Annotated in this window: 58 protein-coding genes, 1 pseudogene and 1 riboswitch; of the genes and pseudogenes, 20 read left to right on the top strand and 39 right to left on the bottom strand. The window is 48.4% G+C overall.

All coding sequences use genetic code 11. The features are described from left to right. Positions 1 to 154: 154 nt before the first annotated feature. The 20 genes from panF to gvpQ form a co-directional block, all read right to left on the bottom strand. Positions 155 to 1,609 carry a sodium/pantothenate symporter gene (gene panF / locus BW931_RS05900; RefSeq protein WP_076570781.1) on the bottom strand — a complete coding sequence of 485 codons (1,455 nt, stop codon included), beginning with the start codon at positions 1,607 to 1,609 and terminating at the stop codon, positions 155 to 157. Beyond that, a complete protein-coding gene (locus BW931_RS05895; protein WP_076570778.1) occupies positions 1,606 to 1,878 on the bottom strand; it encodes a YhdT family protein in 273 nt (90 codons plus the stop codon). Before BW931_RS05895 ends, panF begins: the two co-directional genes overlap by 4 nt. A 165-nt stretch (positions 1,879 to 2,043) precedes the next feature. Beyond that, a complete protein-coding gene (locus BW931_RS05890; RefSeq protein WP_076570775.1) occupies positions 2,044 to 2,553 on the bottom strand; it encodes a macro domain-containing protein in 510 nt (169 codons plus the stop codon). A 50-nt stretch (positions 2,554 to 2,603) separates the two neighbouring features. After that, complete coding sequence (locus BW931_RS05885) at positions 2,604 to 3,479, bottom strand: ROK family protein (RefSeq protein ID WP_076570772.1); 876 nt, start codon at positions 3,477 to 3,479, stop codon at positions 2,604 to 2,606. Then, entirely contained in the window at positions 3,476 to 4,864 is a 1,389-nt protein-coding gene (locus BW931_RS05880) for a glycoside hydrolase family 32 protein (RefSeq protein WP_076570769.1), read from the bottom strand. The genes BW931_RS05885 and BW931_RS05880 overlap by 4 nt, the downstream gene beginning before the upstream one ends. A 65-nt stretch (positions 4,865 to 4,929) precedes the next feature. Beyond that, positions 4,930 to 6,327, bottom strand: coding sequence for a sucrose-specific PTS transporter subunit IIBC (locus BW931_RS05875; protein WP_076570766.1), 1,398 nt, complete (start codon positions 6,325 to 6,327; stop codon positions 4,930 to 4,932). Positions 6,328 to 6,437: 110 nt separating this feature from the next. After that, positions 6,438 to 7,430, bottom strand: a complete 993-nt coding sequence (locus BW931_RS05870) for a LacI family DNA-binding transcriptional regulator (protein WP_076570763.1) — start codon at positions 7,428 to 7,430, stop codon at positions 6,438 to 6,440. A 33-nt stretch (positions 7,431 to 7,463) separates the two neighbouring features. Beyond that, entirely contained in the window at positions 7,464 to 8,306 is an 843-nt protein-coding gene (locus tag BW931_RS05865; RefSeq protein ID WP_076570760.1) for a Cof-type HAD-IIB family hydrolase, read from the bottom strand. A gap of 72 nt (positions 8,307 to 8,378) precedes the next feature. Next, positions 8,379 to 8,744, bottom strand: coding sequence for a gas vesicle accessory protein GvpU (gene gvpU, locus BW931_RS05860; RefSeq protein WP_008586931.1), 366 nt, complete (start codon positions 8,742 to 8,744; stop codon positions 8,379 to 8,381). Between the two features lie 14 nt (positions 8,745 to 8,758). After that, positions 8,759 to 9,712, bottom strand: a complete 954-nt coding sequence (locus BW931_RS05855) for a hypothetical protein (protein WP_076570758.1) — start codon at positions 9,710 to 9,712, stop codon at positions 8,759 to 8,761. After that, on the bottom strand, positions 9,709 to 10,032 hold the full coding sequence (locus BW931_RS05850; RefSeq protein WP_076570755.1) for a gas vesicle protein: 324 nt from the start codon (positions 10,030 to 10,032) through the stop codon (positions 9,709 to 9,711). Before BW931_RS05850 ends, BW931_RS05855 begins: the two co-directional genes overlap by 4 nt. Before the next feature lie 37 nt (positions 10,033 to 10,069). Next, entirely contained in the window at positions 10,070 to 10,381 is a 312-nt protein-coding gene (locus tag BW931_RS05845; RefSeq protein ID WP_076570753.1) for a gas vesicle protein K, read from the bottom strand. Further along, positions 10,365 to 10,613, bottom strand: a complete 249-nt coding sequence (locus BW931_RS05840) for a gas vesicle protein (protein ID WP_076570751.1) — start codon at positions 10,611 to 10,613, stop codon at positions 10,365 to 10,367. The genes BW931_RS05845 and BW931_RS05840 overlap by 17 nt, the downstream gene beginning before the upstream one ends. A gap of 12 nt (positions 10,614 to 10,625) precedes the next feature. Continuing rightward, positions 10,626 to 11,435 carry a GvpL/GvpF family gas vesicle protein gene (locus BW931_RS05835; protein ID WP_076570749.1) on the bottom strand — a complete coding sequence of 270 codons (810 nt, stop codon included), beginning with the start codon at positions 11,433 to 11,435 and terminating at the stop codon, positions 10,626 to 10,628. 11 nt (positions 11,436 to 11,446) lie between these two features. After that, positions 11,447 to 11,698, bottom strand: a complete 252-nt coding sequence (locus BW931_RS05830; protein ID WP_076570747.1) for a gas vesicle protein GvpG — start codon at positions 11,696 to 11,698, stop codon at positions 11,447 to 11,449. 2 nt (positions 11,699 to 11,700) lie between these two features. Then, positions 11,701 to 12,459: a GvpL/GvpF family gas vesicle protein gene (locus BW931_RS05825; protein ID WP_076570745.1), complete on the bottom strand. Its 759-nt coding sequence runs from the start codon at positions 12,457 to 12,459 to the stop codon at positions 11,701 to 11,703. A gap of 12 nt (positions 12,460 to 12,471) precedes the next feature. Continuing rightward, entirely contained in the window at positions 12,472 to 13,311 is an 840-nt protein-coding gene (gene gvpN, locus BW931_RS05820) for a gas vesicle protein GvpN (RefSeq protein WP_076570743.1), read from the bottom strand. A 14-nt stretch (positions 13,312 to 13,325) separates the two neighbouring features. Next, positions 13,326 to 13,583, bottom strand: coding sequence for a gas vesicle protein GvpR (locus BW931_RS05815; protein WP_008586912.1), 258 nt, complete (start codon positions 13,581 to 13,583; stop codon positions 13,326 to 13,328). A 21-nt stretch (positions 13,584 to 13,604) separates the two neighbouring features. Next, positions 13,605 to 13,913 carry a gas vesicle structural protein GvpA gene (gene gvpA / locus BW931_RS05810; RefSeq protein ID WP_076570741.1) on the bottom strand — a complete coding sequence of 103 codons (309 nt, stop codon included), beginning with the start codon at positions 13,911 to 13,913 and terminating at the stop codon, positions 13,605 to 13,607. A gap of 124 nt (positions 13,914 to 14,037) precedes the next feature. Next, on the bottom strand, positions 14,038 to 14,511 hold the full coding sequence (gene gvpQ, locus BW931_RS05805; protein WP_076570739.1) for a gas vesicle protein GvpQ: 474 nt from the start codon (positions 14,509 to 14,511) through the stop codon (positions 14,038 to 14,040). Positions 14,512 to 14,658: 147 nt separating this feature from the next. On the opposite strand from gvpQ, the gene BW931_RS05800 reads away from it, so the two are divergent. Together BW931_RS05800 and BW931_RS05795 are read left to right on the top strand one after the other, a co-directional pair. After that, on the top strand, positions 14,659 to 16,224 hold the full coding sequence (locus tag BW931_RS05800) for a long-chain-fatty-acid--CoA ligase (RefSeq protein WP_076570737.1): 1,566 nt from the start codon (positions 14,659 to 14,661) through the stop codon (positions 16,222 to 16,224). Then, positions 16,221 to 17,441, top strand: a complete 1,221-nt coding sequence (locus tag BW931_RS05795; RefSeq protein ID WP_076570735.1) for an iron-containing alcohol dehydrogenase — start codon at positions 16,221 to 16,223, stop codon at positions 17,439 to 17,441. Before BW931_RS05800 ends, BW931_RS05795 begins: the two co-directional genes overlap by 4 nt. Positions 17,442 to 17,535: 94 nt before the next feature. Here BW931_RS05795 and BW931_RS05790 read toward each other — a convergent pair whose 3' ends face one another. The 4 genes and pseudogenes from BW931_RS05790 to BW931_RS05770 all read right to left on the bottom strand — a co-directional run bounded on the left by BW931_RS05790 (position 17,536) and on the right by BW931_RS05770 (position 20,950). Continuing rightward, a complete protein-coding gene (locus BW931_RS05790; RefSeq protein WP_076570734.1) occupies positions 17,536 to 17,898 on the bottom strand; it encodes a mannitol dehydrogenase family protein in 363 nt (120 codons plus the stop codon). After that, positions 17,861 to 19,125 (bottom strand): annotated as a pseudogene (locus BW931_RS05785) (PTS mannitol transporter subunit IICB); the annotation flags it as partial. The pseudogene BW931_RS05785 and the gene BW931_RS05790, both read right to left, overlap by 38 nt. 140 nt (positions 19,126 to 19,265) lie before the next feature. After that, positions 19,266 to 20,435, bottom strand: coding sequence for an MFS transporter (locus tag BW931_RS05775; protein ID WP_008586895.1), 1,170 nt, complete (start codon positions 20,433 to 20,435; stop codon positions 19,266 to 19,268). Positions 20,436 to 20,515: 80 nt separating this feature from the next. Next, positions 20,516 to 20,950: a YkvA family protein gene (locus tag BW931_RS05770; protein WP_076570728.1), complete on the bottom strand. Its 435-nt coding sequence runs from the start codon at positions 20,948 to 20,950 to the stop codon at positions 20,516 to 20,518. Between the two features lie 147 nt (positions 20,951 to 21,097). Between BW931_RS05770 and BW931_RS05765 the strand changes: the two genes are divergently transcribed. Both BW931_RS05765 and BW931_RS05760 read left to right on the top strand, forming a co-directional pair. Beyond that, entirely contained in the window at positions 21,098 to 22,018 is a 921-nt protein-coding gene (locus BW931_RS05765) for a prenyltransferase (protein WP_076570726.1), read from the top strand. A 102-nt stretch (positions 22,019 to 22,120) separates the two neighbouring features. After that, complete coding sequence (locus BW931_RS05760) at positions 22,121 to 23,041, top strand: prenyltransferase (RefSeq protein ID WP_076570724.1); 921 nt, start codon at positions 22,121 to 22,123, stop codon at positions 23,039 to 23,041. A 23-nt stretch (positions 23,042 to 23,064) separates the two neighbouring features. On the opposite strand, the gene BW931_RS05755 is transcribed toward BW931_RS05760, so the two are convergent. The 3 genes from BW931_RS05755 to BW931_RS05745 are packed head-to-tail and all read right to left on the bottom strand — an operon-like array spanning position 23,065 to position 25,485. Next, complete coding sequence (locus BW931_RS05755) at positions 23,065 to 23,517, bottom strand: hypothetical protein (RefSeq protein WP_076570722.1); 453 nt, start codon at positions 23,515 to 23,517, stop codon at positions 23,065 to 23,067. Positions 23,518 to 23,553: 36 nt separating this feature from the next. Next, positions 23,554 to 25,026 (bottom strand): Na+/H+ antiporter NhaC family protein, encoded by a 1,473-nt coding sequence (locus BW931_RS05750; protein WP_076570720.1) that lies wholly within the window; start codon positions 25,024 to 25,026, stop codon positions 23,554 to 23,556. A gap of 27 nt (positions 25,027 to 25,053) precedes the next feature. Next, entirely contained in the window at positions 25,054 to 25,485 is a 432-nt protein-coding gene (locus BW931_RS05745; protein WP_076570718.1) for an RrF2 family transcriptional regulator, read from the bottom strand. Between the two features lie 166 nt (positions 25,486 to 25,651). On the opposite strand from BW931_RS05745, the gene hmpA reads away from it, so the two are divergent. The 8 genes from hmpA (at position 25,652) to BW931_RS05710 (ending at position 32,815) form a co-directional block, all read left to right on the top strand. After that, positions 25,652 to 26,839: an NO-inducible flavohemoprotein gene (gene hmpA / locus BW931_RS05740; RefSeq protein ID WP_076570716.1), complete on the top strand. Its 1,188-nt coding sequence runs from the start codon at positions 25,652 to 25,654 to the stop codon at positions 26,837 to 26,839. A 245-nt stretch (positions 26,840 to 27,084) separates the two neighbouring features. Beyond that, positions 27,085 to 27,906, top strand: coding sequence for a glutamine ABC transporter substrate-binding protein (locus tag BW931_RS05735; protein ID WP_076570714.1), 822 nt, complete (start codon positions 27,085 to 27,087; stop codon positions 27,904 to 27,906). Positions 27,907 to 27,990: 84 nt separating this feature from the next. Beyond that, a complete protein-coding gene (locus BW931_RS05730; protein ID WP_076570712.1) occupies positions 27,991 to 28,647 on the top strand; it encodes an amino acid ABC transporter permease in 657 nt (218 codons plus the stop codon). A 5-nt stretch (positions 28,648 to 28,652) separates the two neighbouring features. Beyond that, positions 28,653 to 29,375 (top strand): amino acid ABC transporter ATP-binding protein, encoded by a 723-nt coding sequence (locus BW931_RS05725; RefSeq protein WP_076571092.1) that lies wholly within the window; start codon positions 28,653 to 28,655, stop codon positions 29,373 to 29,375. 42 nt (positions 29,376 to 29,417) lie between these two features. Continuing rightward, entirely contained in the window at positions 29,418 to 29,597 is a 180-nt protein-coding gene (locus BW931_RS13675; protein ID WP_234972587.1) for a hypothetical protein, read from the top strand. Positions 29,598 to 29,713: 116 nt separating this feature from the next. Then, positions 29,714 to 30,694, top strand: coding sequence for a GMP reductase (gene guaC, locus BW931_RS05720; protein WP_076570710.1), 981 nt, complete (start codon positions 29,714 to 29,716; stop codon positions 30,692 to 30,694). Beyond that, positions 30,684 to 30,785, top strand: a riboswitch (purine riboswitch). It overlaps the preceding gene by 11 nt. A gap of 153 nt (positions 30,786 to 30,938) precedes the next feature. After that, positions 30,939 to 31,523, top strand: coding sequence for a xanthine phosphoribosyltransferase (locus BW931_RS05715; protein WP_008586871.1), 585 nt, complete (start codon positions 30,939 to 30,941; stop codon positions 31,521 to 31,523). After that, positions 31,523 to 32,815: a nucleobase:cation symporter-2 family protein gene (locus tag BW931_RS05710; RefSeq protein WP_076570708.1), complete on the top strand. Its 1,293-nt coding sequence runs from the start codon at positions 31,523 to 31,525 to the stop codon at positions 32,813 to 32,815. Before BW931_RS05715 ends, BW931_RS05710 begins: the two co-directional genes overlap by 1 nt. A gap of 70 nt (positions 32,816 to 32,885) precedes the next feature. Here BW931_RS05710 and BW931_RS05705 read toward each other — a convergent pair whose 3' ends face one another. After that, positions 32,886 to 33,290 (bottom strand): VanZ family protein, encoded by a 405-nt coding sequence (locus BW931_RS05705; protein WP_076570706.1) that lies wholly within the window; start codon positions 33,288 to 33,290, stop codon positions 32,886 to 32,888. A gap of 62 nt (positions 33,291 to 33,352) precedes the next feature. Here BW931_RS05705 and BW931_RS05700 point away from each other — a divergent pair, with 62 nt between their 5' ends. Further along, positions 33,353 to 34,252, top strand: a complete 900-nt coding sequence (locus BW931_RS05700; RefSeq protein WP_076570705.1) for an acetamidase/formamidase family protein — start codon at positions 33,353 to 33,355, stop codon at positions 34,250 to 34,252. Positions 34,253 to 34,294: 42 nt separating this feature from the next. Here BW931_RS05700 and BW931_RS05695 read toward each other — a convergent pair whose 3' ends face one another. After that, positions 34,295 to 34,936, bottom strand: coding sequence for a YczE/YyaS/YitT family protein (locus BW931_RS05695; protein WP_076570703.1), 642 nt, complete (start codon positions 34,934 to 34,936; stop codon positions 34,295 to 34,297). A 340-nt stretch (positions 34,937 to 35,276) separates the two neighbouring features. Here BW931_RS05695 and BW931_RS05685 point away from each other — a divergent pair, with 340 nt between their 5' ends. Then, positions 35,277 to 36,785: a BCCT family transporter gene (locus BW931_RS05685; protein WP_076570698.1), complete on the top strand. Its 1,509-nt coding sequence runs from the start codon at positions 35,277 to 35,279 to the stop codon at positions 36,783 to 36,785. 66 nt (positions 36,786 to 36,851) lie between these two features. On the opposite strand, the gene BW931_RS05680 is transcribed toward BW931_RS05685, so the two are convergent. The 3 genes from BW931_RS05680 to BW931_RS05670 form a co-directional block, all read right to left on the bottom strand. Next, complete coding sequence (locus BW931_RS05680) at positions 36,852 to 38,120, bottom strand: aspartate aminotransferase family protein (protein ID WP_076570696.1); 1,269 nt, start codon at positions 38,118 to 38,120, stop codon at positions 36,852 to 36,854. Between the two features lie 15 nt (positions 38,121 to 38,135). After that, positions 38,136 to 39,521, bottom strand: a complete 1,386-nt coding sequence (locus BW931_RS05675; protein WP_076570694.1) for a YjiH family protein — start codon at positions 39,519 to 39,521, stop codon at positions 38,136 to 38,138. A 187-nt stretch (positions 39,522 to 39,708) separates the two neighbouring features. Then, a complete protein-coding gene (locus BW931_RS05670) occupies positions 39,709 to 41,001 on the bottom strand; it encodes an acetamidase/formamidase family protein (RefSeq protein WP_076570692.1) in 1,293 nt (430 codons plus the stop codon). 119 nt (positions 41,002 to 41,120) lie between these two features. Between BW931_RS05670 and BW931_RS05665 the strand changes: the two genes are divergently transcribed. Continuing rightward, on the top strand, positions 41,121 to 41,597 hold the full coding sequence (locus tag BW931_RS05665; protein ID WP_076570690.1) for a hypothetical protein: 477 nt from the start codon (positions 41,121 to 41,123) through the stop codon (positions 41,595 to 41,597). Between the two features lie 185 nt (positions 41,598 to 41,782). Here the strand turns inward: BW931_RS05665 and BW931_RS05660 are convergent, their stop codons facing one another. Then, a complete protein-coding gene (locus tag BW931_RS05660; protein ID WP_076570689.1) occupies positions 41,783 to 42,463 on the bottom strand; it encodes a hypothetical protein in 681 nt (226 codons plus the stop codon). Between the two features lie 215 nt (positions 42,464 to 42,678). Here BW931_RS05660 and BW931_RS05655 point away from each other — a divergent pair, with 215 nt between their 5' ends. Then, a complete protein-coding gene (locus BW931_RS05655) occupies positions 42,679 to 45,045 on the top strand; it encodes a sensor domain-containing protein (RefSeq protein ID WP_076570686.1) in 2,367 nt (788 codons plus the stop codon). Positions 45,046 to 45,135: 90 nt separating this feature from the next. On the opposite strand, the gene BW931_RS05650 is transcribed toward BW931_RS05655, so the two are convergent. Continuing rightward, positions 45,136 to 46,116, bottom strand: coding sequence for a CAP domain-containing protein (locus BW931_RS05650; protein WP_076570683.1), 981 nt, complete (start codon positions 46,114 to 46,116; stop codon positions 45,136 to 45,138). Positions 46,117 to 46,373: 257 nt separating this feature from the next. On the opposite strand from BW931_RS05650, the gene BW931_RS05645 reads away from it, so the two are divergent. Genes BW931_RS05645 through BW931_RS05635 form a run of 3 tightly spaced genes read left to right on the top strand, consistent with a single transcriptional unit; the run spans position 46,374 to position 50,637 of the window. Continuing rightward, entirely contained in the window at positions 46,374 to 48,617 is a 2,244-nt protein-coding gene (locus tag BW931_RS05645) for an EAL domain-containing protein (protein WP_076570680.1), read from the top strand. 2 nt (positions 48,618 to 48,619) lie between these two features. Then, positions 48,620 to 50,248 (top strand): thiamine pyrophosphate-binding protein, encoded by a 1,629-nt coding sequence (locus tag BW931_RS05640; RefSeq protein ID WP_076570679.1) that lies wholly within the window; start codon positions 48,620 to 48,622, stop codon positions 50,246 to 50,248. Between the two features lie 2 nt (positions 50,249 to 50,250). Further along, positions 50,251 to 50,637, top strand: coding sequence for a carboxymuconolactone decarboxylase family protein (locus BW931_RS05635; protein ID WP_234972586.1), 387 nt, complete (start codon positions 50,251 to 50,253; stop codon positions 50,635 to 50,637). A 93-nt stretch (positions 50,638 to 50,730) separates the two neighbouring features. Here BW931_RS05635 and BW931_RS05630 read toward each other — a convergent pair whose 3' ends face one another. Both BW931_RS05630 and BW931_RS05625 read right to left on the bottom strand, forming a co-directional pair. After that, the gene (locus BW931_RS05630; protein ID WP_008586838.1) at positions 50,731 to 51,882 is read right to left on the bottom strand and encodes an MFS transporter; all 1,152 of its coding nucleotides are present in this window, start codon (positions 51,880 to 51,882) and stop codon (positions 50,731 to 50,733) included. Positions 51,883 to 51,975: 93 nt separating this feature from the next. Next, entirely contained in the window at positions 51,976 to 52,866 is an 891-nt protein-coding gene (locus BW931_RS05625) for a glutamate biosynthesis transcriptional regulator GltC (RefSeq protein ID WP_076570675.1), read from the bottom strand. A 163-nt stretch (positions 52,867 to 53,029) separates the two neighbouring features. Between BW931_RS05625 and gdhA the strand changes: the two genes are divergently transcribed. Then, on the top strand, positions 53,030 to 54,412 hold the full coding sequence (gene gdhA, locus BW931_RS05620) for an NADP-specific glutamate dehydrogenase (RefSeq protein ID WP_076570673.1): 1,383 nt from the start codon (positions 53,030 to 53,032) through the stop codon (positions 54,410 to 54,412). Positions 54,413 to 54,885: 473 nt separating this feature from the next. On the opposite strand, the gene BW931_RS05610 is transcribed toward gdhA, so the two are convergent. The 3 genes from BW931_RS05610 to BW931_RS05600 all read right to left on the bottom strand — a co-directional run. Beyond that, complete coding sequence (locus tag BW931_RS05610) at positions 54,886 to 56,451, bottom strand: mechanosensitive ion channel (protein ID WP_084193864.1); 1,566 nt, start codon at positions 56,449 to 56,451, stop codon at positions 54,886 to 54,888. Between the two features lie 139 nt (positions 56,452 to 56,590). After that, on the bottom strand, positions 56,591 to 57,145 hold the full coding sequence (locus tag BW931_RS05605; protein WP_076570671.1) for a helix-turn-helix transcriptional regulator: 555 nt from the start codon (positions 57,143 to 57,145) through the stop codon (positions 56,591 to 56,593). Between the two features lie 35 nt (positions 57,146 to 57,180). Continuing rightward, a partial coding sequence (locus tag BW931_RS05600) for an IS3 family transposase (RefSeq protein ID WP_143541862.1) occupies positions 57,181 to 57,271 on the bottom strand: 91 nt, incomplete at its 5' end.

Genomic DNA, 57,271 nt, shown 5'->3' with positions numbered 1-57,271 from the left:
CAAAAGACCATAACAGCGAGGTCCCGGTGTATCACGTGTACAAATTTCAAAAACAGGGGAGGTATATTTCATTTATCGATTGTTTATACGTACGGGATTGCCCGATTCAAACGTTTTTCAAAAAAATTCCCCCGGCATAAATGCCGGAGGATGATTATCTCGTCGGATTTGTCACAGGGGCGGTGTAGTTCTGTGTCGTACCGGCACTGACCAGTACGTATACTATGAAAGAAAACAGTACAGGAAGAACGACACTATGGACTCCGAGCGGCTGGTTGAAGAACTGATCGACAATTACATAGGACAGAATCCCTGTCAGCATCGAAGAGATTGCGCCGTACTTGTTCCCTTTCTGCCAGTACAGACCAAGTACCACCGGCCAGATGAAAGTGGCTTCAAGCCCCCCGAAAGCGAACAGGTTCAGCCAGATGAGAAGATCCGGCGGCTGAAGGGCCATGAGAAACACGAATATGCCGAGCACTCCCGTCACCCCGAAACTCATCCCTTTCACCCGGCGCTCGCTCGCATCCGGTTTCAGATACGTTACATATATATCTTTAACGAATGCGGAACTTACAAGAAGCAGCAGGGAATCGACGGTGGACATAATAGCGGCCATCGGAGCGGCGAGGACGAGGCCAGCCACCCAGCCCGGCAGCACTTCAAGAGCGATAAGAGGCATAACTTTATCCCCTACTTCGATACCCGGAAGGATGGGACGCGCGAATACACCGATCAGGTGCATATTGAGCATCACGAAACCGACCACGACGGTACCGATGATGATAGCTCTGTGCATCGCTTTGGAGCTTTTGTAGGACATGGCCCGGAGCGTCACCTGAGGAAGCCCGACAACCGCCACCCCTACCAGAATCCAGAAAGAGGATACATAGGCTGGTGTAAGAGTGAGATCTGCCCCGAACGGTGTAATCAGGTTCGGGTTTTCCCGGGTCAGTCCCTGCATAATTTCCTCGACGCCTCCTCCTGCAATCACGGTGGCTATCAGCAGGATGAGCGTACCGACAAACATCACACTCCCCTGCACAGCGTCTGTCAGAGCGACAGCGCGGAAGCCTCCGATAATGACATAAATAAGGACGGAGGCAGCAAAAATAAACAGGGCCGATGTGTAAGGGATACCCGTCACCGTCTCGATGAGTCTTGCTCCGCCTACCCACTGGGCTGCCATTGCAGAGAATAGAAAAATAATGATACTGACTGCGGCGAGCAGGGCTACCACGTGGCTCTGATACCGCGTCCGTAAATAATCGGTGAGAGTTACGGCTTTATACTCCCTCGCCTTAATCGCAAACTTCTTCCCGAGTACCATAAGTACGAAGTACCCGGTCACGACCTGAGTCATCGCAAGCAGTACCCAGGCGAGGCCCTCGGTGTAAGCTACCCCCGGGCCACCTATGAAACTGCTCGCACTTCCGTATGTAGCCATCATTGTCATGGCAAGGATAAAACCGCCCAGTTCCCGTCCTCCTAAAAAATACTCCTGCATGAAATCCTTTTTAGAGAGACGGATGGACCGGTTCGCCCAGAATCCGATAATAAAAATAAGTATAATAAATAGAAGTAATGGTATGATTACCGCCCAGTTCATTCTGTATCCTCATCCTTCGCTTCAAGAGGTACGTCCGTGAAATATACGTTCACTACAAAGATGACCAGCACCGACATAAGGATAAAACCGCCTACACAGCTCATGAAAAACCAGGCGGGAAGACCGAATATGTAACTGTATTCCTCCGGAGGCTTACTGCCGAGGCCATACGCAAAACCGAACCACCATAGAAAATTGATGAGTGCCAGACCTACGCCGATCAGAGCCTCCCGGTTAGCCACCTTGAATCTTTCGTCGTGCTTTTCCACCAGTACCCCTCCCCGATTTTTGTTATAACACTACTCATTATGCAACATTTTCTGATAAATGAGAAGTGAATTATCGTGGAGAAAAATGGTATACAAAAAGCCCCTCATCTATGGTAATGCACCCCGGAAGTTAGATTTTTTATTCTAACTTCCGGGAGTCAGTACCTATGAGCGGCTTTCGTATTTCCGTTTGAATGTTTCATACTGTTCATCGGAGAAAAGAACGAACCGGACGATCTGCAGGCTACCCGGACGCGGGAAGTAGGATTCGACGACTTCGAGTGCCGTATCGATACCAGCTTCCAGAGGGTAGCCAAAAGCACCGGTCGAAATCAGCGGAAAAGCGACACTGGTTATCTTATGTTCCCGTGCCCTCTCCAGTGATTCTCCGTAACAGCTTCCAAGAAGCTCCTCCGCCGGCTCATCCGTTCCGTATACCGGACCGAGCGTATGGATCACGAAATCGTTCGGAAGGCCGAATCCTTCCGTGACGACGGCTTCTCCCGGCTGCAGGGGTGCATACCGCTCTCCGGCCTTTTGAAGCCCGGGTCCCGCTTTTTTGTGAAGAGCTCCCGCGACGCCGCCCCCTGACCGCAGTTCTTTATTCGCCGCGTTCACTACTGCTTCCATGTCGGACTGGTCCGCTATATCTCCTTTAACGACCTCTATCTTCATCGAAACATCCCTCCTGAACAATCGGTGATAGGACCTTCACTGAAATTTTCTCACATCCGGCTTCCCATGGCCAGATAAAGTGCCCCTTTTACTCCCGCTTCATCAGTCAGACCGGGGGATACGATGTATTTGTCGATAGTATCTTCGGTCAGGTACGGAGAGCTTACGTACCCGTTCAAAAGTTCCAGTACCATCGTTCGGATCATCGGAAACAGCTGTTTCTGTTTCATGACTCCCCCGCCCAAAATGATTCTCTCAGGAGAGACGATGTATATATAGTTGACGAGAGCCTGGGCGAGATAATAAGCTTCCATCTCCCATACCTCTTTCCGGTCCACCAGCTCTTCTGCGGGGCGGCCCCACCTTTTTTCGATATGAGGTCCTGCAGCCATACCTTCCAGGCAGTCTCCGTGATACGGACAGCCTCCTGCATAATCATCATCCGAATGACGGCGCACGGGTATGTGTCCCATTTCCGGGTGAGATAATCCTCTCAGCGTCTCACCCTTTATATAGGCTCCGGCTCCGATTCCTGTACCTACCGTAATGTAGAGACAGGAGTCCACGTCTTTAGCGGCCCCCCACTTAGCTTCCGACATCGCTGCCACATTTACATCCGTATCAATGATGACCGGAATGAGGAGGTGGTCCTGCAGCTCTTTGCCGAGCGGATAATCCACCCACTCCGTCTTCGGCGTTTTCTGCAACTGGCCGTAGAAGGCACTGTCCGCGTTCACATCAATAGGTCCGAAACTCCCGACTCCGAGCCTTTCAATATCTTTCCCTCTGAAAAAATCGATGACTGCGGGCATAGTGATGGAAGGATGTTCTGTAGGAATGACCTTTTTTTCCAGAATCTCTCCCTCTTCGTTACCTACTGCCAGTACGAATTTTGTTCCTCCGGCTTCAATTGCTCCGAGATTCATACAGTTTTACCTCCTGTCTGTCTGCGAAGTTCCCATACAGTAAGGGAAAGATCCCCATTTATTATACCGGAAGTTTCTTCTTTTTCCGGGAATATCCTCGAGGAGAATACAGTCTCTCCTCCGTTTATAAAAATTTCAATTGAAGAGTGATCGACGAATAACCGCATTTCCGTAAGAGGGGAGTCGAGCACTGTCGCTCTCCACTCTTCCCCCGAACCGTCCATCGCAGGTCTCGTCAATATCGCTTTTCCTTTGCTGCAACGAAGAGATATATAACGGAACAGTTCTATGTCCACGTCTCCGTCTATATCCTGAAGCAGAATCTCGCTGCTCGCAGGAATCTTCCCTTCCCATTTTTCCTGTGACTCCTCAACTACTTTCCGCATGCGCAGTTCTTCCATTTCCACGAGAGGTTTCTGGACGATCGTATCTCCCTTCTGCGAAAGTTCCCGGGGCAGCGTCATCTGGTGAATCCAGTGATAGTCGTGGGTAGGGAAGTATTCCTCTCCGCCATCCGGCATGCCCATCCAGCCGATTATTATTCTGCGTCCGGCATCATCCTCCATCGTCTGCGGAGCATAGAACTCGAAGCCGTGGTCCAGCTCCCGGAAGTCCTCCGTGCGGAACCCGTCTTCAAAATCCCCGATGATGTAGCCGGACTGATACATGTTTCTGTAGTCCATACCCTGCTCCTCCAGCCCCTGCGGAGAAAATAACAGCACATCTCCTTCGAGCCGGAAAAAGTCCGGGCATTCCCACATATACCCGAGTCCGGATGCGAGTATCCCTTTGTACTGCCACGACTCAAGATCCGGGGAGTCGTAGAGGACGACACACCCTTCCTTATCCTCGGTCTGAGCTCCTATTACCATATACCAGCTGTCGCCTGTTTTCCATACTTTCGGATCGCGGAAGTGAGGGGTGAAACCTTTCGGAAGTTCAATACTTACCCCAAGCTTTTCGAACGTGACGCCGTCCGGAGAACGGACTTTACACTGATAACTCTCCCGTTCGCCCTCCCCGTTTTTGACATTGCCCGTATAAAACAGGATGAGCTCCCCGTCTTTTTCGACAGCACTCCCCGAATAGCATCCGGATCTGTCATACCACCGGTCCGGTGCAAGCGCAGGGCCGTGAAATTCCCAGTCCACCAGGTTTCCGGAAGTAAGATGCGCCCAGAACTTGGCCCCGTGCCCGGTATGAAAAGGCATCCACTGATAGAATAGATGATACGTCCCGTTCCAGTGGATGAAGCCATTCGGATCGTTAAGCAGACCGACCGGTGGCGCTATATGGTAGGCAGGGTAGTAAGGGTCCTGCTTCACCGTATTGCCCCACCTGGCTATCTCTTCAGTTGCTTCATTTTTCATTACAGTCTCCGTCATGAATTCTCCCCCGTTCCTTAAAATCTTATCACAAGAAAGAAAGCCGGAGGTACCCGGCTTTCCTCTTACATATTCTCTTCCATTTTCTCATCGAAACCGAACAAATAAGTGAGGACGAAGGCTACGATGATACCGACCAGGTTCACTACGATGTACCAGATAATCTGTTCGTTCAGATACAGCAGCGCCCCGGGTATAACGGTGATTGCCATTCCGGTGGCTTTAAGGCCGAGAATCGAAGCCAGGAATCCGCCGGCACCTCCTCCAATCAATCCCATAATGAACGGCTTACCGTAGCGGAGGTTTACACCGAAAATCGCCGGTTCGGTAATTCCGAGAAAAGCGGAAAGGGTGGACGGGTAAGCAAGAGCTTTCATCTTAGCTTTCTTCGTTTTCACACCTACTGCAAGTGCTGCGCCCCCCTGAGCGGCCATAGCTGCCGTTACAATAGGGTTAAACGGATTGTATCCGAGATTCTCCAGCAGTTGAATTTCAAGGAAATTGAAGATGTGGTGTACGCCGGTTATGACTATAATCTGGTTAAAGAAACCGATGATCAGTCCGCTCAGACCGAACGGAAGTTCAAGCAGCGTTCTCGTCCCGTCGAAAATCCAGCCTTCCACTATATGAAGCACCGGACCCAGCGCAAACAGGGACAGCGTAATCATAATGAGCAGAACCAGAAACGGAGTTACGATTAAATCGAGCGCTTCCGGGACGCGTTTCCGGAAAAACTTCTCCACTTTCGCACCCACAATCCCTGCGAAAAAAGCGGGCAGGACAGAACCCTGATACCCGATTACGGGAATAAAGCCTAAAAACTGCAGAGGTTCAGCCGTACCGTCGGCCACTTCCCACGCGTTCGGAAGCGACGGGGAGACGAGCATCAGCCCGAGCACCAGCCCGAGCACCGGCGTTCCTCCGAACACCCGGAACGTCGACCATGCCACAAGGGCAGGCAGAAATACGAAAGCGGTATCCGTTAGTACCTGGGTGAATAAAATAAAGTTTTCCGAGATATCTTCCGGGGCCATACCGAAAAGAGCGAGTATCTGCTCCTGTGTTACCAGACCCCGGACTCCCATGAAGAGTCCTGTAGCAACCAGAACGGGAATGATCGGTACGAAAACGTCACCGAAAGTACGAATCGCTCTCTGGAATCGATTCCCTTGCTGTTTACTTTCTTCTTTCATCTCGGACTTGGTCGTTCCGGTTATCCCCTGATTCGTCACTTCTTCATAAATTCTGTTCACCGTACCCGTGCCAAATATAATCTGGTACTGCCCCGAGTTGTAAAAAGCACCTTTCACTTTATCTATATCTTCCACACCGTCAACGTCGACTTTCTCATGATCATGTACCATAACCCGCAGACGCGTGGCGCAGTGAGCGATCGACTGGATGTTTTCTTCTCCTCCAACCGCTTCAATGACCTGTTTCGCAATCTCTTCATTACTGGACAATTGTAACCCCTCCTCAAATTGTGTGAACGATTCCACATATAAATAAAATAGCGCTTTCATCTTTTGTTAAAAAAGAAGATGTGTAATCGATTACACATCGTCGATATTTCTCACCATACACTATCTCTTTTTATAAGTCTATACTTGTGCATCATTTTTTTACTGTACTTAATTCCGGCCATCGTTTCAAGCAGCATCTCTCCGACTGCTTCCCCGGCTTCTTCGTTGTAATAATTCACTGTAGTTAAGGAAGGAGTGATGTACCTGGACATAACGGCATCCCCGATTCCTGCCACTGCAACGTCCCCAGGGATAGAGAAACCCTGCTCTTTCAAATATTCCATCGCTCCTGTCGCCATCCGGTCCGTGACGCAGAATACAGCGTCCGGAGGATCGGAACGGTTGCCGGTAATGATCCATTTCATAGCTTCGTAGCCTGAATCTATGCTGAAATCCCCTTCCGCCATCCAGCTTTCCTTCACTTCCAGGTTATGTCTCCTCATGGCATCCGTATAGGCACTCTGCCTCAGCTTTCCGACAGCAGGATCGGTTTCGGAAACACCGATAAAGCCGATTTTTCTGTGCCCTTTCCCGATAAGGAGCTGCATAATGTCTGAGGAAGCATCATAATCCGCATACGTCAGCGACGGCACCCCCGGGATATTTTGGCCGAGAGCCACGACGGGGATGGGGAAGGCTTCTATTTCCTGCTGAAGCCTCTCTCCGATATTGGTAGCCAGCAGGATAATCCCATCCGCCTGCCTGCTTTTGAGCAGGCGCAGGTATTCAATTTCTTTATCCGGATCCAGTTCCGTATCCGTAAGGAGAATCTGCATGCCTTCCCGCTTCATCACTTTATTGATACCCGATACGACACGGCTTGAGGTTTCCGTACTTATTTTCGGCAGAATAATGCCGATAACTCCTGTCTTTTTTGTGCGGAGCGTCTGGGCGGACTGACTCGGCATATACCCGGTTTCATTAATGACCTGTGCAATTCTTTCACCGGCTTCCTGACCGACATAGCCGCTGTTATTCAGAAAACGGGACACGGTCGTCCGGGAAACACCTGCCAACTTGGCTATATCATTAATTGTAGTCATTTGACTCTCTCCTATAATCGATTAATCCGGAAACTATTCTTTCTCTTCCAGCGCTTCTTTCAAAAATTTGTACACTCCGTTTTCGGTGTTCGGGTAGTCGGTCACTTCCGGGAACTGATCTTTCAGCTCCTCGGGGGCGTTACTCATCACTACCGGTCTCCCTGCCAGCTCAAGCATCGGAATGTCGTTCCCGCCGTCCCCGATTGCAATCAGCTCTTCCGGGTCGATGCTGTAATAATCAAGCAGAAGTTCAAGTGCCGAACCTTTACTGATACCTTCCTTCATCACTTCCACATTATGTTCAGAGGAAGATGAAGTAATGAAAGGGGCCTTGTTTCCGCCCAGACTGACTTCCCAATTTTCCAGTTTTTCCTGATCATTTGTAAAAAAGTAGACTTTCACTACTTCCTTCAAATCGGGATCCTCTTCAAGTTGGAGATGTTCTTTCCATACTTTCTGACGTGAATTCCACTCGTGCTCACGGACTGTTTCGGCTTTCGGCCCCTCCAGTTCTTCTACGAGGGATATTTCATCTTCTTTAAAAGAGATCCGTCTTCCGTCTTTTGTATGTATTTCATAATACAATCGGTGTTTACGATTTTCTTCAATCAGCTTCCGGACGATCTCTTCATCGAGCGTTTCGTCTGCAAGTATCGTTTCTCCGGCTACAGCCACCATTCCGTTGGCAGCGGCGATTCCATCAGGCCTCATGTCTTTAGCCAGAACTTCCTGCACATCACTGAGTGTGCGGCCGGTGGCAAGAAAAATATAGTAGCCTTTCTCCTGTAAAGATGAAACAAGGGAAAGGAGCTCATCGGTAATGATGTGTTCATCATTCAGAATCGTTCCGTCCATATCCAGTGCGACAGCCTTCATATAACGCCCTCCTTCTCTTTTTAATAATAACACAGGACATAACAAAACTGCCTTAGTTAAAAGGCAGTTTTGTTATTCTTCGACTTCTATTTTACCGAGAAAATACCCGTCCACCTGTTCAAGAGTACCTCTCCAGTAAACGCCGCCCTCTTCCGGGGTCGGAGTATCGGAGATGAACACTTTGGCGTCTTTCAGATGAATGAAAGAATAGTGCTCATGTTTTTGTTCTTTCGTCGATTCTGCAGCTTTCTCAAACTGCTCACTGATTTTCTGTGACGCTTCCCCGCCGTTTTCCAGCAGGTGGGAAGTGGCATTCAGATAATCGTGGGCAGACGTAAGAGTGCCTGTCACTAACGCCCCTTTCACCTGAAGGGTCAGATCGACCGTAAAATCTTCTTCATTCGCAGATTTAACGTACGTTTCTAAAATATCATCCATTCTTAGTCCTCCTCTCAGGATTCCTCTTCAGAAGAAGGGTGTACTGCATTTTCCTGATTCACCGTTTTCTTTTTACTGCCCGAGCTTTTCTTCACAGTATTCTGCTTGTTGGAAGAAGGTTCTACGCGTTTGACGACAGAGGAATCATCTTCCCCGTTGTCTTCGCTGTCTTTGCTGCTCTTAGTATCTTTTTTGGTTTTGCTGCTCTTCTTACTGCTCTGGCTCTTCTTATTTGACGAAGTTTTCTTTTTCTCAGACTGACCTGAATCACTTTCACCAGATTCATCGGAATCGCCGGATTCCGCAGAACTGTCGGTACCCTTCTGTTTGCCGTCTTGAGCTTTCTGGTTTTGGGAAGATTTACTGCCAACAGACTTTTTCTCTTCCGATTCATCAGAACCGTTTTCGGTAGTTTTGTTCTCTTCGTCGCCTTTGTTATCTTCCTGATCTTTCTCTTCATTCTCATCTTTCTTCTCTTGTTTGTTTCCTTTGATTGTATTTTTCAGTTTATCCCGCTTACGGGTGCTGCTTTCTTCTTCTTCCTCATCGTCCTCTTTCTCGTCATTCTTCTTGTCCCGGGTCAGTTTATCTTTGACTTTATCTCTTTTACGAGTCTCTTTCCTGTCAGAGTCTTCTCCGGAGTCCTTTTCTGATTCATCTTCATCATCGCTGTCATCTTTGCTGATTTTCAGCTTTTCTTTCACCTTATCCCGCTTACGGACATCTTTTTCCTCATTTTCTTCCTTGCTGCTGTCATCCTGTTTTTTGTTCGCTTTCGATTCATTCCCGGACTCTTTTTCAGCTTTAGAATCATTTTGCTTAGATTGTTCTTCCTTCTGTTCGGATTCTTCTTTGCCGGATTTATCACTGACGTCCGGTTTGAAAATCCATCCGACGAGGGCACCGAGCGTGCCCCCGACAATAGCTCTTAGCATTTTACTGGAGCCTTTTTTATTTTCATTGCTCATTTGTTATTCTCTCCTATCTGCGTACGGTCATTGGACATACTTTTTTCCAGTTTTTCCAGTCTTTCTTTCAGCTCCCTGTTCTCATCTTCCACTTCTTTTCTGGCTGCCTGCGAATTCAGGAACGGGTCGCTTTCCCACCAGTCCATTCCGATTTCTTTTGCCTTATCGACGGAGGCGACAATCAGACGGATCTTTATGGTAAGAAGCTCCACGTCAGCGATGTTGACCTTGATATCCCCGGCGATGACTACACCTTTATCCAATACGAGTTCAAGTACATCAACGATACTGTCGTTTCTGGTTGACTGTTCTATAGGCATACGATTTCCTCCTTCTTCATTATCAGATGAGACGTATTTACATAAGTTTGCCGAGCGGTCCAAGGTCGAGGTTAAGATCTTCATCGGTAAGATTGAAGACTTCCTTCAGCTCGTCCATTTTCGTCTCCAGGTTCATTAGGGCTATGCCTAATTCCTCTTCCTGCTCTTCTGTGAGTCTTCCGCCTTCCACTCTTCGGATGGCCTGACGTTCCACGAGATCCCTGAGAAGTTCAATAACCGTAAGTACAAGTTGCGCCAGCCCTTCTTCGGCGCCGGCTGGATCCAGTTCAATTTTTCCGCTCTTTTCCGGGACTCTGGCACTCTCCGGTACATTAGTCTTCTGTGGCACGTTCTAACGCCTCCCTTTCCTCATCGAATTTGATAGAAGCTATTTCTTTCTCCCTGGCTTCAGCAAGAGTTTCTACAGCAGCAATCAATATTTTTAAGTCTACATAGACAAGATCGATCCCGGCGATAGAGATGACCAGGTCCCCCTGGATAGCGACGCCTTTATACAGAACGGTATCCAGTATGTCTATAAGCGCAATGTCTTTATTTTCATAGGGATCACTAACCGCCATATGCTCTCCTCCTTACTCTTCCATAGTGGCAAAGTGGTAAGCCGGCCACGGTCCGGTCGCTTCAATCAGCCAGCCGTCTTCTTCTTTTTCTTTCTCCATATCCCTGATTTGATCGAGAAAGCTTTCCAGATCCTCACTAACCACCAGGAAGGCGGAATTCAGAGCCATTTCGTCTTCCCTTCCCGTTACATCTTTCTTCCAGTTCTTCTTCCTTTCCGAATCTTCACTGTATCCTGCTAACCTATCGTGCATCTCTTCGGCTTTCTTCTCCTGATCTTTGAACATTTCTTCCTCGATGAACTTATCAAGTTTTTTCTTCTCGAGGTACTGACGACCTTTACTCATCTGTTCGATTTCCTCACGTTTGGCTTTCACATTTTCGTTCGCTTCCGCCACGCGCTCATAAAACGTTTTCGGATTAATATAAGCTTTCACATTCCATTCTTCTTTCCCTTCAAGTGTTTGGAGGGTGTGTTGGAGGTGGTCTTCTTTTTCATCAATCATCTGTTTAAGACTTTCCACAGATTCAAAGATAGTGCCGAACTTCATCGGAAGGACGGTAGTATGACGTTGAAGTTCAAGAAGAGCTTCGTGGTGGTGAAAAGCTTTTTCCTGTATCCAGGCTGTATTGTTGGAATTCTCTTCCATTGCTGTCTCTCCGAATTCCTCTTCACTTACATCAGTGACGACAGCAGCCAGACCTCCGAAATCTTCGATATAAGGGAGGCTTTCCCCTTCTATCGCCGATTTTTCGGAATCCCAAATTTCACCGATTTCGTGTCCTTCCGGTATAATTCCATACAAATAAACTAGTTTTCCCATACATCTTCCCCCTACGAGTCCATCATTTCATCTATTTCTTCCAATTCCATACGTTTCGCCTGTTCATATCTTTCAAGCAGAACTGCTTCCTGCTCTTCGAATACCTTCTCATCCACTTCACCAAGCTCGTACATCATTTGAAGCTGCACAAGCTTCTGCTGAATGGTTTCGAGATCGTACAGTTCCTTGTCCACTTCCTCTTTCACTTTCTCTCCGACTTTCACGACGAGATTCAGCGGGGCAGTAGCAAGTTTATGAATCATGTTTAATTCTCCACCTTTAATTTCATATTAATGAAGTTATATGCAGGCCATGGTCCTGTGTAATGGAAGTCCACTTTATCTTTCCAACGTTCATGAAGTTCATTCACTGCTTCGTCGAATGCTTCCTCTTTCTCTTTTTCTATCAGGTAAGCACCGTTCAGCAGCATCTTTTCTCCGGAAGGTTCATTCGATTTAGCCGAAACCGCCTCAGATTCCAGTTTGGAATGGATATCCGTTTCCACTTCCTCCCGTTTTTCTTTTACGAGATTCGCAGCCATTTCACCAAGCTTCATCCGGTCAAAGTAGCCGGCTTCCTTGGATTTTGCATCCACCCGTTTCTTCTGGGCAGTCAGCGTTTCATTTCCGGAAGTCAATTCCTCCAGCCACTCCTTCTTCGCGGTAACTTTCAGACCCACTTCTATTTTCCCGTGTACTTCCGGGAACAATTTCACAAGTTCCGGATGCAGATTCTCAAGAAGTGCGTTTACATCTTCCTCGGACCGGAACACATTACCGAAACTGACCGGCACGACGTCGAACTCTTTTTTCATCATGCCTGAAATTACACCCTGGTGGGCAGTGAGATTTTTGCGGTTCGGTGTGAAAATACGTTTCGATACTGGTGCTACTACGGCGGCAGCTTCTTTAAAATTCACGGTATACGTTTCTGTCGTTTCTTCATCAAACGTAACCGGGCCGAAAGATTCCTTCTCTTCCGACCGGATGATACCAAAAAGGTAAATGCCATTTTCCTCTTTCACGTCATATTCCCCCTATTTTCTGAACAGTTCTTCAAACTCTTCGTCGCTCATATCATCCTCATGATGCCATAAAATGTCATAGCATACTTCACGGAAGTTAGGGTTGTCCCCTGAAACTTTCATCTGGTAACGATCGGCGACTTTGGCTATCATGAGTGGCAGGCGCACACTGCCGCCCTGTTCATTCTTTTTCTCTTCCGCGCGGGATACGATAGAAAGAATCATGCTGATGTCCTTATCCTTAAGCGATGTTTCGGAAGCCAGAACCTGGTGCTTTCTTTCTTCTTCCATAAGCTGAAAGCGCATCGTAATCATCCTGTCTCTCAGTGCGTCCTGGGAAGGATGGACTCCTGAGTATTCCAGAGGGTTACTCGTAAAAATCATCGCAAACTTCGGATGAACATCAATATAGGACGCCGTCCGTTTGGTGCCGAATAACGGAAGAATCCTCTCTTCGAGCACCGGCAGGAAAAGGTTGTTCACGGCCGGTGACGTTCTGGTGAATTCATCGTAAATGACCGTATGCCCCTGCTCGACAGCTTCATAAAGTCTACCCTTTTTCCAGGATTCCTCCACATTCTCTTCCACTTTCCGAACGGTATGAATATAATTATCATCCAGTTTATTACGTTTGTAGCCGCTGAAAGAACCTATCAGATCATTCGTGGAAAGATCTTCGTGACCGCTCATGAAAATAACCGGCCGGTTCCGCTTTTTCGCCAATTGAAGAGCGGAGGTCGTTTTACCGACCCCCGGAGGTCCTGTGAAATGTACGGGGAAACCCGTGTTCAAATATCTGAGGGAGCGTTTAATGAGACTTTCCTGATAATCTTCTTTTCGACGGGTAGTCACTGAAGCTCCCTCCTTCATGACGACTGCTCTTCAAGGTCTGTCCGGTAACGAAGGCTTACCCGCTGAAAACTTGATACTTCATCATCTTCGACGAACACTTCATATAGACCTATCATTTCATCATGTGCATATTTCTTCATATATTCTCTTTCTTCAACCACTTCCACCAGACCGCGATAGCCGCCTTCCTGCTGTTTCTCCATGGCGACTATCTTGTGTGGTGGGGCGATTTCATCTTCAAAAAATTCTCTAACGATTTTAATCGCCTTCATAACGAGAAAGCCCTCCTCACGTTAAACGTTGAATTCACTCTTTTCGTTCGATCCGCCGGATGAAGCGATTCTTGAAGATCCGCGGCTGCTCAGGCGTTCTTCTACACCTTCCACACCTTCATCTTCCACTTCATCACGCAGTAGACCTACTGCTTCTGCATATCTTAACCACGTATCCACACTTGCTATAACCACACGTGCTTCTACCGTGACAAGCTCTATACCTACTACGGATACACGGGCGTAAGCATCGATTACGATACCTTTATCCAAAATCCTGTCGATAACTTCGGCCAAGCTGGAACTGTCTGTTGACTTTTGTACTGCCATGTTTCATTCCTCCTTAAATTTGGATTCATACTTACCTTTCCCAATAGAACAGCTGTCTACACGACATTACATAATATTTCAATAAATAAACAATAGGCACTACGTCGATTTTCCTTCTATTTGCTCAATCGTTGTAGGACGGAATATGCGGTACTCCCTTTATATCTTTCGGTGTTTTTATATCGTTGACGCCTTTTATTTCATTGACGCTTTTCAAATCATCGGCGTGTTTTACTTTCTTGGTGGAAGAGCCGCCGATCTTCTCCTGCAGCTGTTCGCCGGATTCTTTCACTTCTTTCACTTTTTCACCGGCTTTCTCCAGCCCTTCCTGCATTTTTTCTTCCGCTTCGTCACTCTTTTCGTCCACATATTCCGCATTTTCCTGCACCTGTTCCTCGAGAGATTCCTTCATATCGGAAGCTTTTTCCTGGATGGATGCTTTGAACTGCTCTTTGGCAGTCTCCTGGACGCCTTCTTTCGCTGCTTCCCGCGTTTCTTCGACAGCTTCTTCCGGGTCGTCCGATTTTTTCAAAGCTTTCTTCACGTTAGGAATGACATTTCCAGCCAGTCGCACGAACTTTCCAGCTCCTTCTAACATAGGGACCTCCTTCCACGTTTTTCGGTTTTATCGAGTATTCCCTCTCTTTTTTAAATTAAACGTGTATTCGTGTTTTATAACAGATATTTAAAACGCTTACATATTTATGGTATAATTCCCGTAATTATATAAAAGGGGGTTCAGAATATGGAATTATTGCTTACTGATTTTTTGGACAGGGCCGTAACGGTTTACGGTACGAAAGAAGCTATCATCGACCAGGATGGTTATGCCCATACATATAATGAGGTATATAAAAGGGTTCAGCAGCTCTCTCATGGACTTTCGAGTCTCGGCGTGGAAAAGGGGGATCGTGTAGCTTATCTCGCTCCGAACACCCTTGAAATGTACGAAGGGTTTTACGGAGTGTTTCAGACCGGAGGAATCATGGTCTCCCTGAATACCCGCCTGAAACCGGAAGACTACCGCTTCATCCTTGACCACAGTGGCAGTAAAGTGCTGTTCGTGGACTATGAACTCGTGCCTTTAATCGAACCTATTGTAGAACAGCTTGACACCGTAGAGCATATTATCGTTCATGGCGAGGAAGAGGATAAAAACGGGATGCCGGGGTATGAAAATTGGCTCGCTTCTTTTCCCGACTCCGATTTCCCCCGTGCCGATGTAAAAGAGAATGATACGGCGACGCTTCTTTATACGAGCGGCACGACCGGGAACCCGAAAGGCGTAATGCTTACACATAGAAACAACTACCTTCACGCTCTCTCCATCCAGCATCATTTGAGAGTGAGCGATCAGGACAAACTTATCCATATTCTTCCGATGTTCCACGTGAACGGCTGGGGGTCCCCTTTTTACTACACAGCCAATGGTGCTACGCAAATCATGCAGAAAAAAGTCATACCCGAAGAGATTCTGGAAAAGGCTCACAAACATAACGCTACCGTTATGCATATGGCGCCTACGGTCCTTAACGGCCTGATCAGTAAATATCATGAAACGAAGCCCGAGACCCCCGATAATATGCGTCTGGTCATTGCAGGCTCCGCTCCGCCGAAGGCTTTCGTGAAAGAAATCGAAGAAGAAATCGGCTGGGAGTTTTATCAGGTCTACGGCATGACCGAATCCTCCCCGCTCAGTACCGCTTCCTATATATCTACGGAGGAAGAGTACGAAGGTGATGATTATTATGCAGCGAAAGCGAAAGCCGGACTTGAAGTGATCGGTACAAAAGTGCGGGTAGTGGACGAGGAAGGTGAAGAAGTCGCGAAAGACGGGAAAGAAGTCGGAGAAGTGATTGTAAAAGGACCCGGCGTAATGAAAGGCTACTGGAAGAACGAAGAAGAAACGAATCGCACGCTGCGGAACGGGTGGCTCTACACCGGAGATATGGGTACTGTGGACGGATACGGAAGAATCGCCATCACCGACAGAAAGAAGGATATCATCATCAGCGGCGGCGAAAACATCTCCTCTATTGAAGTGGAAAGTGTCTTTTATGACCACGACGAAATCCAGGAGGCGGCCGTCATAGCTCTTCCTCACGAAAAATGGGGAGAAACGCCGCATGCGATCATCGTACGCAAGGAAGGCTCCGAACTGAGCGAAGAAGAAATCATCGCTTTTTCCCGGGAAAAACTTGCCCACTTCAAATGTCCGACAGCGGTCACGTTTCTGGAAGAACTTCCGAAAACGGCAAGCGGAAAGATCCAGAAAGTGAAGCTCCGCAACCTGGCAGTAGAAGAATCATGATCAGCCCGCAGAAGAAAATAGCGTACCGTACTTTCCAGAAAACGATGAAAGCCTCCAGCCGTCTTCTTCCCTGGCGGCGTCCGGAACTTTATCAGGGGGAAGGAAGCGTTCTGTCCCTTGCCGAACAGCTCGGGAAAGACGGATTTGAAAGATTGCTGATCGTTACGGACAGCGGAGTAAAGACTTCCGGAATCATGGATGCTTTCCTCCAGAATATATGGGAGCAGGGCATTGAGTACGTCGTTTATGACCGGACCCTGCCGAACCCGACGCTTGATAACATCAGAGATGCGCTGCACGAATACAGCTATCATCACTGTCAGGCGATCATCGCTTTCGGGGGCGGCTCCCCGATGGATTGTGCCAAAGGGGTAGCTGCGAAAGTAGCCTGTCCTGACAAAACAATCGAAGATATGAAAGGGCTGTTCCGCGTGAGAAGAAAGACGCCTATGCTTATCGCTGTACCGACCACGACAGGTACAGGGAGTGAAGGGACGGCGGCTACCGTTATTTCCAATCCGGCACACCGGGAGAAGTATCCTTTGATCGACCTTTCCCTCATTCCCGATAAAGCAGTTCTCGATGTGGAGCTCGTTCTGAACCTACCTGCCCAGATAACGGCGACTACGGGGATGGACGCCCTCACTCATGCGGTGGAATCCTACATCGGAGGAAGCGGCACGAGGGAAACCCGACTCCTGAGCCGTAAAGCGGTCAGACTTATTTTCGGAAATCTGCTCACCTCCTATCATCATCCCGGTAACAGGGAGGCGCGTTTCGCCATGCAGCAGGCCGCCTATTACGCAGGTCTTGCTTTTACCAGAGCCTACGTCGGCTACACGCATTCCATCGCCCACACACTCGGCGGTTTTTACGGCACGCCGCACGGAGCAGCGAACGCCGCTCTTTTGCCTCACGTACTTGAGTATTACGGAGAGACCGTATACGAAAGTCTGGCAGACCTTGCTGCCAGTGCCGGCATAACGACTTCTTCGATGAACGACAGGGAAAAAGCCGAAGCTTTCATTACATCAATCAGGAAGATGAACGAAGAAATGAGTATAGAAGGGACTTTTCCGGAAATAAAAAAAGAGGATATCCCTGCAATGGTTGAAAAATCACTGCAGGAAGCACATCCTCTTTACCCGGTTCCTAAATTTATGTCTGCATACGAAATGACACGTATTTACGAAAAGGTAAGTGCACAAAAAGTATGATTCAGATTGCATCATTATCCGGACGATTCCGGAAGAAATACTGAACAGCCCCACCGGAAGCTATACCAGGGTTTCCGGCGGGGCTGTTTTCACGTCAATCCAGCTTTTTCGCTATAGCTTCCACCAGTTCGTCCCGGTCATCCAGACCCGTTATTTCTTTGAAAGCTCCGAGGATCCCCATTCTTGTCCGTAATTCTTTCAGCCTTACAGCTTCCTGGTCCTCGCTGTTTTCATAGGTGAGAGCAGACATGATTGTTTCTATAAGATTCACGGGGTCTTCATGCATCGTTTGAATATATGTCCGGGCCGGTTTCACGAGGCGGTCATCCGGGCCGAGCTTCCGTATCGGACCTCTGCCCACTCGGGCTACGAAGTCGGAAAGATCCGGATTGTTGAAACGTTCTATGATTTTTTCAATATACCGAAGCTCCCATAGCGCTGGATCCCATTCCTGCATCACAGGAGAAAATGATGCGGTCGACTTCCTTCTTGTCTACGTCCGGAACTTCTCCGGCACTCGTTGCAGCTGCAGTCGGCTCCTGTTCTGTCTTCTCTTCGCCGGTAGAAGTGATAGCGGAAGAAACGCTGCTCTTTTTCCCTTTCATTCCTTCCATCTTTTCGGTAGCTTCATTTAAATCGCCTTCTCCTTTTTCTTTACTGAATTTAAGGATTAACGAAGCGACAAGCAGTGAGGCAAGTGTCGCCGTCAAAATACCGAAAGCTACTCCTAAATGGTCACCGTTCGCAGTAAGACCGAGAACAGCGAACACACTTCCCGGGGATGGAGTGGACGTCGCTCCTACTCCCATAGCCACATACGTTGCCGTACCGGTCACACCACCGGCCATAGCCGCCAGGATAAGCGTCGGTTTCGCAAGAATATAAGGAAAGTAGATTTCATGGATACCACCGAAGAAGTGGATAACGGCAGCGCCCGGAGCAGTCTGACGAGATACACCCTTCCCGAAAAACATATATGCAAGCAGGACGCCGAGACCGGGACCCGGGTTCGTCTCAAGCAGGAAGAGAATAGACTTCCCTGTTTGCTGAGCCTGATCCACTGCCAGCGGACTTAAAATTCCGTGGTTAATCGCGTTGTTAAGAAAGAGTATTTTTGCCGGTTCAATGAATAAGTTGACGAGAGGAAGCACTCCCCAATTAATCATGAGTTCGACCGCTACCCCAAGCACAGTGGTGAGTCCCGCCACTACGGGACCGATAAGGAACAGACCGAATCCTGCCAATATCGCACCGGCAATTCCGGCGGTGAAATTGTTGATGAGCATTTCAAAACCGGAACGGATTTTCCCTTCAAGCGCATCATCAATAAGTTTGATGCTTAATCCGGCAAGCGGACCGATGATCATCGCTCCCATGAACATGGTGTCTCCGGTGCACCTACGATAACTCCCATCGTGGCAATTGCACCGAGCACTCCGCCCCGTATGCCGTGAATAAGACGGCCTCCGGTAAAACCGATCAGTAAAGGGAGCAGGTACGTAATCATCGGACCTACAAGTGAAGCCAGATCCTTATTCGGTAAAAATCCGTCTTCAATAAATAATGCCGTAATCAGACCCCAGGCAATGAAAGCCCCGATATTCGGCATGATCATTCCACTGAGAAAGCTTCCGAACCGCTGTACTTTTGCGCGGATTCCGCCCTGTTTTTCTGCTTGTTCCATCCTCGATTCCTCCTTTGTTGTTACCTTAATAATAAAGCGATTACATGGAGGTGAACAAGAAAACAAAAACACGTCTTTGTCACAACTGCGATGACAAAAATTAAAAGCGGAAATAAGCCCGGAGCATTCTCTTTATGAATTCACGATAACCACTTCTTCATTACCATCGTAAGCAGCGCCCCCGTGACAGCGAGTGCGGCAGCAAAGTAAAAAGGAGCGGTCAGCCCGGCCCCTTCTGCCAGCTTCCCGGACACGTAAGGGCCTGCAAAAATGCCAATGGCGTACAGCGACTGGAACATTCCCATTACTGCCATACCGTCCCCTTCCTTCCCCAAAGCAGCTGCCCGGCCAAGAAGGAGGGGGAGAATCATACCAAGCGCGAAGCCTGTACCTGCATGCAAAAGCAGGAAGCCTGCAAACGAAGCCGTGGGCAGAACTGCCAGAAAAACTGCAGAGAGCAGGAAACTTCCGAACACCAGACGTAATCCGCTTCCTTCCCTGAGAGGTATGTAGGCAAGAGAAAGAGACGTGAGCATATGCGGAAGAAAGAAGGCAACGACGAGCCACGTAATCGCCGATTCCGAATGCCCCTGTTCCACAATATAAAGAGGAGAAAAACCAAAAATAGTGATGAACAGGATAGCATAAGCAAAAAGCGATAGACCGGAGATCCCCCACACTTCTCCCATACCCAGCGTTTTCATAAAAATCTGCCGGAATGTCCGCTCGCCTCTCTCTGTGTCGGATTTCATTTCCGGAACGGCCAGTAAAAGGAGAGCTCCTATGACGCTGAATACGGAAGCGGCCCAGAATGGAAAGTCCCATCCGTACCAGCTGATCAGTACAGAACAGAGAAGCATACTGACGAATTGGGTGAACACGGTCATGAACTGCATCGTACTCATCGCCTGCGTACTTTTGGAGAGCGGGAAGTTCTGACCGTACATAATAGTTGCCATTACCCACATGGAGGCCGTTACTCCGGCGAGGAGACGTCCGATAAGAATCAGGGAAAACGTTTCGGATACAGCAAGAATGACTCCGCTTCCGGTACCGATCATGAATCCGAGCAGAAGCCACTTTTTCTTATTCCCGCTCATCCATTCAAGCAGTACTCCGAGCGGCCATCTGAACAGAACCTGAGTGATTCCGTATGCTCCGAGGATTATCCCTATCTCGGAGTAATAAAGATCGATACGTTCCAAATAGACGCTGAACGTAGGTACATATATGTAAGTTGCGAACCAGAAACAGAATATGGCACCGAGAAACATGACGTGCTCTCTCCCGGTCCAGAAATTATCTTTCATTTCACCCCTCCTACCGATGATTAGTTATTACCCGTTATTTTCAGGTTGAATTTTTGTTATAAAAAATAACCCCCGGTATTTCAGGAGTTATTTTCGGGAGCTGTTTCCTCTTGTTCCTGCGCTTCCTTCCATTCACGGAACGCATCCAGATCTTCGTTGATCACTCTCATCGTATAACCGAGAAGAGCAAGGTCATCCACGTACCCAAGCGGAAGGAAATCCGGCCACGCGTCTACGGGCGTCACGAAATAGAGAAGAGTCACTACAACCATAACGATCGTTTTGTTGGATACATCTCTGTATTCTCCCCGTTTGTACGCTCTGAGGAGAGAAGCCAGAAGCATGATCTTCTCTACAGCTTCCTTAAGATACCCTTCATTTTTCTCAGCTTTCTCTTCCGCATTTTGAAACAGCTGTTTCATCTTGGACGGATTCGACATGTATTCTCTTACTGTTCCTCTATTCTTTCCCATGAAATCACGATAAAGTTTTTTAGGGTCGAACTTCTTCTTCATAATGCTATCACTCCTTCTAGACTGTTGTTTTCCCTTACCCTTCACCTGTAAACGTTCCTTTTCGAACGAATATTTCCCGGGAAATGGGGAAGTTCAATTGCTATTCCTTCTTCCCCTCTGTAAAATAAAGCAAAAAGGAGGTTTACGATGAACGTTCCTTCGCTATTTCGGACAGCCTTCACTCTGGTAAGACTCATCGCCGTGCTTTTTTCAAGCTTCGCAGCAATTATAGCCACCATTCTGCCTATGTATCTGTACTATTCCTATTCTGCAGGAGAGCTTACGCTCGTTCTCCTCTTACTTCTTGCAGGAGCGTTACTTATCCACGGGTTTCTCACACACGTACTGAACGACTATGCCGACAGTATGTCCGGCACGGATGATAAAAGCCCGGGTATTCTTTCAGGAGGAAGCCGCATTATTCAGAATAACCTCGTTACTGCCGGGATACTCCTCAAAATCGGCATCATTTCTATTATCGTCATTCTTACTGCAGGCATCGTCCTCTTTTTCTCCGGTTACATAAAAATAGCTGTTTTATTGCTGATAGGACTCTGGAGCTCCATTACCTACTCCATGTCTCCGCTGAGACTGGGCTACTATCCATTGGTCGGGGAATGGTTCTCCATGTTTCCTGCTGTGTTCTTCATAGGGTTTGCAGGTCCCTGGATCGTTATGGAGTCGCCGCCCCTCTGGGCATATCAGAACGCCCTCCTCATAGCTCTGTTTACTCAGGCCTGGGTCATGGTCCACCATATTCCGGACCGGTTTGCGGATGAGAATGCTTCACCTCCCAAAATTACGACTGTCGTATGGATGAAAAATAAATTCGGAGACACGTACAGCCGTGCACCCGCCCTCCTCTATTTTCTTTTATGCAGTCTCTGTGCCTTTTGGATTTTTATGGAACGTCCCGTTGCGGGCGCCGGTGCAGCTGTTCTTTCTTTTGCCTCCGTCTTTATCGTGCTGCAGTTGAACCTTGAAGACAACGAAGATGTGTCGCAAAAAGAAAAGATGCTGCTCATTCTTACCATGACTGCGGCTTTATGGACCGGTCTGTTTATTTAGGAAAGAAAGCCTCTCCCTGCAAATATTTCCCGGGGAATGTAAGCGGTTCGTTGATATTCCTCCCTCCCCCCCCTGTAAAATAAGGCAAAAAGGAGGTCTATGATGAATGCTTCTTCGATATTTAAGACAGTATTCCCCATGCTCAGAATCGTCGCCGTACTTTCTTCAAGTTTGCCGGCTATTATAGCTGCCATGTTACCTATATACCTATACTACTCCTTTTCCCCGGCAGAACTTACTGTCGTAATTTTACTGCTCCTTACGGGTGTGGTACTAGTGCAGGGAGTTTTGACGCACGTGCTGAATGATTATACCGATTATATGTCAGGGACAGATGCAGAAAGCCCTGCTATTCTCTCCGGGGGAAGCCGCATCGTACAGAATAACCTGGTCACTATCAGAACTCTTCGCACGATCGGTCTCCTTGCCATAGCCACTATCGTCACTTTAATCGTTATTTTCTTTTTGACCGGCTACATAAAAATTGCTTCTCTGCTATTAATCGGGTTTTGGAGTTCCGCCAGCTACTCCCTCCCGCCTGTAAGGTCGAGTTACTACCCCTGGGCCGGGGAATGGATCTCCATGTTTCCTGCGTTTTACTTCATAGGACTTGCAGGTCCATGGCTCGTTATGGAATCGCTGCCGCTCTGGGCTTACCAGAATGCTCTTTTAGTAGCTTTGTTCAGTCTGATTTGGAACATGGTCCATCATATTCCGGACCGTTTCGCAGATGAGAATGCTACACCGGCTAAAATTACAACCGTTGTATGGATGAAAAATAAGTTCGGGGATAAGTACAGCAGCCTTCCTGCTCTTCTTTATTCCATTTTATGCAGCATCTGTGCCTTCTGGGTTCTTCTGGAACGTCCAATAGCAGGGGCTGGAGCGGCTATTTTATCTTTCGCAGCCATTTTCATCGTGCTGCGTATGGATGTTGAAGACAATGAAGATGTTTCACGAAAACAAAAGAAATTATTCCTTCTCACAGCAATCGTCGGTCTGTGGTCAGGATTATTCATCTGAAAAACACAGGGAAGGAGAGCCGTTCAGAGGCTCTCCTTCATTTCTTTTACAATCGACTTTTTCCACTGCTCTTTTTGCCGTTCATACTGTGCTTTCAGTGTGGAAGCTTTCTCTTCTTCCCCTGCCTGCTGTAACTGTTCGTGCAGATCCTGAAATTTTTCATCCGTTTTCTCTTCCAGTTTTTTTGCAGCCGGCTCATATTTTTCATACATATCAAGGTAGGAACTCTCTTCTTCCAGGTCTTCTTTCACCTCTGTCTTAAGTTCTGCAAGCCGGTCTTCCGCCTGGGTGAGTAAACTTTCATAGCTGTCTTTCACATTCGACTGTTCACGATTCGTTTCGAGATTATAGTCGTCTTCTACAATTCTGCTTATTTCCGGGTCCTTTATCTCGTTTCCGGAAGTGAGGAAAAAGGCGCCAAATACCCCTCCCGCTACGAGAAAAGCAATAATCAAAACTCCGGCAGCATACTTCACCAGTCGGACACCTCACTCGCACTTATATGTGCAGTATTATTTTTCATCACCCGGTTTCACTTCCTCACCGTTTTTACCTTTGAATCTGAGGCCCCAGCCGGTCCAGCCGGCAACGAACATTACGATAAGAAGCCCCCATCCCTGGTAAACGAACGGGAATACTTCCATCGGCGATACGACTGTAACGTAGTCGTAGTTTTCGGCCGCCGTCTGAATCGTTGTCCACGCAAGCAGCACGCCCGCACTCCACGGAAATATGTAGCCGAGTGCCGAAGTTACAGTATCCAGAAAGTTAGCCCGGCGGTAGGGATGGATATTCATTTCCTCTCCTATTTTTCTCACAAAAGGTGCAGCTGCAATTTCAGCCGCCGTATTGATTGTAATGAATACGTTGAGAAAAGCTACAATTCCGAACATGGTAAGCTCTGCGCGCCGGACGACGTTTTTGATGATTCCGAGAAAGAAATCTTTGATTCTCTCCATTGTGCCTGCTGCTTCCAGCAGATGAGCCGATGCCATAATGAACAGTATGAGAATAGCCATATTGAAGTAGCCGCTGATCCCTTCGATAAGAGCTCCTTCGACTACCGCATCTCCTGCACTGTTTTCATAGATGTTAAGTACACTCGTAAGAGGCACGTCCATGAATAAGATGAAAACGATGACGGCAAGAATCCCCCAAGTAAGCGAAGTGATCAGATGCTGGCCGTTAAGTGCCAGGTAAAGAACGAGCGCAAACGGAATCAGCATAAGAAGACCGCTCGCAGCCACTTCACTTTCCAGTTCGGCGACAAGAGCAGCATCTCCTGTCTGACCGCCTCCCCCGGTGAAATAAAACAGCAGGGCTGCCGGGACAGCTGCAAAAACCGAGTATTTGAAACGGGAACGCACAACACCGGGCACGTCTGCGTCCTGAGTCGTTGCGGATACGATGGTCGTATCGGAGACCGGCGCAAGGTTATCTCCGAAAACGGCACCGCTCAAAATAGCAGCCAGCAGAATAACGGGGTCCGCACCGAGGACGATCCCTGCCGGATACATAAGGATACCGAACGTGGCCACCGTCCCGTACCCTGTACCTACAGCAGTCGAGAAAAGAGAAGCGAGCAGAAACGTAAGTACGACGTACCCTCCCCCTTCAAGACCTGTCTGGAAGCCGAACCAGATAAGCCCGTCCACGAGACCTCCGGCCGAAAGAAGAGTGGCGAACATACCGGCCCAGAACCAGGCGATGATGGCAACAATACCCACAGGCTGCGCCATACCACTGATCAGCGACTGGGCATAGTCCGCCCATTTGGACTTGACGAAAAACAGCCCGATCCCGACACCGATGACTATACCGAGTATCAGTGCCCGCTCCGTGACGAGATTTGTCACACTGAGCGTAATCGCCCATATAATGAAAAAAACGAGTGGAATCGTGGCAGCGAACGGTCCGCCACGAAAATCCAGTCGTTTTACTTCTCTTTCTCCAGTAGCTTCATTAATCGCGTCGTTACCATTCATACTTCTCCCACCTAACTATTCCTGTGTTTAGTTTAAAAACTCCTCAAGCTGCTGCCTGTTTTCGACGATATCCGCAAGCGTGTACGCATCAAGCACTCTCAGAAATTCTCTGAGCGCTCTCCCCGTGATACTTTTCAGTTTACACACGGGAGAAATGACGCAGTAATCCGTATCGCAACTGAAGCACTCAAACAGATTGAAGTCATCTTCCATCACCCTCACCACTGCCCCGACGTTGATGTCCTCCGGGGGCCTGGCCAGACGGATGCCGCCGTTTCGGCCGCGCACCGTTTCCACATACCCCGATTTCTGAAGTTCATGGACGATTTTGGCAAGATGGTTCATCGATATCCCGAAAGCTTCGGAAATCTCTTTCTTACTGGCCAGTTCCCCGTCCTCTTTCACCGCGGTGAACATAAGAACGCGCAGAGCATAGTCTGTATATTTCTTTAATCTCATATTTCATTCCTCATTTTCACTTTTCTCGTACCACTTATGGTATCATATCCGCTTTTGATTCCGTTAACAAAATATTCATAAAAGACTCTGCAAACCCATTGCTATTCATTTTAAATACTACTATCATAAAGATATATTAAAAATACATCTTTTGGAGGTTGAGAATATGGCTACTCAAGTAACAAGCCGTTTAGATGAAAGAACAAGAGAAATTGTGAAAGCGACCGTACCGGTGCTCGCAGAACACGGTGAGGCCATTACCACCCACTTTTATAAAAGAATGCTCACGGAACGTCCCGAACTGAAAAACTATTTCAACATGACTCATCAGAAAGACGGGAAGCAGCCACGTGCGCTTGCGAACGCGGTCTATGCTGCCGCCAGCCACATTGATGATCTTTCCGCCATCGCTCCGGCCGCTGAAACGATTGCTGAAAAACACGTTAGCCTGAACATTCGTCCGGAACATTATCCGATTATCGGAGAATATCTTCTTAAAGCGATCAAAGAAGTTCTTGGGGACGCAGTAGATGAAGAAGTCATTGACGCCTGGGAACTCGCCTACGGAGAGATAGCCGACCTTTTCATCAGTATCGAAGATGGGAAGTACAAAGCAAGTGCCTGGACGGGATACCGTCTTTTCACTATCCATAAAAAAGTGAAAGAAAGTGAAGAAATCACCTCTTTCTATTTGAAACCGGAAGACGGAGGTTCTCTCCCTTCCTATCGGCCCGGTCAGTACATCGGTATCAAAGCGGATATCCCTGATTATCCGCATACGCAGCGCAGACAATACAGTTTATCCGATGCCCCGGGCAAGGACTATCTGCGCATCAGCGTCAAGCGTGAAGGCGGAACGGAAGAAATTCCTGCCGGGCTCGTCTCCACCTGGCTTCATGACCAGGTACAGGAAGGGGATGTCGTGCCGATAAGTGCACCTGCCGGGGACTTTTACCTCAATGAGTCCACTTCCCGCCCGGTCGTATTACTGAGTGGAGGTGTCGGCCTCACTCCTCTCATGAGTATGTACAAGAAAACACGGGATGAACGCGACGTTTACTTCATTCATGCTGCCAGAAACGGTGGTGTCCACGGGTTGAAAGAAGAGATGGACGGTGAGCAGACGTACGTCGTCTACGAAACACCTTCCGAAGAGGATAAAACGCTTGCCGCTTACGATAAAGCCGGATACGTAGATCTCGACTGGCTCAGAAACGTCGTACCGAAAGAAGCGGACTTCTACTTCTGCGGCCCTGAAGGATTCATGCGTGCCATGAATGGAGCCCTGCACGAATGGGGAATTCCTGACGAACAGGTCAATTATGAATTTTTCGGCCCTAAAGGCACTCTGTAAATTTTATAGAAACAAACTCCGGTAACGAAGCAGTACCGCCCGCAGAAAACAATTTGTTTTCTGCGGTTTTTTCATGTAGGAACGTATAGGGACGGCAGCATGAGTATTTAAAAGGAAAGCCCTCTCTTTCTTCATCGAACCCCGTTATACGGGTGTATATCCCGTAATCTTAAATTATTCAGAATATTTACTTTGTTGATAAAGTTTGCAATAAGTAAAGGTATCTTATAAGAGGGGGAAAATTGATGGAAAAGTGGTCAGGTCTTTTAATTATTTCATTCTTCATCTTGTTACTTGCAGCCTGTGGTTCATCCGAAGAGAGCGATGCCAACGAAAGCAAAGAATCATCCGGTGATGAAGGGAAAAGCGGGGAGTCATACACTGTCGCCACCGATAACAACTTCGTCCCTTTTGAATTTCTGAACGAAGATACAGGTGAAATGGAAGGTTTCGATATGGATCTTATCCGCGCCGTAGCCGATGAAGCCGGTTTTGAAGTGGAAATCGAATCCATGAAGTTCGACGGAGTGGTGGCCGGTATGCAGTCCGGACGATATGATATCGGAATTGCCGGTATGACTATCACCGAAGAACGTGCGGAAACGATCGATTTTTCGGAACCATATTATGACGCCGGACTTACAATCGCCGTTCAGGAAAGCAACAGCGATATCAAATCGGAAGATGACCTGGCAGGAAAGAAAGTCGGGACACGTTCCGGTACTACGAGTGAGCAGTACCTGAAAGAAAACCATCCCGATGCCGAAGTTGTCACTTTTCCGGGTATTGTGGAAGCATACATGGACCTGCAGGCAGGACGGGTGGACGCAGTCATGTATGACGTCCCGAACGTTAAGTACTACGTAAATAACGATGCCAAAGGTGAGCTGAAAACGGTCGGCGAGACGCTTCAGGGAGAACAGTATGGTATAGCTTTCCCTAAAGATTCCGAACTTGTAGACCCTGCCAACGAAGCTCTTCAGACACTGATCGACAATGGAACGTATGATGATATTTATGAAGAGTGGTTCGGTGAACGTAAATACGGCACGGAATCCTCGGAATAAACCAGCTCAGGCGTAGCGGTATTCTGTTACGCCTGATTTTTACCATTTCAATCATCCATTCATAGTGAAGGAGCGTTCGTTTACATGGAAGCAATTATGGAGTCTCACTACATACGGGTACTGCCTTTCCTGTTCGAAGGGCTGATCTGGACTCTGATCATTACCGGAGTCGGTCTGTTTTTCGGATTCATTCTCGGAGCCATCTTCGGAATGGGACGATTATCTAAAAATAAACTCTTTTACGGGATCTCTTCTATTTACGTGGAGGCTCTCAGAGGGACACCGATCCTTGCCCAGATCCTGTTCATTTATTTCGGTCTCCCCGACCTTCTCGGGTTCAATATCGATAAAATCAGTGCGTCCATCATAGCGATTTCATTAAATGCCGGAGCCTACATAGCAGAAATCGTCCGTGGTGCCGTCTACTCCATCGATAAAGGACAGAGCGAAGCAGGCCGCTCCATCGGTCTGACCAGGTCTCAGACGATGAGATATATCATATGGCCCCAGGCTTTCAAACGGATGATTCCGCCTCTTGGAAATCAGTTCGTTATCAGCCTGAAAGATACATCCCTTTTCTCGGTAATCGCTGTGGGAGAACTGCTGTATATGGGGCAGCAATACTACGGTACCACTTTCGCCGCTTTTGAAGCTCTCACGATGGTCTGTCTTCTCTACCTTGCAATCACGGTGCCGACAGCCCTGTACCTTCGTAAAGTGGAAAGGAGACTGGATGTATGAGTGAAATGATTACAGTGAATAACCTGCATAAATCTTTCGGAAAAAACGAAGTGCTGAAAGGGATCGACATGAAAGTGAAGGAACAGGAAGTCGTGTGTGTCATCGGGCCATCCGGTTCGGGTAAAAGCACGCTGTTACGCTGTCTGAATCTGCTCGAAGAGGTGACTTCGGGGGACGTATTCATCGAAGGCGACAACCTTACCGGCAAAAACGTAAACATCAACGAAGTACGTACGCGCGTAGGAATGGTCTTTCAGCACTTCAATCTTTTCCCGCACATGACCGTAATGGAAAATATTACGATCGGGCCGATGAAAATCAAAAAAGTTTCCAAAGAACAGGCCAGAAAAGAAGCCATCCCGATTCTAAGGAAAGTCGGCCTCGAAGAAAAAGCGGACGTTTATCCTGAGAGCCTCTCCGGGGGCCAGAAACAGCGTGTAGCCATCGCCCGTTCTCTTGCGATGAACCCGAAAATCATGCTTTTTGATGAGCCGACCTCGGCCCTCGACCCGGAACTGGTGGGAGACGTTCTCGAAGTAATGAAAGATCTGGGGAAAGAAGGTATGACCATGGTCGTCGTTACACACGAAATGGGATTCGCCCGTGAGATGGGAGACCGGGTTATTTTTATGGACGAAGGGGTTATTATGGAAGAGGACATTCCGGAGAATCTGTTCGGGAACCCCCAGCATGAACGGACCAGAGAGTTTTTAAGTAAAGTTTTGTGAAAGTATAGAAACAGAAACCGAACATTCACGCCGACGGCGATGATGTTCCAGGAACAGCACATAGACTTCTGCGGAGCCGGATCGGTCCCTGCCACCTTTAAATCAGCCGATATGACTGATTACGGCAGTCTGATCCAAATTCGCGAAGGACTTATGTTCTGTTCTTTTGTTATGGTTCCGAAAATAGTAGTTCCGGCTAAAAACCGAACATTTATTTTATAATTAAAATATTGTTCGGTTTTTACTTTGACAAACATCCAAAATTCCTTTACATTATTCATAGACCGAATGATAAACATAAACACATAAAAAATATTCGCTTTTAGAGGTGAAAAATCATGGAAAACGTTTTTGACTATGAAGATATACAGCTGATTCCTTCGAAATGTATCGTTTCGAGCCGTTCGGAATGTGACACTTCCGTTTCGCTCGGAAAACACACGTTCAGATTACCGGTCGTACCGGCCAACATGCAGACCATCGTGGACGAGTCCCTCGCTAGGAAACTCGCGGAAAACAATTATTTCTACGTGATGCATCGGTTCGAACCGGAGAAACGGCTGGATTTCGTACGGGAGATGAAAAAGGCCGGACTCATTTCTTCGATCAGTGTCGGCATAAAAGATGAGGAATATGACTTCCTTGACACGTTGAAAAAAGAAAACATGGTCCCTGATTATATGACGATCGATATTGCACACGGTCACTCGGACGCTGTTTTGAACATGCTCCGCTACATTAAGAAAGAACTGCCGGAAACTTTCGTTATCGCCGGGAACGTAGGCACACCGGAAGCTGTGCGTGAACTCGAAAATGCCGGAGCGGACGCTACGAAAGTCGGTATCGGTCCCGGTAAAGTCTGTATCACGAAAATGAAAACCGGTTTCGGTACCGGAGGATGGCAGCTGGCTGCAGTCCGCTGGTGCTCAAAAGCCGCAACGAAACCGGTGATCGCCGACGGAGGTATCCGCACACACGGAGATATAGCCAAGTCGATCCGCTTCGGTGCAAGCATGGTCATGGTCGGTTCTCTGTTCGCCGGTCACGAAGAATCTCCCGGAGACACGAAAGAAGTGGACGGCACTCTTTATAAAGAGTACTTCGGCTCTGCTTCCGAGTTTCAAAAAGGTGAGAAGAAAAACGTGGAAGGTAAAAAAATAGTCGTGGAACATAAAGGGAACATCAAAGACACCCTTACGGAAATGGAACAGGACCTTCAGTCCGCCATCTCCTACGCAGGAGGAAGAGATATCGAAGGACTGCGCCACGTCGATTATGTAATCGTCAAAAACTCGATATTCAACGGAGATAGAATCTGATTTTCTTTTTCATATAATAGCAGGGATATGGCCTGCGAGTTTCTACCGGTCCCCCGTAAAGGGACTGACTATGAAAAAGCTGTTACGTGCCGGGAAGGACTCTTATTTCGGGAATCCTTTCCGATTCCGCTTATGAGGGAAACACCCCTGTAAGAGACGCGTCTGCTTTTTCACAGCAGATGCGTCTTCTTTATTTATAAACGAAAATGTTTGGTCAAAACCCTTTGTTAGGAGATGCTGCCTTATGAAAGCACTTGAAGAAAAAATAAGAGAAGAAGCCGTGGTCCTCTCGCCTTCTGTCATTAAAGTCGATTCTTTTCTGAACCACAGTGTGGACCCTTCGTTCATGAAGGATATCGGGGAAGCTTTTTACACGAAATTCAAAAATGAACCCGTCACGAAAATTATAACGCTGGAGTCCTCAGGTATCGCTCCTGCTGTCATGACCGGACTGTTTTTTGACGTACCGGTCGTGTTTCTCAGAAAACAGAAGTCACTGACTCTGAACGATCAGCTGTTCACCGCAGACGTATATTCCTATACAAAAGAAACGACGAACAGCATAAGTATATCGAAGGAGTATCTTAGTGAGAATGATCACGTACTGATCATTGACGATCTTCTCGCCAACGGCCAGGCCCTTAAAGGAATGATCGATATCGTACGTGAATCCGGCGCAGGGCTGGCCGGATGCGGGATTGTCATCGAAAAAGGCTTTCAAAACGGAGGTTCCGACTTAAGAAAGAGCAATATCCGCATCGAATCACTGGCGATTATAAGCGAAATGACCGAAGAAACGATCACTTTTTCTGAGAGGGAGGAAGATTGATGAAAACAGCTGCACTCGGTTTCCAGCATCTGCTCGCCATGTATACAGGCGCCGTCCTCATTCCGCTGATTGTAGGAGGCGCTCTCGGCCTATCATCCGCCCAGCTCACTTATCTCGTCGCCATCGATCTGCTTATGTGCGGGGTCGCTACTATACTGCAGGTGATCCGGACGAAATGGTTCGGCATCGGTCTTCCGGTCGTTCTCGGATGTACGTTTACAGCGATAGGTCCGATGATTGCGATAGGAGGTCAGTACGGAGTATCGGGTATATACGGGGCTCTCCTCGCCTCCGGACTTCTCGTCATGCTGTTCGCCCGCTTCTTCGGGAAGCTCGTCCGTTTTTTTCCGACCGTCGTGACAGGAACTGTCGTCACGGTGATAGGAATCACTCTCATACCTGAAGCAATCAAAAATATGGGCGGCGGCGAAGGAGCAGAAGATTTCGGTTCCGCATCCAACCTTCTTCTCGCGTTCGGCACGCTTGCCGTCATCATCGCTCTGTACCGGTTTTCAACCGGATTCACGAGAGCCATTTCCATCATGCTCGGACTCGTCGCAGGCACCGTAATTGCCGCTTTGTTCGGAAAAGTGGACTTCCAGGCTGTCGGAGAAGCTGATGTATTCCACATGGTGGAACCTTTCTACTTCGGGATGCCCACTTTTCACTGGTCGGCGATTTTGACTATGACGCTCGTCGCCATGGTCTCCCTCGTCGAGTCCACAGGCGTCTATTTCGCCGTCAGTGATATGAGGGACGAAGTTCCGGACGAGAAAGACCTCACCCGCGGGTACCGTTCGGAAGGTCTTGCTATCTTTCTCGGCGCCGTCTTCAACGCTTTTCCATACACAGCTTTCTCTCAAAATGTCGGACTGATGAATATGACGGGGGTAAAGTCGCGGAAGGTTATTTTCACAACGGGAGGTATGCTGATCATCCTCGGTTTCCTTCCAAAAATCGCCGCGGTCACTACTGTCATCCCGACACCGGTTCTCGGAGGTGCGATGCTTGCGATGTTCGGCATGGTAATTTCCCAGGGCATCAAAATGCTCAGCCCGGTTATCCGCGATTCCACGGAAAACTCGATGATCGTCGCCTGTTCCATCGGAATGGGGCTCGGTGTAACGACCGTTCCCGAGCTTTTCCGTTCGCTTCCGGAAGGCATACAGATTCTGACAAGTAACGGTATCGTAGCCGGAAGCCTGACCGCCATCGTTCTCAACATCGTCTTCCACGCCTCTTTTTCGAAAAAAAGCGCAGTGGAAGTGCCGGCTGCCGAAAGAGCTTCCTGAACTATTCCGAAACAGTACATGGACTCCTTACGGGGAGCGATGTGCTGTTTTTTTATTATTTCCACGGACTCTACGTATGCCGACCGCTCCTGTTCAGAACGAGGAAAACCAGCAGTACTGCGGTTACAACGCCTATGCTGTCGATGGCCACGTCGCTGATCTGCCCGCTCCTCCCCGGAATGAATGTCTGGTGGAACTCATCAGTTGCAGCGTACAGCACGGCTACGGCAGAAGCTTTGTACCACCTGCGAAAAGCACCGTAAAGAAACAGCGTCAAAAGGAAATAAGCAAAAACGTGTGCGCCTTTTCTTACGATATAATGCAGGGTTTCCTCTGCCGCGGGAATCGCCGAGAACAGAGCTGCAACAATTGAACTCAGCTGACTCGACTCCTCTCCCGCCTGATGGGATAAGTAAAAAATGCATGCCATCCAGAGAATGGCAAGAACTCCTGAAATTTTCTGAACTTTTGACATGACCCGGCCACTCCCTTTCCTATATAATAATACCTAATCACAAGAAAGGAGTCGATAACGCGATGAAACATTTAGCGAAAGAGCACTTCGTCTATTCTATGGATAAAGATAACCCTCCGGCTCTCACCGTTTCTTCCGGTGAACAGATCAAAGTCGATACATACGACTGTTTCGAAAACCAGATCCGGACGGAAGATTATGAAATGAAAAGTATGGACTGGGAGAAAATCAATCCCGCAACCGGACCGATCTACGTGGAGGATGCAGAACCCGGGGACGTACTGAAAGTCCGTATTGATGATATCACTCTCGGCGAACAGGGGGTCATGCTTACAGGGCCCGGGCTCGGCGTACTCGGTCACCGTATGGAAGACTTCGAAGTTAAAATACTTCCTTTGAAGGACGGGAAAGTGGTGTTTGATGAGAAATTGTCTCTACCCCTGAATCCTATGATCGGCGTCATCGGCGTGGCACCGGAAGGCGAAGGCGTGAACTGCGGCACCCCTGATGCACACGGAGGAAATATGGACACGAAACGTATTGCGGAAGGTGCCACTCTTTATTTTCCAGTCTTCCAAAAGGGAGCACTGCTTTCACTCGGCGACCTTCATGCGGCTATGGGAGACGGGGAAGTCAGCGTCTCGGGAGTTGAAATTCCGGCAGAAGTGACTCTGACCGTGGAAACGCTCAAAACAGAGTCCATCTCCTACCCGATGCTTGAAGACGGGGAAGGAGCAGCTGCGATTGTTTCCAAAGAAACCCTGGATGATGCAGTGGATACAGCAGTGGAAATGATCATCGACCATCTTCACCCGCGCCTTGATATGTCGCTATCTGAGCTGACGATGCTTGCAAGTGCCGCAGGTCAGGTGGAAGTCAGTCAGGTAGTCGATCCGCTTAAAACGGCCCGTTTCTCTATTCCGCGATACGTTCTGGAAGCGTATGATATTCAGCTATTCTGATTCACTAAAAAAGTGCTTCGCGAAATTGCGAAGCACTTTTTCTTACTGCAGTTCTTCTTCGAGACTCATATCTCCTGAAGGACGGAAACGATAGTACATCGTATACACTCTCGTATAGAACCACTGAATCCACGGACCGAGCAGAAGCATCGGAACAATTGTACCAAGTCCTACAGGACCGCCGATGATGAAAGCGAGGGAAGCCATGACGACCGCTACTGCTGTCTGGGACACTTGCAGACTCAAATTATATCTGTGACTCACCGCAAGGAACAGCTGATCGACCGGAGCGCGGGCGAACTGAGGCAGAATATAGATCGCCACCCCGAGACCGATGATCATTACTGCGACGAGCAGCAGTGCAAATTGCAGGAGAAACGGATAGTTAGCCAGATTGACCGGTGCAAACACGAACTCCAGCCAGAAATCCAGAATCAGACTCTCCATAAATATAGGAATGGCCGCTCTGATTTCCGGTGCCTGCTTCATAAGCAGTGCGTTCACAAAAACAATCAGAAATTGAAACACTCCGTACCAGAAACCTGTCGTAAATCCTAAGTGATCGGAGACACCGATAAAAAACGCCGTCCAGAACCCTGCTCCGAGAGTAGCGTTAATGAGAAGCGCTACCCCGAAAAAATTGATAAGCATACCCAGCAAGTATATAGAGGAACGATATAACATGACTTCCCCTCCTTCTTTCCTGAAATCTAAAAGCCATTCTATTAGAAGATATAGAGAGAAACAAGGAGAAAATCCTAGATATATCGATGATTTTTTGCTGAAAACGTTCTATTTACGAGCACACCGGTTTATAGATATTTATATGATTATAAGCGGAAATTTTTCATCTACTTTTTTTCAAACGTCATTTGTCATTTTTAAAAAAGTAAGTATAATACGTAAGGTGAAATACTTTCAGTAGAGCTCCAATTGTTCTTAGAAAACGGACATTTCAGTTTTACGGAAGTATTTTTTTGTTTATTTACCGTTATTTTACGCCATAATTCATTTAGGAGGAGACATGAAGAACGTATCCAGAGTTTTTTACATTACACTCACCTTAGTCATCATAACCGTTATATTCGGTGCTGTATTCCCGACGCAGTTTGAAGGAATTACAGGAAGCATCAAATCTTACGTGGCTACCACATTCGGGTGGTACTACCTGCTACTCATGTCCGCACTCGTAATTGTTGCCGTCGCCATTTCCATCAGCCCATGGGGGAAAATACGCCTCGGTAAAGACGGGGAAAAACCGGAGTTTTCCCTTCCTACCTGGACAGCGATGCTGTTTTCGGCAGGGATGGGGATAGGTCTCGTATTCTACGGGGCGGCCGAACCTCTTTTTCATTATCAGTCTGATGCCCCTACTTCGGAAACAGGGAGCGGAAAAGCGTTTAAAGAAGGGCTCGTCTATGCCTACTACCATTGGGGTATTCATATTTGGGCCATGTATGGAGTCACTGCTCTTGCCTTGGCTTTCTTCCAGTTCCGAAAAGGAGAGCCTGGCCTTATTTCCACGACTCTGAAACCACTGTTCGGCGAAAAAATGAACGGGCCGCTCGGCACATTAATCGACGTGCTCGCTGTATTCGCAACCGTCTTCGGTGTGGCAACGTCTCTCGGTTTCGGAGCGGTGCAGATCAACGCCGGGCTTTCCCACTTGTTCGGTATTGAGGTCGGCTTTACGTCGCAGTTCTTCATCATTACTGTCGTAACATTGTTATTTTTAGTATCAGCCTGGACAGGATTAAGCAAAGGCATTAAGTACTTATCCAATACGAACCTGGTTCTTTCCGTCGTCCTGCTGATGCTCGTCCTGATCATCGGGCCGACGATACTGATTCTGAACATGTTTACGGAAACGTTCGGCATGTACATTCAGAATTTCATTGAAATCAGCTTCCGTACGGCTCCACTCGAGAGCGATAACCGCAGCTGGCTCGATAGCTGGACAATTTTTTACTGGGCCTGGTGGATTTCTTGGGCTCCATTCGTCGGTATGTTCATCGCCCGCGTCTCCCGCGGCCGTACGATTCGACAGTTTCTTACCGGAGTCCTCACCATTCCCACCCTGCTCATTTCCATCTGGTTTGCCGTTTTCGGGACGACTTCCGGCAACATCCAGAATAAGGGCACGGAACTTACCCAGTATGCGACAGAACTCGTCCTGTTCAACATGTTCGACCAGCTTCCGCTGTCTCTCATTCTCTCTTTACTTGCGATAGTGCTGATCGGTTCGTTCTTCATTACGTCGGCCGATTCCGCTACGTTCGTACTCGGTATGCAGTCCGCGTACGGCTCTCTGGTGCCGGCGAACAGAATCAAGATCGTTTGGGGACTGGCTCAGTCCTCCGTGGCTCTCATTCTCCTGTACGTAGGAGGGCTGCAGGCGATACAGAATACGATTATTGCCGCGGCGCTTCCGTTCTCATTTGTCATGATTCTCATGGTCATCGCCCTCTTCAAGGCACTCAATGAGGAGTATAAAAAAATGGAAGCAGAAGAAGAGAAGAAACAGAAATCGTAGTCATACTAAAAGCCGGTCTGCTTTACTAACAAGCAGGCCGGCTTTTTTTGAGTACACAGAAACAATCTAGTTGCTGCTACCCCGTTCTTTCAGGGTTTCTTCAAACAGATCAAGTCCATGGTCGATTTCTTCCTTTGTAATGGTAAGGGGCGGAATCATCCGCATAATTTCCGTTTCGTTCCCTCCGAAATAGAATAGCACCCCTTTTTCAAGAGCACGATCCAGGCAGTCGAACAACACATCACTGCTCGGAGATTTCGTCACCGGGTCCACCATTTCGATTCCTATCATAAGACCGAGGGCCCGGACTCTCCCTATTTCCGGATATTTCTTCTGTATAGTGAGCAGCCTCTCGTAAGCGTAAGCCCCCTGCTCTTTCGTATTAGCAAGCAGATCCTCCTCTTCGATGACGTCGAGTACAGCATTTGCAGCATGGCAGGCAATCGGGTTCCCGCCGAACGTCGTTGCGTGACTGCCAAGCGGCCACTTCTGCATAAGTTCCCGCGAAGCCACGGTGGCACTGAGCGGCAGACCACTCGCTATACCTTTCGCAATCGCCATAATGTCCGGTGTGACGTTGAAAGTGTGCGAAGCGAACCACTCTCCGGTACGACCGAACCCGGTCTGCACTTCATCGAAAATAAGCAGTATGCCGTGCTCGTCACACAATTCTCTCACTCTGCGGAGCCATGAGGCAGGAGGAACGACGTATCCGCCTTCTCCGAGAACAGGTTCCACAATGAATGCCGCCACTTCTTCGGGGGTCACCTGATACTTGAACAACTGTTCCGCATGGCGATCGAGTTCTGCAACCGGGTCTTCCGCTTCCGGATCTGCATAAGGCAGCTGGTATGTGCCATTGACCGGCTGATGTTTCCGGTACTTGCTTTTCGAAGTGGAGACGCTTAGCGCTCCCATGGAACGACCGTGGAATCCGCCGAGAAAAGAAACGACGTAAGGGCGGTCCGTAACGTGACGGGCCAGCTTCAAAGCGCCTTCCACCGCTTCGGCACCGCTGTTTCCGTAAAAGAAGCAGTCGAGATCCCCGGGGAGGATGGCAGCAAGACGCTGTGACAATTCAAGAATGGAATCGTACATAATAACCCCGGACGGTCCATGAGTAAGTTCATCTGCGCCTTTTTTGATCGCCTTCACCACTTTGGGATGCCGGTGTCCGACGTTCGTCGTTGCAATTCCCGAAGTAAAATCAAGGTACTGCCTTCCGTCTTTTCCGTAGTAATAATGCCCCTCTTCTTTTTCCACCGGAAGGTTCGGGTGGTCCTTGGCCATGCTCGGTGCCAAATGTCTGTCCACAAGATCTTTTATTTCGTCCATAACTGTAATCCTCTCCTAAAAGAAAAATAAATGTGCAATCAGCGCGGCGAGCGGCAAAGTTACGACCGTCCGCTGCAGAAAAATGATGAATAGTTCAAACAGATTGATCGGTATATTCGATTTAATGAGCAGCACGCCTATTTCAGACATATAAATGAGCTGAGTCAGAGCCATAACGCCGATGACGAACCTGGTGATCTCCGCTTCGATTCCGCTTCCGATGACCGCGGGCAGGAACATGTCCGCAAAGCCGACGATCATCGCAGGGGCTGCAGCTTCCGCTTCTGGCAACTGCAGCAGATTCAGAATAGGAATGAACGGATAGGACAGGAAAGTGAAAATCGGCGTGAACTCCGCAATAATGAGCGCGACGGTACCGAGAGCCATGACGAGCGGAATGAGGCCGAGCCAGATATCAGCTACGTGGAACAGCCCTTTCTTAACGACTTCCCCGGCCCCTTTCACCTGATCGGCTTTCTTTATGGCACGGTCCACACCCCACCGGAACGTTGACCAGCCTTCGGGAACATCTTCCTGTATCTGACGGCCGACCGGTCCATGGTATGTCGTCTTTTTACCGGAAAGCGGAGGTATCCTCGGGATGACGATTGCCGCTACAATGCCGCACACCACTACCGTAGCATAAAACTGGACGAACATATCGTCGATAGACAGAAATCTTGCGATAACAAGACTGAACGCGATAGACGCTATGGAAAAGTTCGTAGCGATGATGGAAGCTTCTTTTTTCGTATAATATCCCTGTTCATACTGCTGGGTGGTGAGAAGAACACCGACGGTACCGCTCCCCATCCAGGAAGCCATGGCATCCACGGAAGAACGGCCGGGAAGCTGGAAGAGCGGGTTCATCACTTTTCTGACCATCGCTCCGATGAAATCCATCAGCCCGAACTCCAACAGTAGCGGCATGAACAGACTCGCGAATAAAAACCAGACCATAAGCACGGGAACGAGATCGTAAAGAACGACGACTCCCGTCACTTCCGACCATATCACTTCAGGACCGATACTCCACAACGTCATAGCCGCAAAGGCGGCACCAATGACCCGAAGCGTGATCCAGAACGTCCCTACGTCGAAAATAGCCACGATAAAAATATTATCTTTATATAATTTTTCGGGAACAAACCGGGTGATTATACTGCCGAGGGCAGATACCCACAATACTGCTGTCATAAAAGCAGGAATGTACGGTCCAATAGCCGCCTGCAGGCCATCAGCCATCACCCCGAGACCGATCGTAACCGTATCATTCACAGAAATAGGTACAAGGAACAAAAGCACTCCGATTAATGATGGAATAAGAAATTTCAATAATTGCTTCGTCGTGTACTTTCCATTTGTGGTGTCGCTCGCAGTTGCAGACTCATCAATCTCCATGCTTTTCTCCCCCAATCCGATAATTGTTTCATTGGTTAATAATACACAATAATGTATTTTTATTCAATAGGGTGTATCAGCATATTTAAAATTAAATGTTAAGAGGCGTCCGGCGGCATAGGTGTTCCCGAGACATATATCCACTGCTATGTAAAAAAGCACCCGCCATTCAGCGGATGCTTCGGATTTATTTATAGAAGTCACTCACTATTTCCTCAAGACTGATTTTTGCCAGATAGTTTTTCGGAGTCAAAAATGTGACGGTGACGACTCCGGGATGACGGCCTATCTCGATAGACCCGGTAATCGTAGCCCGGTTCATCACTTCCGGAACATCAATGCCGAAAGCTTTCGCCGCACGTTCCATGCCGTTCGTCGTCGCATCATTGAGAGTTGCTCCACTGCCGACGAAGGACACCGGAAGAGAATCTTCCATTTTTTCTATGTCCCATTCTTTCCGGAGTGCTTCGGCTTTTTGTTTCTCCTCTTCCGTGAACGGTTTAGCAAGGTAAGGAAGGTCTTCTTCCACCGGAAGGAGGATCGGCCCTTCAATGTTGACGCCTTTCATCACTTCCACTTCCAGACTGACAATACCCGAGACGTCTGTCGTATGTCCGGCGATTTCTCCGTCCCCCTGCATCGCATGCATGTCTCCAAGGTATACTCCTCCGCCTTCCACTTTCACCGGGCAGATAAGCACTGCCCCTTCCCGGACGCGGTTAATGTCCATGTGTCCATCCGTCCGCTCTTCCAGCTGCTCTTTTGTGAGTCCATACGAATGCGGAGCATCAATCAGGAACTGTCCGAAATCTCCGGCGTTGTGGGAGTCGGGAATAGCCCTTGAAGGTGTGGTGCCGAGCTGTCCGAGGAAAGGCCGCAGCCTTGCCATAGCCCCGACGATATCGTGGGGAGCAAACGTGACGACCGGATTCTGAATAGAGCCCTCGGGCGTTGCCATGTAATGTTTCGAGTCCTTCGCCACTTTTTCCGCCGCCTGTTTATCCAATGTCAGACCCACTTCCTTCTTGTGATCGAAGGCGATGGAATACGCATTCGTGAACGCAAAGGGAGTCACGTCCTCTCCGCACACCTGACAGCGGATCGCCTGCTGGCCGATGCCTTCGATATATGTTTCGGGATTCTCCGTACCACAGTTCGGACATTTCCCGTCTATGAACGGGTCGCCGGTGAAACGCCCTTCGACCGGTTTGTCGTTCCCGGAAGCTGTCGCTATAGAAGTCACTTCGATGGAATGGATACGGATAGCAATCGCATCTCCCACTTCCGCTCCTTCCACGTACACGGGCTTCGTCACTTCATGCCCGCCTTTCAGGGCAGGGGTGATCATCGGTCCCCAGCATCCGGGCGTCGTATTGGCGACGATGTGCCCGCCGTCCCGTACTTTATACTCCATTTCCTTTGAGGGATCCAGCACGCCGTCGGTAAAATCGTTAACGAAAACAGTCTGTTTAGCCTTCATTTTTACACCCCTTTTTGTTATTGTCTTAATTTTAGAATATTACAGACAATTCTACAAAAATAAAGACTTTTCATTCCGTTGTCTTCAGGGTATCAAAGGAGAGGAAAGGATAGATTCTTATGACGGAATTATTGCTCAGTCACATCCCCTCCACCCTTCTCCACATACTTACGGGGCTGCTGGTGGCGGATTTATTATTTAAAGGACCTGACTTCCAAAATAGAAAAGCAAGATTCGTTCTTCTCGGGGGCGTCGGTGTCATCGTACTGATCCCGGATCTCCCCAAACTGTTCGGTGTGCTGATCGGCCACTCCCTGGTCACCGTACCCATTATTGCCGCGTTTTTCGCTATTTTCACGCGGGCGCTGCTTACCATGACGTTTTTTTCCATATGGTGGCGGCTGACTCTCGTACTCGTAGTAAGCGCGCTCGGTATCGACTATCTCGGGAACGGAGTCCATCTGCTGTACCCGGTGACCGGGGCGACGTACGGCCTTTCTCTTATCCGGTATGAATTCTTCTATATACTACCGGTCAGCCTGCTGCTGTTTGTTCAGCTGCGGAAAGGAACTTCGGCACATCACCGCAACAGTTGATATCTTCAGCAGATCGTGCAGAATATGAAAAAAGAACCTCCGAATGGAGTTTACTTCCCTTCAACACGTTCCCACTCGCCTGAGGGGAAGGAAAACAGCTTCCCCGGAAATGAACAGCCTCACTGACCATCCTCTCTGCTGAAAAGCACACAAAAACCGGACGTCAAAGTCCGGTTCTGTGTACGCTATTCTGTTCCGTACTCTTCTCCCTGTTCGCCGCTCATTTCATCCAGTACTTCCGGGAACTCCACCGTATCGAATTCCTCCCCGGTCGCAGCATCGGTGATGTGGATGACGACGCTGTAATCATCGGGGCCCGCTCCATCGAAAAGTTGATAATATAAACCGAGAACACCGATACCGAAGACGGCAAATCCGTCGAAACTCTCCTCATAGGCAGTCTGCTCTGCTTCGAGCGTAAACTCGGAGTAATCACCATTTGCGGTGACCCCCTGAATGGATGAATATTCCCCGCCTTCCCGGATCTCTTCCAGGGAGCTCTCAATCTCCTCCTCCATTTCTTTCATCATTTCCTTATGCTTCGATTTGGACATTTTATACGTAATCGTTCCATCCCCGTTGTCCGTCACTTCTCCGATTCCTTCTTCTTCCGCAGAAGCTTTTATTTCTTCAAAATCTCCGTCTTCCATTTCGAACAGCGTTTTAGGAAGGGTCACTTTTACATTGAACATTCCTTTATCGACATCGATAGAACCTTCAGATTTCTCTTTCGCTGCTCCTTCACTTTCATCTTTGGATGTTTCCGCTTCCGGGGTGTCACCGGCTTCCGCAGATTCTTCCGGAGTCTGTTCCCCCGTCCCGCAGGCGGCAAGCAGAATGGATAACGCAATCAGCCATTTCCACATACGTCTCTCCTCTTTCCGGTTTGGATTTTACTGTCTCACTTCCGAAGGACAAATAAAATACGACGCTTGCCTTCCTTTTATTTTCCCTAATTTCCAAAATTATATACCTTTTCTGAGTAATTTTCCCCAGCCGCTCATCAAAAAGTATAGAAACAATTTCTCTTCCCTGCTAAACTATGATATAGAATATCCACTTCAGACAGGGAGGAAAAGTTATGGATGCATCCGCATGGACGAAAGAGGATTTATTGAAAATACTGCATAATGCGGACACCGGCCTGCTGGTAAGCGTCCCCGATGAAGACCGCTTCGTGGAAGTCAACGCTCCCGTTTTATCGAATCTCGGATACACACGGGAAGAGTTTCTGTCCCGCCCGCTCTCTGATCTCTTCGATACACTCCCCCTCGAAAAGCAGGAAAGGATACTTTATAAGAAAAACGGGGAGGAACTTCTCGTCGAAACCGTCAGCCGTTCCCTTACCCTTTCGGATGGCCGCCTCTATACGCTCACGACAGTCAAGGACATGACGAAAAACAGAGAAATAAAATATCGGTTGAAACATAAAGATCAGCAGTTCAAATCTCTCTACCTGTATAATCCGGATACTATCTTCTCCCTGGATATGAGCGGAAGATATACGAATATCAACCCTTCCGGTGTAGAACTTTTCGGCTATGCTCCCGAAAAAATCAATGGTTCCTCCTATCTGGAGTTTCTTACGAAAGAAGCCGGTGAAGCGACCCTTTCTCATTTCAAAAAAGTTACTAACGGGGAAACGGTACGATTTGAAACCACCCTCATCTCCCGGGATGCGGCCAGACATATTATGGATGTTACCGCCGTGCCTCTGATTATCGACAACGTCATTACGGGAGTCATCGGTATTGCGAGAGATATGACAGTGAAAAAAGCAACGGAACGGCTTCTTACCGAAAGCGAGCAGCGCTACCGCTCCCTGTTCGACTACAATACGGATGCAGTGATGACGTTTGATACAGACGGTACGTTCACCCATGCGAATGCAAGTACGGAGAAACTTTCCGGTATGTCGATTGAACAGCTGAGAGGTAAATCGTTTTTACCTTTTATATCAGAGGAGGTACGGGAGGAGACGAGACGACATTTTTTCACCTCTCTTCAGGGACAACCCCACCAATATGAAACGCAGCTCACCATGTCGGAAGGAGAGAAGCTGTACCTGCACGTAGCACTCGTGCCTATTTACATCGACGGAAACATTACGGGTATCCACTGTGTGGCCAAAAACGTAACCGAGTTGAAAAAGCTTAATAAAAAAATGAACCACCTTGCTTATCATGACACGCTCACAGGACTTCCGAACCAGCGTTACTTCCACGAGACCATCGAGCAGAAACTTGCGTCGGGGGAGAATTTCGCCCTTTTCTTCCTGGATCTCGACCGTTTTAAATTTATCAATGATTATATGGGCCACCACATGGGAGATGAACTGTTGAAACAGGTATCCCGCCGTCTGCTCCGGCTTGTCGGCACCCGGGGGAACGTGTTCAGGTATGGAGGCGACGAGTTTCTGATCATCCTGCCGCAAGTCGATACGGAAGAGGCGGGAGAAATAGCTGCCGATATCACTTCAGAAATGGAGCGAAGCTATGACCTGAACGGATATGAGGCACTGGTGACAGTGAGCATAGGTATCAGCATGTCACCGGAGCACAGCAACACGACCGCCGCACTCATCCGCCAGGCGGATAACGCTATGTATCATGCGAAAAACCTCGGCAAAAACACCTGGCAGGTTTACAACAGCCAGGTTCAAAAGCGGAAGACGGACCTTAAAACAGAGTCCCACCTTTACAAAGCACTCGCAAATCGGGAGTTTTTTCTCGTTTATCAACCGCAGTTCGAAAAAGACAGCAGCCATCTAATCGGTATAGAGGCACTGCTCCGGTGGAGAAATAAAGACCTCGGGCTCGTCTCTCCTTCCGAATTCATCACGATTGCCGAAGAAACAGGTCTGATCGTACCTATCGGTGAATGGGCGATCAGGAAAGCCTGCCAACAGGCAAAAGCCTGGCAGGACGAAGGGTACCCGCCTGTAAAAATATCCGTCAACCTGTCCATGCGTCAGTTCTATCATAACGATTTAGTCGAAATGGTAGCACAAATCCTTCAGGAAACCGAGCTCCCTGCAAAGTACCTGGAACTGGAAATCACAGAGTCTATGGCCATACACGCGGAAGAGGCCACCGACATCTTAAACAGATTGAGCGGTCTCGGGGTTAAAATCTCCATCGATGACTTCGGAACAGGATACAGTTCTCTCAGTTATTTAAAACGGTTCCCTATCCACCAGCTCAAAATCGACAAATCGTTCATTAAAGATATAGGAGTCGACCGGGAAAACAATGATATCATCACTACTATCATTTCCCTTGCCGACAGTCTGAATCTCGAAGTTATTGCAGAAGGTGTGGAAACAGCCAGCCAGCTGGATTTCCTCAGAAGAAACGGATGCGATAAGTACCAGGGATACTATTTTGCAAAACCTATGAAACCGGAACAAATCGTCTCCCACTTCAATCCGAAACTTTTTCACAAATAGCGCGTACTCCATAAACAAAAACAGCCGGAACATTTCCATACAGCTACTGCTGCGAAGGAGGTCCCGGCTGTTTTTTTCTTCTGTCATACACTATCCCTTATAGAACAGTACCGTAAAGTAAGGAGCACCTTTGTCATCGACTGCGACACCGATTCCGACTTCTTCATACGCAGGATTGAGGATATTGTCGCGGTGGCCTTTGGAATCCATCAGCCCTTCGTGGGCGTAAACGGCGTTGCTCTGCCCGTAAGCGAGGTTTTCCCCGATGATCCGGAAAGATACCCCGGCTTCCCTGGCTCTGTCCGCCGGTCCCTGTCCTCCCGGATTAGTGTGAGAGAAGTAATCACGCTCCGTCATATCCGTGCTGTGGGCTTCTGCTACAGGGACCAGTTCCTCTCTCCAGCTGAGCGGCTCCAGTCCCCTCGCCGTACGATCTCTGTTGATAAGTCCGAACATAACTTCCGCCTGGTCCTTTCCGACCCAGTCCTGTTCATTCGCATAGTAGCTGTTCATATTTACAGTAACGGATTGGGGGACGATATAAATGGACTTGATAACGTTCCCTTCATGACGGTCGTAAAAGACCGTCACTTCCTTATTGTTCCGTTGGTACACGTCATAGTTTTCAGCCGGAGACCGCACACTCGTCATCCCCCGTCTGACCGCATCCGCCGGTTCGCCCCAGGCTTTCTCTGCAGTGGAGCTTTCCTGGCCAATGGTTATCCCGTCATAGCTCTCCCCTTCTTTTCCCAGGTAGCGACCGGTGCTATCTTTATTGGCGAAAGAGAAATTCCCCGACGTCGTCCCTGTCAACATCCATGGGGTGCCGTAAATACTTTGTACCGTCTGCTCCCCGGCTGTTGCCGAAGACTCTTTCCCGGAAGTAACCTTCTTTTCCTCCTCTTCCGGAGAAACAGGAGCCGAATCGATCACCTGACCGGTTTCCCAGTTTTCGAACTTCTCCATGAAGGAATCCATTTCCTTCTTCACGGTATCCCATTCGGAATCCAGAGTTGTGATGACCCACGTTCCGAGGAACAGGAGTGCCAGTAACGCGACTGCCTTCTTCATCCGCTTCCGTCTCCTTCTTGTTCATTTATTTTTAAGACTCATCAGCCGATAATAATAATAACTACCTTTATATACTCAACCGGTTTTTCTTTTACTGAGACTGCTGTTTCCCTAATTTTATCACTGAGCAGACGTGCTGACACTTAATTGAAACCGGAGTTTGCGTATTCACCCGGGAAGCGGGAGTTCGAAATGCTTTTGACAGGCTTGAACAAAGAAGTATATAGTTAAAGTAAATTCTTGTTAAGGAGAGCCCTATGACAAATAATGAACCGGATTTCATCGTTGAATCGAAGCGCTTGTGTGAAATAGCGGGAATGAACCCGAACGAGATCCCGCGTCCCGACACCATATTAACCAGTTCCGAACTGGAAGCCAAGAAAGAAGAGTATGATGAAATATTATCCGTCGTCAGTTTTTTTTCGAATAAACTGCTGGACTCTTTGAAAGGAACGCCGATCCTTGTAGGTGTAGCCGACGCCGACGGGTACCTGTTGAAAGTGGAAGGAGATGAGACGATCCGCTCCACTATCGAACAGTTCGGCATATTTCCGGGCAGCCTCTTTCGCCAGGAAGATACCGGAACGAACGTGATCAGCCTCTCTCTTGATCAAAAGCACCCCATCAGCCTCATAGGAAAAAGTCACTATCATACGTTCCTGCACAGTACCGCCTGTTACGGTACCGCTTTCCGCTATACCGATAATAATAACCTGCTCGGCAGTCTGTCGATCATGATGCCGATTGAATACAGAAATCCTCTCTTCCTGACAATGCTTTCCCAGGTCGTGGACTCCATTGAACGGGAACTGCTGCTCAGGAAACAGAACAAAAAACTGAATATTATGAACCAGATCATGTTGAGCCGTACGAGAAACGGCATAGTTGTCACGGATGAGAACGGTATCACTACGGAGTTCAACGATTTCGCCCAAAAGATATCAGGAACAGATAAAGATGACGTCCTCGGCCGCAACATCCGGGAATCCCCGATCACCGGTTCCTATTTCGAAGAGCTCCTCGAACAGGAAAAAAGCTTTTCCAATGAAATACTGAAATTCACGGATGAGAACGGGGACCGCGTCATCTGCCTTTTCGACGCCCAGCCTATTTACGAAGAAGAGAAACTGGCCGGCGCTTTCGGTCAGTTCCGTGACATCACCGAGCGATACAACCTTCAGGAAAAATATAACTACCTGGCCTACCATGATGACCTTACCGGTCTCCCCAACCGCCGCTATGTGAACATTGAAACGAAAAGAGCTATCGAAGAACTCCAGAGCGGGGAAAGCAGCAGTCTTGCTTTACTTTTCATCGACCTGGACCGTTTTAAAATCATCAACGATAATTTCGGTCATACGTGCGGAGACCATCTTCTTATTGAAGTGAGCAGGCATTTGAAAAAGTACCTCGGTGAAAACGACATTCTTGCCCGGATGGGCGGAGATGAATTCGTCCTGTTACTTCAAAATTTCGAAGACGCGGACTACGTGACCCGAAAAGCCGAAGAAGTACTCCAGGAATTCCGTCATCCTTTTCAGGTGGACGATGAATATTTGTACACAACCGCGAGTATCGGAGTCGTCTACTACCCCGAAGAGTACGTCTCTCTGGAAACGTTCATGGTTTACGCCGACAACGCCATGTATCAGGCGAAACTGGACGGGAAAGACCGATACGTCGTCTATTCCTCCCATTCCCTTGAGAACATGATGGAAGAATTCCGGCTCGAAGCCGACTTACGGGAAGCGCTGGAGAAGAATGAATTCGTCCTGCACTATCAGCCCCAGATCAATAACACCACCGGTGAAGTGGTGGGTGTCGAGGCGCTTATACGGTGGCAGCATCCGGAATTCGGTCTGATTTCTCCTGGATCCTTCATCCATCTTGCCGAAAAGAATGGTCTCATCACGAGAATCGGAGAATGGGTTATCGAGGAAGCGTGCCGGCAGAATAAGAAGTGGCAGGAGGCGGGCGGCAGACCGGTGAAAGTTTCCGTCAATATGTCCACCCAGCAATTCCTTACGAAAAATACGCTCAACCTTGTCCAGGACGTTCTGGAACGTACGGGGTTAGCTCCGGAGTATCTCGTCCTCGAAGTTACGGAGTATATGGCGATGGAATATGACAGTTCTTTTCTCGTACTCGAAAAACTGAGAGACATCGGGGTAGGTATCAGCATCGATGACTTCGGCACCGGATACAGTTCCCTGAACTACCTGAAACAGTTCCGGATCGACTACATTAAAATAGATAAATCCTTCGTCAATGAAATCCTTCACGACGAGAACGATGCGATCATTGTGAATGCTATCATCAGTCTTGCCCACAACCTTGGCATGCAGGTCATCGCCGAAGGGGTCGAAACGAGCGAACAGCTCGACTTCCTCATCCGCCAGAACTGTGACGTGACCCAGGGGTTCTATTTCAGTAAACCGCTCACCGCTGATGATATCGAAAAATCCTACATCCGCCCACAGGCGCCACAGGAGGGAAATTAGTAATGAAAAAACTCGCTTCTATACTGACCGACCACTTTGTACACTGGGGGATCACACACGTCTTCGGGATACCGGGAAAAGCCATCTCCCCCATCCTCTTCGAACTGTTGAACACCGACATTGAATTCGTTCTGAGTAAGCATGAAGGGGCAGCGGGATTCGAAGCGGCAGGATATGCAATGATGAAGGATGTCCCCGGGGTGGCTATCGGTACGTCAGGACCCGGCGGGACGAACCTTCTTACCGCAGCCGGGCAGGCTAAAGCTTTCCATACTCCCCTGCTCATCATTACCGGGCACCCTTCCATGAAAGACACGGGTAAAGGACAGGGTCAGGATTCCAGTATGTTCGGTACCGATTTGTGCCGCATGTTTGAACCTGTGACGAAATTCAGCGTAAGAGTGGAGCATGCGGAACGGCTGGCTCCGCTTCTGGCCCATGCCCTGGAAAAAGCAGTTACCGGAGTTCAGGGACCCGTTCATCTTTCGATTCCTTTCGATATACTTCTCGAGGAAGCGGAACCGTTTCTTCTTGATATTCCGGACAGGACGCCCGTCATCTCCCCCGAAATATACAACCTCCCTCCTCTCCTTGAAAAAGCGGAAAAACCGGTGCTTTTTCTCGGAAAAGGGGTCCATGCAAGCAGGAGTTATGAAGAAGTGAGAGAAGTCGCCGAACGCTGGCAGATTCCGGTCATCACCACTCCGGGAGGGAAAGGCTGCTTCCGTTCAGACCACCCTCTGTCTCTCGGAGGTTTCGGACTCGGCGGCACGGAAGAAGCAGCAGCCTATCTGAAACAGAAGACGGATTTGATGCTGGTACTCGGAACGAGACTCAGCGACATGAGCATCCCCGGATTCACCGAAGACATGACGCCGGAACGCCTCTTTCATTTCGACCATGACCCTACGTTTATCGGCAAGTCCCTGAACTCAGAGACGACAGCCGTACTCGGGGATTTAAAAACGAACCTCCAGTCGCTTATCGCCGCAGCCCCGCCGGGTAAGAAAGAAACCCGCACCCTCCCTGCACGCACACAGCCCGCCGTTGCAGATACAGAACTGATGTCGGCGGTCGCGGTCATCGAAGCGATGCGGGATTCTCTGCCGGATGAAGCTGTGCTGTTCGGAGATGACGGGAGCCATTCCTTTTACGGCATCCGTCACTTCGATGTACGGCAGCCGGGCACCTACTTCTTCGACGATATTTTCGGGGCGATGGGTAACGGTATCGGTTATTCCATTGGTGCTTCTCTCGCCGCTCCCGACAAAACGATCGCATGCCTGACGGGGGACGGGTGCATGTTCATGCACGGCACCGAGATCTCCACTGCCTATAACTATAATGCGCCCGTGTTGTTCATTATGATGAATAATGGACGTCTCGACATGGTCGAAAAAGGTATGAGGAAAATGATCGGGACCTCGATCGGCGGGGTATACGACACTCCTCTTGACGGGGCGGCTTTCGCCCGTTCTATGGGACTGGAAGCTCACACGTGCTATAATAAAAAAGAGGTGGAGGAAGCGATTCGAACTTCCCTTCAGACGATGAAAGAAACGAACAAACCGGTAGTCATCGACGCAATTGTCGACGGTAATGAAATACCGCCGACCATGGGGAGGCAGTAATGATGGAGAACAGCAGATATGAAGCTGGACAGAAAGTGATGGAAGAACTTTTTTCGGAACAGGTGAGACAGGAGATGAAAGGTGTGAAAGACGTCTCCCCCGACCTGTGGAACATGATAGTTTCCTTCGGTTTCGGAGACCTTTATTCCCGGGAGGGTCTTTCTCTTTCACAGCGGGAAATCGTAACGATCACCTCGCTTATTACCCAGGGGGCTTTCGATCAGCTGAAAGTCCATCTGGAGGCGGCGCTGAATGTCGGTCTTTCCCGGGAGGAAATAACTGAAATCATTATCCAGTGTACCGGCTACGTCGGCTTTCCGAAGGCCGTACACGCTATGCAGATAGCAGCGGAAGTGTTTCAGGAGAGGTCGGAATACAGTTCCAGGTGATACTAAAAAAGAAGAAGGTGCGCAGCTGCGCCTTCTTCTTTTTTATCTGGAGGAAAATGCTATCCCTATCTATTTCACGTATCCGGACAGTCTTCACTCCTGCCGGATCCGCGTTTTCACCGAACCGAAAAGATAGAGAGCTCCAGTCAGCCAGAAGATGCTTGAAATACTTATGAACTGGGCTACGCCTCCGAACAATAGAGGCGAAGTGACCTGGACGAAACGGTTTGCCGTAATACGCACGCCGAGACCCTGGCTGACGACATCTTTCGGCAGGGAATGAAGGGCGGTCGATATAGAAAGAGGCTGCCCGAGCCCTACCCCCAATCCGAGAATAAAAGCGATCACCCCAATGATATAAACGGAATTAAAGAACGGTATAAGAAGGAACATAACTCCGGAAGCCAGGATGGAAGTGAGCACAACCGTATTTCTTGAAAAACGTGCCAGAAAGAAGGTCATCCCCCAGCGGATAAGCAGACCGGCCAGGGCGTTAGCCGATACGATAAGTCCGATTTCGGTACCGGAAAGACCGATTTCCACTCCGAGAAGCGGAAAGAAAGAGGTGAACGCATCTTTTCCTGTGAGCACCATCGTACTTATATATATAGCACGACGGAAGTTCACAATACCGACAAGTTCCCCCATAGACGCATTCCGCTTCGCATCTTCTTCTCCCGGCTCGTTTTCCGGTTCTTTCGTGAGCCGGAACGTCATCGCTACGGCTATCATTCCGATGATACTGAGAAGAAGGAAAGCTGTCGGCGTTCCGAATCCGTCCGCCACGCTTCCGCCGATCGCCGGACCGAGAAATGTTCCTGTCGCAGCTCCGATACTGAACTTCATAACGTGATGATCCCGTTTCGTTCCGTCCCGCGACTGACCTACGTAGCTCTGGGCCGAAATGATAAAAGCAGTGTGAAAGGCCCCTGCTACTACCTGAGACACGATGAGCCCGGTGAGGGAGGTCCAGAAGAACGGCAGACTGAGTGCAGCCATCGTCAGTGCAGCACTGAGAAGAAGCGGACCCTTACTTCCATGGAAGTTTATAAATCGGCCGATGGGTACGGATAAAAACAGAGGGAGCAGCGGGAAAAGGGAAATGATCAGCCCGATCTGAAACGAAGTGGCTCCCAGTTCGTTTCCGAGGATCGACACGAGCGGCCTTGTCCCCATACCGGCTGTCATAAAAAATATAGAAATAATAGAAAGCAGGGTGTAATCACGTTCCGTTATTTCTTTCAAAATCAACCTCTCCTCTACTCACCGCAGATACCCCTATTTTACCCTCCGTTTTCCGTTCTTTCCAGTATCCGGAACTATCCTTTTCCTGTTTGATTACCGTCTATGGGAAAAGAAGTCGATTAAAAACCTGTAGAACGTCTCCTCCGTAGGCAGCAGAGGGCGTTCTTTCGATTTGACGATTCCGATCGATCTGGTGACGACCGGGTTTTTGAGGGGGATTTTAACAGCGTTCCTCGGCATGCCGTCCACCAGCGTCACTTCCGGTATGAAAGAAACACCGAGACCTGCCGAAACCATACCTTTAATCGTTTCAATATCTTCTCCTTCGAAGGAAACGTCAGGTGCGAATCCGCCTTTATGGCAAGCCTCCATAATAAGATCCCGCAAAATATACCCTTCCGGAAATGTGACAAACTCTTCATTCCTTAAACTGTTGATTTCAATTTCCTCCTCCGAAGCCAAAGGGTGGCTGGAAGGCAGAAGAGCTACTACTTTTTCCGTAAACAGTGTCTCCCCCTCCACTCTCTCATCCTCCGGCAGAGGAGCGAGGAGAGCCATGTTCACATGACCTTTCACAACCATATTGATCAATTCGTAATAAGAACCCTGGCTCAGCCGGAATTTCACTTCCGGATATTCTTCCCTGAAAGCGGATACTACCGCCGGCATAATATACGTAGCAATACTTGAAGGAAAGCCTATATGGACGGTCCCTGTTTTCGGACTCTGAAACTCCCGTATTTCCCTCTCCGCCTGATGGAACAGGACGCGGATCCTGTCCATATGTTCATAAAACATTTTACCGGCATGGGTCAGTATGACATTTCTCCCCCGGCGATAAAAAAGTTCGACACCCAGCTCCTGTTCCAGGTTATAAATCTGGCGGCTCACGGCCGACTGGGAAATATCAAGAGACAGAGCAGCGTCTGTAACGTGCTCCAATTCCGCTACTTTCATGAAATAACGAAGCTGTTTTAATTCCACACTGAGTCCTCCTTTATCTAAATTATCGAAAAACTTCATGATAACAATCTAATTATTAGATTGGTTTTATTAAAAATAAATTGTAAAATAGATAACACTCAAATACAACTTAAAAGATCTTACTTTCTTTTATAGAAAACGTCAGAGAGGAGCATGTAATTTTATGCCGACAACCCAACAATATATAACGAAACCACAAAAAGACAAAGCGACCAAATACGTTTCCGAGGTTCTTCAGACTGTAAAAGAAAGAAATCCTCATGAACCTGAATTCCATCAGGCCGTAAAGGAGACCCTTCATTCCCTTATTCCCCTTCTTGAAGAAAATCCGGAGTACATCAATAATGGGATCCTCGAACGCCTTGTGGAACCCGAAAGAATGATAAGCTTTCAGGTGCCCTGGACGGACGATACAGGCGCTGTTCGTGTTAACCGTGGATTCCGGGTCCAATTCAACAGCGCAATCGGACCCTATAAAGGCGGGCTCCGTTTTCACCCGACCGTAAATTCAAGCATTATTAAATTTCTCGGCTTTGAACAGATTTTCAAAAACTCTCTTACCGGCCAGCCGATCGGCGGCGGGAAAGGCGGTTCGGACTTTGATCCGAAAGGAAAGTCCGACCGTGAGATCATGCGTTTTGTTCAGAGTTTCATGACCGAACTCTCCAACCATATCGGTCCCGACACGGACGTACCTGCCGGAGACATCGGAGTCGGTCCCCGGGAGATAGGCTATATGTTCGGACAGTACAAAAAGATGCGCGGAGCTTTTGAAGCCGGCGTACTGACCGGGAAAAGTCCGCAATTTGGAGGCAGTCTTGTGCGCACCGAAGCTACGGGATACGGTTCTGTCTACTTCGTGAAAGAAATGCTCGCAACGCGCGGTCTTTCTTTCCGTGGAAAAACAGTTGTCGTTTCAGGATCCGGGAACGTCTCCTGTTTTGCGATGGAAAAAGCCGATGAACTTGGAGCCAACGTTGTAGCCTGCAGTGATTCTTCGGGGTATATCTATGACGAAGACGGAATTGATATTGAAACGGTAAAACGTTTGAAGATCGATGAAGGAGAGAGGATATCCAAGTACGTGGAAGAACATCCGCAAGCCCGCTACTTCGATAACTGTCCGGATATCTGGTCCGTCCCCTGCGACATAGCTTTGCCATGCGCTACTCAAAATGAGCTCAGTGAAGAAGCTGCACGACTACTTGTCTCTAACGGACTGCTCGCCGTCGGAGAAGGAGCGAACATGCCATGTGATGCTGAGGCGATTGATTTCTTCCAGGAAAACGATGTTCTTTTCGCCCCGGCGAAAGCGGCCAATGCCGGAGGAGTTGCAGTATCTTCTTTGGAAATGGCCCAAAACAGTGCTCGTCTCTCCTGGTCCTTCGAAGAAGTGGATGAGCAATTGAAAGCGATCATGAAAGATATCCACGATCGTTCCCAGGAAGCTGCGGAAGAATGCGGAAAGCCCGGCGATCTTATAGCAGGAGCGAATATTGCCGGCTTCAAAAGAGTGGCCGGTGCGATGCTTATGCAAGGTATATAATAGACACAATCCGAACGGATATAACCGTTCGGATTTTTCGTTCTGAAAATCTTTTTCCACAATCACAGCCGTCGTTTTCAATAGAAAACGTAGGTCATGCGTTCAAACCCTCTGAGGTGCTGCACTTTTTGTACCGGATAGTCATAAAGCCGACGGGTTCTAGCTCGACAGGAAAGACAAATGTGGGTTTTTTTCGGCATCTGTACATGAAGGTACAAACACCCGTCCCGTTCCTCCGTCTTCCTCACTTCCACACCTTCAAATCCTGGAATCATCATGGTAGAACGCATATATACACACAACTCCTATCTTTTTCTTGTTTCTAGGCAATTAAAGTATAAAAGATAAAGGAGCTTGTGTGTATTTCTTTGGCTAAATTTTTCTGATACCCCAACAAATATTGTAGAGCCAATATTGTAGAGCGAAAAAAAGACTGCCGGTTTGAGAAAACCGGCAGTCTTTCGTCTTTTGTCTTAAGGAAGATCATTCGGGCCCGGACCAGGTTCACCAGGATCCTCAGGCTTCGAATCTTTTTCTACACTTACTTTTTCCATCTTGCGGTCAGCTTTCTCAAGGTACTCGGCCGCTTTGTCACGTCCGCCAAGTCCAAAGGCAAGACCGAACGCAAGGGCAAGTGCTCCAAGTATAAGCATGAACGCAGTGTTGATGATCGAATCAGCTACACCGAGCTGGTCGAGTGCCATGAACAATGCGAAAGCCAGAATAGCATACTTGGCAACAGAGGCAAGAATGTTGGATTCGCCTCCAGGAGTGCGGACGGCACTCTTCACGAAGCGGGAAGCCGCATCCGCAAGCCACATACCTATACCGAGAATGACGATTGCAGCGAATACAGATGGCAGATAGCTGACGACTCCTGTCGCAAGATCGACGAGGAACTCAAGCTGTATTACCTGAAGAGCTTCTACAGCAAACAGGAAAATAACGAAAATCTGTACAATGTATCCACCGATTTCAGACAGTTTAGGGATGCTTCTGTTCTCTTCTGCGCCCCCAAGTCCCATCTTGCTCATAAGGGAATTGAAACCTACGCGTTCAAGAAGGTTGGCTACAACGTCCTTCAGCCAGCCACCGATTACTACACCTACCATAATCAGCAGAGCGGCTACGATGATTTGCGGGATCATTTCCAGTACGGTGTTCAGCATAGCGATAGCCGGTGCCGAAATACCTTCAAGATCCAGTGTTTCCAGTGCGGAAATAACGACCGGAATCAGAATGAGTACGAATACTACCGTACCGATGATCTGGGAAAGACTGGTTCCTTTCATGGAAGAAGAAAGGTTCATCTTCTCGGAAACGCGGTCCGTTCCGATACTCTGAAGGAATTTCGTAACGATATCCCGTACGATTTTAGCTACAAACCAGCCGATCAGCAGCGTAATCGCAGCTGCTACCAGTTTAGGAATAAAGGTAAGGATGCTCTCTATCATAGAAGAGATGGATCCGCTCAGAGAGTCGATGTTCAGGGCTCCGAGCACAGCCGGAAGCGCCAGTAAAAGGATAAGATAGAATACGATCTGAGCAAGTGTATTCACACCTTTTTGAGCAGATTCTTCATCATCTGCTACCTTGGACTTCACCATCATTCCGGACATTTTTCCTCCAGCGCCTTCGATCAGCTTCTTAAGTACTGTCGCTATAACGTAGGCGACGAGCAGAATGATACCTGCTTTTACGATTACAGGGATTGCTGAAGTGATGCTTGATAGCATATTGGACAGCGGCTCTGCCAGCATGTCGATATTCAGCATATTAAGGAACCATACAAAGGCTATAATGACGATCAGCCAGTAAATGATTTTCCCTACGACTCTTTCAACGCTGAACGACGGGGGCGTGTCCGAGTCTTTCTTTCCGAACAACCTCCTGCTTAATTCCATTTTTTCCAGAGCTTTTTTGACTCCTCTGGAAACGATCGCAGCTACTATAAATCCTATAATTAGTACGAGAAGCGCGAGAAGAAGCTGCGGTATTTGCGCTATAAAATCTTCGAATGTCTTCATGAGACCATCCACATGATCATCCTCCTTTACTATATTTAAAAAAATGAATCACTTCCTCCTTCATCGGAGCAAAGTTCCTTCCGGGAAACATTTCCCGGAGCATAACGGCCTCAGACAGAGACCATCATGCGCCGGAAAACGGCCGGAATGCTTATACGTCTGCGGTAATTCCCGTGACGATCCGTTTCCGGTATTCACTGGGAGAACAGGAATACTTCTCCTGAAAGATACGGATGAAGTGTCCGTTACTGATGCCGATTCTATCGGCAATGTCCCGTATGGGCAGGGTCATATCCTGAAGAAGAAGCACACTTTCCTCAAGCTTCTTTCTTTTTATATATTCATTGCAGGTGGTATCGAGATGAGTACGGACCAGCCGGGCCAGATGACCGGGCGACATTCCGAGCCCGTCTGCTATCAAAGTGACGGAAAGCTGATCATACAAATGTTCATCCACATATTGAATGAACTTCATCACTTGCGGGTGGGAAGGAGACTCCAGGAAATATGTATTGACTGTGTGCATAAATGTATCGGTCATGAAATACATTCCCTCCCGGAAATCTTCCTCCGTTTCCCATGATTCGACCAGTTTCATTAAAGAAACGGCTGTAGCCAAAAATTCCCACGCAAACACAAAACGCTTCGAAAAACGTTCCGCTGAAGCTCCGGCCAGATAAACGAAAAATCTCCGGTAATCCTTCACACGTTGGTAGTGACCCCTAAAAGTTAGAGTTTTTATTAGGAAGCTGATTGGCTGGTTTGAGTCCGGTATTGAATGGGACTCAAACCAGCTAATTTTGCTTTTATACGATCATGGTTGTAGTAATTG

The sequence above is a fragment of the Salimicrobium salexigens genome (assembly GCF_900156705.1).
Taxonomy (GTDB): Bacteria; Bacillota; Bacilli; order Bacillales; family Halobacillaceae; genus Salimicrobium; species Salimicrobium album.
The sequence above is the reverse complement of the archived record's forward strand: the minus strand, read 5'-3'. Positions and strand labels throughout refer to the sequence as shown.

Bases quoted from the DNA above. Each gene is read 5' to 3' on its own strand.
- guaC (WP_076570710.1), top strand. From the start codon at position 29,714: ATGGAAAACGTTTTTGACTATGAAGATATACAGCTGATTCCTTCGAAA.
- gvpA (WP_076570741.1), bottom strand. From the start codon at position 13,913: ATGGCAGTACAAAAGTCAACAGACAGTTCCAGCTTGGCCGAAGTTATC.
- BW931_RS05655 (WP_076570686.1), top strand. From the start codon at position 42,679: ATGGATGCATCCGCATGGACGAAAGAGGATTTATTGAAAATACTGCAT.
- BW931_RS05890 (WP_076570775.1), bottom strand. From the start codon at position 2,553: ATGAAGATAGAGGTCGTTAAAGGAGATATAGCGGACCAGTCCGACATG.
- gdhA (WP_076570673.1), top strand. From the start codon at position 53,030: ATGCCGACAACCCAACAATATATAACGAAACCACAAAAAGACAAAGCG.
- BW931_RS05775 (WP_008586895.1), bottom strand. From the start codon at position 20,435: ATGAAAGATAATTTCTGGACCGGGAGAGAGCACGTCATGTTTCTCGGT.
- BW931_RS05745 (WP_076570718.1), bottom strand. From the start codon at position 25,485: ATGAGATTAAAGAAATATACAGACTATGCTCTGCGCGTTCTTATGTTC.
- BW931_RS05705 (WP_076570706.1), bottom strand. From the start codon at position 33,290: ATGTCAAAAGTTCAGAAAATTTCAGGAGTTCTTGCCATTCTCTGGATG.
- BW931_RS05665 (WP_076570690.1), top strand. From the start codon at position 41,121: ATGACGGAATTATTGCTCAGTCACATCCCCTCCACCCTTCTCCACATA.
- BW931_RS05800 (WP_076570737.1), top strand. From the start codon at position 14,659: ATGGAATTATTGCTTACTGATTTTTTGGACAGGGCCGTAACGGTTTAC.
- BW931_RS05815 (WP_008586912.1), bottom strand. From the start codon at position 13,583: ATGAAGGCGATTAAAATCGTTAGAGAATTTTTTGAAGATGAAATCGCC.
- BW931_RS05730 (WP_076570712.1), top strand. From the start codon at position 27,991: ATGGAAGCAATTATGGAGTCTCACTACATACGGGTACTGCCTTTCCTG.
- BW931_RS05700 (WP_076570705.1), top strand. From the start codon at position 33,353: ATGAAACATTTAGCGAAAGAGCACTTCGTCTATTCTATGGATAAAGAT.
- BW931_RS05840 (WP_076570751.1), bottom strand. From the start codon at position 10,613: ATGGCGGTTAGTGATCCCTATGAAAATAAAGACATTGCGCTTATAGAC.
- BW931_RS05685 (WP_076570698.1), top strand. From the start codon at position 35,277: ATGAAGAACGTATCCAGAGTTTTTTACATTACACTCACCTTAGTCATC.
- BW931_RS05765 (WP_076570726.1), top strand. From the start codon at position 21,098: ATGAACGTTCCTTCGCTATTTCGGACAGCCTTCACTCTGGTAAGACTC.
- BW931_RS05795 (WP_076570735.1), top strand. From the start codon at position 16,221: ATGATCAGCCCGCAGAAGAAAATAGCGTACCGTACTTTCCAGAAAACG.
- BW931_RS05675 (WP_076570694.1), bottom strand. From the start codon at position 39,521: ATGGAGATTGATGAGTCTGCAACTGCGAGCGACACCACAAATGGAAAG.
- BW931_RS05695 (WP_076570703.1), bottom strand. From the start codon at position 34,936: ATGTTATATCGTTCCTCTATATACTTGCTGGGTATGCTTATCAATTTT.
- BW931_RS05635 (WP_234972586.1), top strand. From the start codon at position 50,251: ATGGAGAACAGCAGATATGAAGCTGGACAGAAAGTGATGGAAGAACTT.
- BW931_RS05835 (WP_076570749.1), bottom strand. From the start codon at position 11,435: ATGGGAAAACTAGTTTATTTGTATGGAATTATACCGGAAGGACACGAA.
- BW931_RS05855 (WP_076570758.1), bottom strand. From the start codon at position 9,712: ATGAGCAATGAAAATAAAAAAGGCTCCAGTAAAATGCTAAGAGCTATT.
- BW931_RS05650 (WP_076570683.1), bottom strand. From the start codon at position 46,116: ATGAAGAAGGCAGTCGCGTTACTGGCACTCCTGTTCCTCGGAACGTGG.
- hmpA (WP_076570716.1), top strand. From the start codon at position 25,652: ATGGCTACTCAAGTAACAAGCCGTTTAGATGAAAGAACAAGAGAAATT.
- panF (WP_076570781.1), bottom strand. From the start codon at position 1,609: ATGAACTGGGCGGTAATCATACCATTACTTCTATTTATTATACTTATT.
- BW931_RS05710 (WP_076570708.1), top strand. From the start codon at position 31,523: ATGAAAACAGCTGCACTCGGTTTCCAGCATCTGCTCGCCATGTATACA.
- BW931_RS05870 (WP_076570763.1), bottom strand. From the start codon at position 7,430: ATGACTACAATTAATGATATAGCCAAGTTGGCAGGTGTTTCCCGGACG.
- BW931_RS05670 (WP_076570692.1), bottom strand. From the start codon at position 41,001: ATGAAGGCTAAACAGACTGTTTTCGTTAACGATTTTACCGACGGCGTG.
- gvpQ (WP_076570739.1), bottom strand. From the start codon at position 14,511: ATGTTAGAAGGAGCTGGAAAGTTCGTGCGACTGGCTGGAAATGTCATT.
- BW931_RS05725 (WP_076571092.1), top strand. From the start codon at position 28,653: ATGATTACAGTGAATAACCTGCATAAATCTTTCGGAAAAAACGAAGTG.
- BW931_RS05865 (WP_076570760.1), bottom strand. From the start codon at position 8,306: ATGAAGGCTGTCGCACTGGATATGGACGGAACGATTCTGAATGATGAA.
- BW931_RS05735 (WP_076570714.1), top strand. From the start codon at position 27,085: ATGGAAAAGTGGTCAGGTCTTTTAATTATTTCATTCTTCATCTTGTTA.
- BW931_RS13675 (WP_234972587.1), top strand. From the start codon at position 29,418: ATGTTCCAGGAACAGCACATAGACTTCTGCGGAGCCGGATCGGTCCCT.
- BW931_RS05640 (WP_076570679.1), top strand. From the start codon at position 48,620: ATGAAAAAACTCGCTTCTATACTGACCGACCACTTTGTACACTGGGGG.
- gvpU (WP_008586931.1), bottom strand. From the start codon at position 8,744: ATGGATGATATTTTAGAAACGTACGTTAAATCTGCGAATGAAGAAGAT.
- BW931_RS05880 (WP_076570769.1), bottom strand. From the start codon at position 4,864: ATGACGGAGACTGTAATGAAAAATGAAGCAACTGAAGAGATAGCCAGG.
- BW931_RS05750 (WP_076570720.1), bottom strand. From the start codon at position 25,026: ATGAATGGTAACGACGCGATTAATGAAGCTACTGGAGAAAGAGAAGTA.
- BW931_RS05830 (WP_076570747.1), bottom strand. From the start codon at position 11,698: ATGATTCATAAACTTGCTACTGCCCCGCTGAATCTCGTCGTGAAAGTC.
- BW931_RS05715 (WP_008586871.1), top strand. From the start codon at position 30,939: ATGAAAGCACTTGAAGAAAAAATAAGAGAAGAAGCCGTGGTCCTCTCG.
- BW931_RS05645 (WP_076570680.1), top strand. From the start codon at position 46,374: ATGACAAATAATGAACCGGATTTCATCGTTGAATCGAAGCGCTTGTGT.
- BW931_RS05770 (WP_076570728.1), bottom strand. From the start codon at position 20,950: ATGAAGAAGAAGTTCGACCCTAAAAAACTTTATCGTGATTTCATGGGA.
- BW931_RS05760 (WP_076570724.1), top strand. From the start codon at position 22,121: ATGAATGCTTCTTCGATATTTAAGACAGTATTCCCCATGCTCAGAATC.
- BW931_RS05660 (WP_076570689.1), bottom strand. From the start codon at position 42,463: ATGTGGAAATGGCTGATTGCGTTATCCATTCTGCTTGCCGCCTGCGGG.
- BW931_RS05790 (WP_076570734.1), bottom strand. From the start codon at position 17,898: ATGCAGGAATGGGATCCAGCGCTATGGGAGCTTCGGTATATTGAAAAA.
- BW931_RS05850 (WP_076570755.1), bottom strand. From the start codon at position 10,032: ATGCCTATAGAACAGTCAACCAGAAACGACAGTATCGTTGATGTACTT.
- BW931_RS05885 (WP_076570772.1), bottom strand. From the start codon at position 3,479: ATGAATCTCGGAGCAATTGAAGCCGGAGGAACAAAATTCGTACTGGCA.
- BW931_RS05680 (WP_076570696.1), bottom strand. From the start codon at position 38,120: ATGGACGAAATAAAAGATCTTGTGGACAGACATTTGGCACCGAGCATG.